The organism is uncultured Pseudoflavonifractor sp. (assembly GCA_904419835.1).
In the GTDB taxonomy this organism is placed as follows: domain Bacteria; phylum Bacillota; class Clostridia; order Oscillospirales; family Oscillospiraceae; genus Pseudoflavonifractor.
The window spans coordinates 1-56,432 of sequence record CAJFTA010000015.1 but is presented as its reverse complement, the minus strand read 5'-3'; the positions used below and the strand labels follow the sequence as shown (position 1 = coordinate 56,432).

The 56,432-nt window shown below is 62.4% G+C and carries 55 protein-coding genes (1 of these 55 running past the window's edge); 31 read left to right on the top strand and 24 right to left on the bottom strand.

Annotated elements, in window-relative coordinates:
* The 3 genes in view from QZY67_RS04625 to QZY67_RS04615 are tightly spaced (each overlapping or abutting the next) and all read right to left on the bottom strand, a layout consistent with a single transcriptional unit that may run on beyond the window.
* Positions 1-208: the beginning of a phage/plasmid primase, P4 family gene (locus QZY67_RS04625; protein WP_295368772.1), read on the bottom strand. 1,931 nt of this gene lie to the left of the window's left edge; 208 of the gene's 2,139 nt are visible here — the first part of the coding sequence; it begins with the start codon at positions 206-208; its stop codon lies off the left edge, out of view.
* A complete protein-coding gene (locus QZY67_RS04620; protein ID WP_295368771.1) occupies positions 205-519 on the bottom strand; it encodes a hypothetical protein in 315 nt (104 codons plus the stop codon). The genes QZY67_RS04625 and QZY67_RS04620 overlap by 4 nt, the downstream gene beginning before the upstream one ends.
* Positions 519-728 (bottom strand): helix-turn-helix domain-containing protein, encoded by a 210-nt coding sequence (locus QZY67_RS04615; protein ID WP_295368770.1) that lies wholly within the window; start codon positions 726-728, stop codon positions 519-521. Before QZY67_RS04615 ends, QZY67_RS04620 begins: the two co-directional genes overlap by 1 nt.
* 141 nt (positions 729-869) lie before the next feature.
* Between QZY67_RS04615 and QZY67_RS04610 the strand changes: the two genes are divergently transcribed.
* From QZY67_RS04610 to QZY67_RS04600, 3 genes are all read left to right on the top strand, one after another.
* Complete coding sequence (locus QZY67_RS04610) at positions 870-1,676, top strand: DUF6076 domain-containing protein (protein ID WP_295368769.1); 807 nt, start codon at positions 870-872, stop codon at positions 1,674-1,676.
* 65 nt (positions 1,677-1,741) lie between these two features.
* Complete coding sequence (locus QZY67_RS04605; protein WP_148316276.1) at positions 1,742-2,029, top strand: hypothetical protein; 288 nt, start codon at positions 1,742-1,744, stop codon at positions 2,027-2,029.
* Positions 2,030-2,050: 21 nt separating this feature from the next.
* Positions 2,051-2,365, top strand: a complete 315-nt coding sequence (locus QZY67_RS04600) for a hypothetical protein (RefSeq protein ID WP_295368768.1) — start codon at positions 2,051-2,053, stop codon at positions 2,363-2,365.
* A gap of 317 nt (positions 2,366-2,682) precedes the next feature.
* Here QZY67_RS04600 and QZY67_RS04595 read toward each other — a convergent pair whose 3' ends face one another.
* From QZY67_RS04595 to ftsH, 6 genes are all read right to left on the bottom strand, one after another.
* Positions 2,683-3,621 carry an ADP-ribosylglycohydrolase family protein gene (locus QZY67_RS04595; protein WP_295368767.1) on the bottom strand — a complete coding sequence of 313 codons (939 nt, stop codon included), beginning with the start codon at positions 3,619-3,621 and terminating at the stop codon, positions 2,683-2,685.
* Between the two features lie 596 nt (positions 3,622-4,217).
* Positions 4,218-6,587, bottom strand: coding sequence for a M56 family metallopeptidase (locus QZY67_RS04590; protein WP_295368766.1), 2,370 nt, complete (start codon positions 6,585-6,587; stop codon positions 4,218-4,220).
* Positions 6,584-6,961 carry a BlaI/MecI/CopY family transcriptional regulator gene (locus QZY67_RS04585; protein ID WP_295368765.1) on the bottom strand — a complete coding sequence of 126 codons (378 nt, stop codon included), beginning with the start codon at positions 6,959-6,961 and terminating at the stop codon, positions 6,584-6,586. The genes QZY67_RS04590 and QZY67_RS04585 overlap by 4 nt, the downstream gene beginning before the upstream one ends.
* A 123-nt stretch (positions 6,962-7,084) precedes the next feature.
* On the bottom strand, positions 7,085-8,089 hold the full coding sequence (locus tag QZY67_RS04580; RefSeq protein ID WP_295368764.1) for an ATP-binding protein: 1,005 nt from the start codon (positions 8,087-8,089) through the stop codon (positions 7,085-7,087).
* A gap of 3 nt (positions 8,090-8,092) precedes the next feature.
* The gene (locus QZY67_RS04575; RefSeq protein WP_295368763.1) at positions 8,093-9,079 is read right to left on the bottom strand and encodes a DnaD domain protein; all 987 of its coding nucleotides are present in this window, start codon (positions 9,077-9,079) and stop codon (positions 8,093-8,095) included.
* A 437-nt stretch (positions 9,080-9,516) separates the two neighbouring features.
* Positions 9,517-11,814, bottom strand: coding sequence for an ATP-dependent zinc metalloprotease FtsH (gene ftsH, locus QZY67_RS04570; protein ID WP_295368762.1), 2,298 nt, complete (start codon positions 11,812-11,814; stop codon positions 9,517-9,519).
* A gap of 203 nt (positions 11,815-12,017) precedes the next feature.
* On the opposite strand from ftsH, the gene rlmB reads away from it, so the two are divergent.
* Positions 12,018-12,794 carry a 23S rRNA (guanosine(2251)-2'-O)-methyltransferase RlmB gene (gene rlmB / locus QZY67_RS04565; protein ID WP_295368761.1) on the top strand — a complete coding sequence of 259 codons (777 nt, stop codon included), beginning with the start codon at positions 12,018-12,020 and terminating at the stop codon, positions 12,792-12,794.
* A 53-nt stretch (positions 12,795-12,847) separates the two neighbouring features.
* Positions 12,848-15,082, top strand: coding sequence for a hypothetical protein (locus QZY67_RS04560; RefSeq protein ID WP_295368760.1), 2,235 nt, complete (start codon positions 12,848-12,850; stop codon positions 15,080-15,082).
* Between the two features lie 58 nt (positions 15,083-15,140).
* Here the strand turns inward: QZY67_RS04560 and QZY67_RS04555 are convergent, their stop codons facing one another.
* A complete protein-coding gene (locus tag QZY67_RS04555) occupies positions 15,141-16,214 on the bottom strand; it encodes a hypothetical protein (protein WP_295368759.1) in 1,074 nt (357 codons plus the stop codon).
* A 25-nt stretch (positions 16,215-16,239) separates the two neighbouring features.
* Complete coding sequence (locus tag QZY67_RS04550) at positions 16,240-18,024, bottom strand: ABC transporter ATP-binding protein (protein ID WP_295368758.1); 1,785 nt, start codon at positions 18,022-18,024, stop codon at positions 16,240-16,242.
* A gap of 261 nt (positions 18,025-18,285) precedes the next feature.
* Between QZY67_RS04550 and QZY67_RS04545 the strand changes: the two genes are divergently transcribed.
* From QZY67_RS04545 to QZY67_RS04535, 3 genes are all read left to right on the top strand, one after another.
* Entirely contained in the window at positions 18,286-18,996 is a 711-nt protein-coding gene (locus QZY67_RS04545; RefSeq protein WP_295368757.1) for a hypothetical protein, read from the top strand.
* Positions 18,997-19,285: 289 nt separating this feature from the next.
* On the top strand, positions 19,286-21,409 hold the full coding sequence (locus QZY67_RS04540) for a 5'-nucleotidase C-terminal domain-containing protein (protein ID WP_295368756.1): 2,124 nt from the start codon (positions 19,286-19,288) through the stop codon (positions 21,407-21,409).
* 181 nt (positions 21,410-21,590) lie between these two features.
* A complete protein-coding gene (locus QZY67_RS04535) occupies positions 21,591-22,523 on the top strand; it encodes an AEC family transporter (RefSeq protein ID WP_295368755.1) in 933 nt (310 codons plus the stop codon).
* Positions 22,524-22,567: 44 nt separating this feature from the next.
* Here the strand turns inward: QZY67_RS04535 and QZY67_RS04530 are convergent, their stop codons facing one another.
* Both QZY67_RS04530 and QZY67_RS04525 read right to left on the bottom strand, forming a co-directional pair.
* Positions 22,568-22,909, bottom strand: coding sequence for an AzlD domain-containing protein (locus tag QZY67_RS04530; protein WP_295368754.1), 342 nt, complete (start codon positions 22,907-22,909; stop codon positions 22,568-22,570).
* Positions 22,906-23,619, bottom strand: a complete 714-nt coding sequence (locus tag QZY67_RS04525; protein ID WP_295368753.1) for an AzlC family ABC transporter permease — start codon at positions 23,617-23,619, stop codon at positions 22,906-22,908. The genes QZY67_RS04530 and QZY67_RS04525 overlap by 4 nt, the downstream gene beginning before the upstream one ends.
* A gap of 369 nt (positions 23,620-23,988) precedes the next feature.
* On the opposite strand from QZY67_RS04525, the gene QZY67_RS04520 reads away from it, so the two are divergent.
* From QZY67_RS04520 to QZY67_RS04495, 6 genes are all read left to right on the top strand, one after another.
* Positions 23,989-24,879 (top strand): YegS/Rv2252/BmrU family lipid kinase, encoded by an 891-nt coding sequence (locus tag QZY67_RS04520; protein ID WP_295368752.1) that lies wholly within the window; start codon positions 23,989-23,991, stop codon positions 24,877-24,879.
* A gap of 391 nt (positions 24,880-25,270) precedes the next feature.
* A complete protein-coding gene (codB, locus tag QZY67_RS04515; protein ID WP_295368751.1) occupies positions 25,271-26,563 on the top strand; it encodes a cytosine permease in 1,293 nt (430 codons plus the stop codon).
* A gap of 40 nt (positions 26,564-26,603) precedes the next feature.
* Entirely contained in the window at positions 26,604-27,200 is a 597-nt protein-coding gene (locus tag QZY67_RS04510; RefSeq protein WP_295368750.1) for an isochorismatase family cysteine hydrolase, read from the top strand.
* A gap of 54 nt (positions 27,201-27,254) precedes the next feature.
* The gene (locus QZY67_RS04505) at positions 27,255-28,220 is read left to right on the top strand and encodes an isochorismatase family protein (protein WP_295368749.1); all 966 of its coding nucleotides are present in this window, start codon (positions 27,255-27,257) and stop codon (positions 28,218-28,220) included.
* A 119-nt stretch (positions 28,221-28,339) separates the two neighbouring features.
* A complete protein-coding gene (locus QZY67_RS04500) occupies positions 28,340-28,999 on the top strand; it encodes a hypothetical protein (RefSeq protein ID WP_295368748.1) in 660 nt (219 codons plus the stop codon).
* Positions 29,000-29,053: 54 nt separating this feature from the next.
* Positions 29,054-30,112, top strand: coding sequence for an alcohol dehydrogenase (locus QZY67_RS04495; RefSeq protein WP_366448936.1), 1,059 nt, complete (start codon positions 29,054-29,056; stop codon positions 30,110-30,112).
* 255 nt (positions 30,113-30,367) lie between these two features.
* Here QZY67_RS04495 and QZY67_RS04490 read toward each other — a convergent pair whose 3' ends face one another.
* Entirely contained in the window at positions 30,368-31,591 is a 1,224-nt protein-coding gene (locus QZY67_RS04490) for a stage II sporulation protein P (protein WP_295368747.1), read from the bottom strand.
* Between the two features lie 173 nt (positions 31,592-31,764).
* On the opposite strand from QZY67_RS04490, the gene QZY67_RS04485 reads away from it, so the two are divergent.
* Positions 31,765-32,292: a MarR family transcriptional regulator gene (locus QZY67_RS04485; protein WP_295368746.1), complete on the top strand. Its 528-nt coding sequence runs from the start codon at positions 31,765-31,767 to the stop codon at positions 32,290-32,292.
* Between the two features lie 23 nt (positions 32,293-32,315).
* On the top strand, positions 32,316-33,158 hold the full coding sequence (locus QZY67_RS04480; protein ID WP_295368745.1) for a DegV family protein: 843 nt from the start codon (positions 32,316-32,318) through the stop codon (positions 33,156-33,158).
* Positions 33,159-33,508: 350 nt separating this feature from the next.
* Here QZY67_RS04480 and QZY67_RS04475 read toward each other — a convergent pair whose 3' ends face one another.
* Together QZY67_RS04475 and QZY67_RS04470 are read right to left on the bottom strand one after the other, a co-directional pair.
* Complete coding sequence (locus QZY67_RS04475) at positions 33,509-33,754, bottom strand: hypothetical protein (protein WP_294535269.1); 246 nt, start codon at positions 33,752-33,754, stop codon at positions 33,509-33,511.
* Between the two features lie 217 nt (positions 33,755-33,971).
* The gene (locus QZY67_RS04470) at positions 33,972-34,214 is read right to left on the bottom strand and encodes a hypothetical protein (protein WP_294535267.1); all 243 of its coding nucleotides are present in this window, start codon (positions 34,212-34,214) and stop codon (positions 33,972-33,974) included.
* Between the two features lie 265 nt (positions 34,215-34,479).
* Here QZY67_RS04470 and QZY67_RS04465 point away from each other — a divergent pair, with 265 nt between their 5' ends.
* From QZY67_RS04465 to QZY67_RS04445, 5 genes are all read left to right on the top strand, one after another.
* Positions 34,480-35,394, top strand: a complete 915-nt coding sequence (locus QZY67_RS04465) for a phosphatidylglycerol lysyltransferase domain-containing protein (RefSeq protein WP_295368744.1) — start codon at positions 34,480-34,482, stop codon at positions 35,392-35,394.
* Between the two features lie 58 nt (positions 35,395-35,452).
* Positions 35,453-36,331: a GNAT family N-acetyltransferase gene (locus QZY67_RS04460; protein ID WP_295368743.1), complete on the top strand. Its 879-nt coding sequence runs from the start codon at positions 35,453-35,455 to the stop codon at positions 36,329-36,331.
* A gap of 219 nt (positions 36,332-36,550) precedes the next feature.
* Positions 36,551-37,438, top strand: coding sequence for a transporter substrate-binding domain-containing protein (locus QZY67_RS04455; protein WP_295368742.1), 888 nt, complete (start codon positions 36,551-36,553; stop codon positions 37,436-37,438).
* A gap of 117 nt (positions 37,439-37,555) precedes the next feature.
* Complete coding sequence (locus QZY67_RS04450) at positions 37,556-38,236, top strand: amino acid ABC transporter permease (protein WP_295368773.1); 681 nt, start codon at positions 37,556-37,558, stop codon at positions 38,234-38,236.
* The gene (locus QZY67_RS04445; RefSeq protein WP_294535259.1) at positions 38,223-38,945 is read left to right on the top strand and encodes an amino acid ABC transporter ATP-binding protein; all 723 of its coding nucleotides are present in this window, start codon (positions 38,223-38,225) and stop codon (positions 38,943-38,945) included. Before QZY67_RS04450 ends, QZY67_RS04445 begins: the two co-directional genes overlap by 14 nt.
* A 288-nt stretch (positions 38,946-39,233) precedes the next feature.
* Here the strand turns inward: QZY67_RS04445 and QZY67_RS04440 are convergent, their stop codons facing one another.
* From QZY67_RS04440 to QZY67_RS04425, 4 genes are all read right to left on the bottom strand, one after another.
* Positions 39,234-40,043, bottom strand: a complete 810-nt coding sequence (locus QZY67_RS04440) for a DUF6198 family protein (RefSeq protein ID WP_295368741.1) — start codon at positions 40,041-40,043, stop codon at positions 39,234-39,236.
* Between the two features lie 227 nt (positions 40,044-40,270).
* The gene (locus tag QZY67_RS04435; protein WP_295368740.1) at positions 40,271-41,449 is read right to left on the bottom strand and encodes a MalY/PatB family protein; all 1,179 of its coding nucleotides are present in this window, start codon (positions 41,447-41,449) and stop codon (positions 40,271-40,273) included.
* 65 nt (positions 41,450-41,514) lie between these two features.
* The gene (locus tag QZY67_RS04430) at positions 41,515-43,167 is read right to left on the bottom strand and encodes a DAK2 domain-containing protein (RefSeq protein WP_295368739.1); all 1,653 of its coding nucleotides are present in this window, start codon (positions 43,165-43,167) and stop codon (positions 41,515-41,517) included.
* A 43-nt stretch (positions 43,168-43,210) separates the two neighbouring features.
* Entirely contained in the window at positions 43,211-43,561 is a 351-nt protein-coding gene (locus tag QZY67_RS04425; protein WP_294535891.1) for an Asp23/Gls24 family envelope stress response protein, read from the bottom strand.
* Positions 43,562-43,742: 181 nt separating this feature from the next.
* On the opposite strand from QZY67_RS04425, the gene QZY67_RS04420 reads away from it, so the two are divergent.
* On the top strand, positions 43,743-43,937 hold the full coding sequence (locus QZY67_RS04420; protein WP_294535895.1) for a hypothetical protein: 195 nt from the start codon (positions 43,743-43,745) through the stop codon (positions 43,935-43,937).
* A 307-nt stretch (positions 43,938-44,244) separates the two neighbouring features.
* Here the strand turns inward: QZY67_RS04420 and QZY67_RS04415 are convergent, their stop codons facing one another.
* A complete protein-coding gene (locus tag QZY67_RS04415) occupies positions 44,245-45,051 on the bottom strand; it encodes a TIGR03915 family putative DNA repair protein (RefSeq protein WP_295368738.1) in 807 nt (268 codons plus the stop codon).
* Positions 45,051-46,316: a putative DNA modification/repair radical SAM protein gene (locus QZY67_RS04410; protein ID WP_295368737.1), complete on the bottom strand. Its 1,266-nt coding sequence runs from the start codon at positions 46,314-46,316 to the stop codon at positions 45,051-45,053. The genes QZY67_RS04415 and QZY67_RS04410 overlap by 1 nt, the downstream gene beginning before the upstream one ends.
* A 423-nt stretch (positions 46,317-46,739) precedes the next feature.
* Here QZY67_RS04410 and QZY67_RS04405 point away from each other — a divergent pair, with 423 nt between their 5' ends.
* The 9 genes from QZY67_RS04405 (at position 46,740) to QZY67_RS04365 (ending at position 54,132) form a co-directional block, all read left to right on the top strand.
* Complete coding sequence (locus tag QZY67_RS04405) at positions 46,740-47,123, top strand: NusG domain II-containing protein (protein WP_294535904.1); 384 nt, start codon at positions 46,740-46,742, stop codon at positions 47,121-47,123.
* Positions 47,120-47,701, top strand: a complete 582-nt coding sequence (locus QZY67_RS04400) for a Gx transporter family protein (RefSeq protein ID WP_295368736.1) — start codon at positions 47,120-47,122, stop codon at positions 47,699-47,701. The genes QZY67_RS04405 and QZY67_RS04400 overlap by 4 nt, the downstream gene beginning before the upstream one ends.
* A complete protein-coding gene (locus QZY67_RS04395; protein WP_295368735.1) occupies positions 47,698-48,750 on the top strand; it encodes an FAD:protein FMN transferase in 1,053 nt (350 codons plus the stop codon). Before QZY67_RS04400 ends, QZY67_RS04395 begins: the two co-directional genes overlap by 4 nt.
* Before the next feature lie 144 nt (positions 48,751-48,894).
* Positions 48,895-50,184 carry an RnfABCDGE type electron transport complex subunit C gene (locus tag QZY67_RS04390; RefSeq protein ID WP_294535913.1) on the top strand — a complete coding sequence of 430 codons (1,290 nt, stop codon included), beginning with the start codon at positions 48,895-48,897 and terminating at the stop codon, positions 50,182-50,184.
* Positions 50,181-51,083, top strand: a complete 903-nt coding sequence (locus QZY67_RS04385; protein ID WP_295368734.1) for an RnfABCDGE type electron transport complex subunit D — start codon at positions 50,181-50,183, stop codon at positions 51,081-51,083. Before QZY67_RS04390 ends, QZY67_RS04385 begins: the two co-directional genes overlap by 4 nt.
* Positions 51,080-52,027, top strand: coding sequence for an FMN-binding protein (locus tag QZY67_RS04380; protein ID WP_295368733.1), 948 nt, complete (start codon positions 51,080-51,082; stop codon positions 52,025-52,027). The genes QZY67_RS04385 and QZY67_RS04380 overlap by 4 nt, the downstream gene beginning before the upstream one ends.
* A 1-nt stretch (position 52,028) precedes the next feature.
* Positions 52,029-52,709, top strand: a complete 681-nt coding sequence (locus QZY67_RS04375) for an electron transport complex subunit E (RefSeq protein ID WP_294535919.1) — start codon at positions 52,029-52,031, stop codon at positions 52,707-52,709.
* Positions 52,710-52,712: 3 nt separating this feature from the next.
* Positions 52,713-53,318 (top strand): electron transport complex protein RnfA, encoded by a 606-nt coding sequence (locus QZY67_RS04370; protein WP_294535921.1) that lies wholly within the window; start codon positions 52,713-52,715, stop codon positions 53,316-53,318.
* 13 nt (positions 53,319-53,331) lie between these two features.
* On the top strand, positions 53,332-54,132 hold the full coding sequence (locus QZY67_RS04365) for an RnfABCDGE type electron transport complex subunit B (protein WP_294535923.1): 801 nt from the start codon (positions 53,332-53,334) through the stop codon (positions 54,130-54,132).
* Positions 54,133-54,445: 313 nt separating this feature from the next.
* Here QZY67_RS04365 and arcC read toward each other — a convergent pair whose 3' ends face one another.
* Entirely contained in the window at positions 54,446-55,390 is a 945-nt protein-coding gene (gene arcC, locus QZY67_RS04360; protein WP_294535925.1) for a carbamate kinase, read from the bottom strand.
* A 136-nt stretch (positions 55,391-55,526) separates the two neighbouring features.
* On the bottom strand, positions 55,527-56,432 hold a 906-nt coding region (gene ygeW / locus QZY67_RS04355), incomplete at its 5' end, for a knotted carbamoyltransferase YgeW (RefSeq protein WP_295368732.1).

Here is a 56,432-nt window from a genome sequence, read left to right as displayed (position 1 = left end):
GCCCGTGGAACCGCCCTCTCCGGCGCTCCAGCACCCGCTCGGCGGCGGAGAAGTTGTCGAAGGTGTCGGGGTCATTCGCCCGTGCCCGCTCGCCGGTGCGGGGGTTGTGGGGGACTTTTGCCTGCCTGCCGTCGCGCTCCTCGTACCGCCACAGACAGAATTTTCCGTTCTCTCGCAGGTCTGCCGGGAGATTCTGGTATGTACTCATCGCGACACCGTCCTCTCGATTTCCAGCAGCCGGTCCGCCGCTTTGGCGATATCGGATGATGGGATTTCGTATCGTTCCAGGATGTACTGTGGATATCCGCTCGGGGAGAGCTGCCAGACGTACAGCTTGAAGCTCCGGCGGTAGTAGCCACCTGACAGCTCAAGATCCACGTTTTCGAGTTTCTTATACAGGACCGGCTCCATATCGATCATTCTCGCGGTATATCCCCCGTCCCTCCGGTTCAGCTCTTCCAGCAGCCGCCGTTTCCGGAGACAGAGTTCACGCACATGTACACTAGGCGGTGTGCTCATCAAATTTCCTCCTTCTCTTCCATCTGCCTTTTCAGCCAGGTCTCCAGTTCTGCCTCGGGTGTCAATACCCGCCGCCCGATTCGGAAGGAGGGAAATCCCGTACTGTGAACCAGTTTATGCGCTGTTGGGAGAGATACCCCGAGTCGCTTGGCTAGTTCACCCACTGAAAGGCAACTACCTATGTGCTTCCGTTGTTCCTGTTCCTCCATATGCAACTTCCTTTCTTGACAATCGTGTTCATCCTGATTAAACTATCTACAACAGTTATACTAAAAAACCGATGTGAAGTAAATTCACAAGCGACATCCAATATATTATAAAATCGTTGTCGAAAGCAAGGTGCTATGAGAATGATTTTTTACGACGAAAAGGTAACCAGCTATAAACTACGGTTTTCCGTAGCAGGAGGAGCTGCATTTCAAGAAGAAATTTGGCTCGATACAACCCCCACAGTAGGGCCTTATGTCGTGGTCTGCAACCAAATCGGACATGCAGTGCTTAATTATCTCAATACCAAAACGCTTTTGGGAGTAAAGTTCCAGGAAACAGACCATACGGATGAACAGCTCGCCCGGTTCAAAAGCTACTTTCTCACTACTGACAAGGAGGAAACTCTGCGAAGGTTTTTGGACGATGTAATAATTCCCACAGGTTCCCATAAGAAGGTATCCGCGGAGGTAAAGTTCTTTGTTGAGGACATGGGCGAGATGCTGGCATACCATTGTGAGATGCAGCTATATACAGAAGTGAGCGACAGCTTAGAGGTTTGCCCCGGTATACAGTACAACTTTGACAGCCTTTACGGCCTGTTCCTACATGAGTGCTTTCAAATATTGGAGCGCAGGATCGTAGTCAAATCCTGCCACCACTGTGGAAAATATTTTCTCCCAGGCTCATCAAAGGCCCTCTATTGCTCTGACCGCTGCAAAAGCGCTCATAACTTGATATCCAGCAGCCCGGAGTACAAGCTGTACCGCAAGGTATACCAACGCCTTCACAAACGTATCCACAACCCTTACCATACTGCAACAACGAAAGAGCTTAGAGCCTTTAAGAACTGGAGCGAGGAGGCAAAAATCGCACTGGAGAAACGCACCGCAGGTAAAATTTCCGACGGTGAATTCAGAGCAATTATAGAGCGTAGAATTTTTGGCTAGTCCACAGGCGGATAACCCAAGAGACGAAAAAAGCGCCCCGTAGGGCGCTCAGGAGGTTATAGAATATGGTATCAAACGATCTGGTGGACGGATTTATTCCGAAGAACGAAATGGCACAGTGCAACCTGTGCAGGAAACAAAGCTCAGAGAAGCCGTTCACATGCGAGGTATATCCGGACTGGATACCCAAACAGAAGCCAGTAGGGACCTGCCCGTACTACGAGCCGGACGAGCAGAAGGTGAAGGAACAGGAGGCGTGGGAGGTCGAGGTCAAGAAGATGGTGGCCGAGATGGTCGCACGCGCCGAGGAGAAGAAGCGGAGGCAGAGGGAGCAGGGCAGCGCGGCGGATTAAGCGCCAAGGAGGTCTCAGAGGATGGCACTGGACAACTTAATCCCCAAGAACAATATGGGGAAATGCCCGAAATGCAAGAAGTACCACAAAGGGACATTTACCTGCGCAATATACCCGAAGTGGATACCGGACGAAGCGATGGACAACGATTGCCCGGACTTCGCGCCGAAAGAGCAGGACGGTAGACAGAAGAAACGGACAGCCCCGATTATCGAGGACGGCAAGACGCTGGACGAGCTGGTGGCGGGGAGCAAGTACGAGGAGAGTATTGTACAGCACGAGCGGGAACTGGGGGCGACGGACGAGGAGATCTGGGAGTTCTTGAACGAGCTCTGATTTCCACAGTGGTGGCGCTGCGACGACACAAAAAGAGCCGAGACCTGCCAGGGAAAGCACGGGTACAATTCCCGGCCGGCTTAACAGGTCTCGGCTCTTGGTGCCGGTTCTGCCAGGGAAGGCATGGGTACAATTCCCAGCGGCCTTAACAGAACCGGACAGCGGCGCCATACCTGCCAGGGACGGCGCGGGTACAATTCCCGGCGGGCTTAACAGGTCTGGCTTCTAATACCATTATAAAGCGCCACGCTTGGCACGTCAAGGCGTGCAGTTGGAGGAGAGACATAAGGAACTGACCGAGATTCTGATCACACCGGTCAGGCGAAGAAACGACCGCACATCGCGTCGATTTCATCTCTTCTGGCCAGCACCTCCACCCATTCCGGCGGAATGGACTCCTGTCCATACAGCGCCCCCGCGAGGCTGCCTGCCACAGCGGCAATGGTGTCGGCGTCACCGCCCAGATTTACCGCCTTCAGCACACAGGAGTGGTAGCTGTCCGACGTCAGGACGCACCAGATCGCCGCTTCCAGCGTACTCGGCGCATAGCCTGAGCTCTCTATCTGCGCTGCCGGGAGTGCCGCGAAGTCAGGGGAGAACAGGCGGCTGTAAGCCTCCGCCCCGGGACGCCCAGTGTAAAAGGCAGCGGCTTTTTCCAGCCCGGCGTGAATTGCTCCGCAGCTGGGTGTCCCAAGCAATTCCCACAGGACGACAGAGAAAATTCCACAGGCGGTGCAGGGGCGGGGATGGGCGTGTGTCAGCGCTGAAACACTGTGGATAACATCGAGCTTCTCCGCCTCTGCAAGGCCCGGATATCTCATTGCGAGGAACAGGGCCACCGGCAGAATCCGCATCAGCGAGCCGTTTCCGCTGTCCCGCTCCGCAGTGCAGCCGCAGGCGGCGGGCTCTGTCCCGCGCCAGTACTTTCCCAGCGCCCGCAGAACGGTGCGGCCAACCCCAAACGCGCGGCCATAGGGCGTCAGATAGCCCTCCTTTGCCCAGCTGGAAAAACGCGCCATCAGATCGGGCAGGTCAACGCGCTGTGTCTCAGTCAGGCTTTCAAGGGTGCAGAGCATCATGGACGAGTCATCCGACCATGTGCCGCGCGGGACATGGTGCGTCCCGTATTCCAGCATCCCGGCAACGGGCGCCTCCGCCAGCTTCTCCCGGGGCACAAATTCCACCGGCACCCCCAGCGCGTCCCCCACAATGTGCCCCATCACAGCGCCGTACATACGCGCAGTCTCTGCCGCCATGCGATGACCTCCTGCACAGTGTTTGTTTTCCCATTGTACACCAAAACGGCCCGCTAAACATCCCAAAACGCAAAACAAGACGCCGGAGCTTTACCGCTCCGGCGTCTCGCTGTATCGTCTGGCCGACTGTTTTGTGCAACAGCAGTGCAACAGCTGTGGTGATTTATCAGTACTTTCTACTGCATTAAAGCCCATATTTGCGGATTGAAAAACAAGTGAAAAAATTCCGCAAACCATTGGGCCCCAGTCGTTTGAGCGATTTTACCTTTTCTGGGTCCTTCGGTGCAGACTTCCATATCAAAAAACCCTTTTCAATACAAGTGCGGCGGGCCATATCGGGGGTGAAAACCGGGACAAACGGGCAAAATACCGGTATGAAGTGACGTGAACTGCACTCCATTTAATTAGACAGTATGATATACTGACTAACAAGTGGGATGTTATGCTATGCCAAAAGGAGTACCAAACATAAGGGCTTGCCGCCTGCTCTTCACAGACAACAAGCCCTTTTTGCTGCTTGAACATGTTTATCACAAAATATTGTCTAACCTTTCGGACTCAGTTCAAATGCAGCGGCCTCAGCACTTTTATTGGATTCAGCCGGTGAAGCCGCCGGTGCACACCCAGTTGTCCCCCTGCTTCTCCATGCCCCGGAACAGCCCCCAACCATACCAGCCGGTATAGGGGCCGTCCTCAATCTCCCAGAGGCCGCTGCCCGCCTGATAGGGTGCCGTGTACAGGTTGGGCACCTGAAGGGCCAGTTCCTGGATAAAGACAAAGCTGTCCCCTACTCCCGGCTCAGGGGCGTAGTAGTCATCGGGGCCGGGCAGCTCCGCGCTGTACACCTGGGCGTCCAGCACCGCGTACTGGCTGTCCGGCTCCAGATTCCGCAGGTTCTCCGCCAGCTGCTCGCTCCACACCCAGGCCACCAGGGCGAAGTCCTTATGGGCCGGGTCGTCATCCACCGGAGAAATGTCGTATTGCGCTCTGGCCTCCTCCAGCATCTCAGGCGTGACGGCAAAGGCAAGGGCCGCCTCGTACTCGGCGCTGTCGTACCAGCTCCGGGCCTGCGCGCCCGCGTCGTACTCCTGGCCGCCGGACTGGGCGTAATACCAGATATCCGTGCCGCCGGTGTGCCGGCGGACCAGGCCGCTGCCCACGTAGAACTTCAGGTAATCCCCGCTGCTGCTCGGTTCGCCGGTTCCACAGATATAGATAGCCGCGTCGCACTCCGGCTCTTCCGCCGGAGCGCCGGCATAGCTCCAGTCCAGCCAATCCAGGCTGATTGCAAGGCGATCGGGGTCGGCCGTCACGGTCTTGCGCGTATTTTCGCCGCCGCTGCGGCGCTCCAGCGTCAGGACAATGGTGCTGCCATCTGGAAACAGCTTCTCCATCGCCTGCTCAAGGTCTGTGGAAGCGGCGGGCCGGGTGCCGGTCTCCCGGCTTCCTCTCCGGTCGGCCAGGTAGTCCTCGCCCATCCGGTAGGTGAAGCCGACGGACTGGGGCTCGCTGCCGTCCCCCTCCGGGGCGGCGTCCGCCAAAAAGGTCCGCTCCACAAAATCGCTCAGGGCCCAGTTGGGGTCCAGGTCGGCCCAGGGGCTGCCGGTGCTGCCCGTCGCGTCGGCCTGGGCCTGACACTGGACGTAGAACTCCTCGGCGGGCAGGTCGGTGTCGGGCAGGACAAAGTGCCGCTCCCCCTGGTCATCATACCACCGCTCCACGCACCAGATGCCCCCCTCACCCTGGGTCACGGGCTGGCAGAGGACGATGGTATAGGTACGTGCGGTGCTCTCGTCAAATTCCGAGCCGTCGGTGGGGGCGTCGGGGTAGTAGGTCACGTCCCGGTGGATGCCGGTGTAGCTGAAATCGTCCACCAGCACGGCGGAGTTGTCCGGCTCCCCCGTCTCCGTGGGGGACGGGCTGGGACTCTGAATCTCTCCGGTGGGAGAGGGCTCGGGGGTCTCCTGGGGCTGTGCGCCGGTGAAGGTGCACCCCACCGCCACGGCCACAATAGCCAGCGCAATCACCAGCACCCCCGCAGCCCGCTTGGGCTTCCTTGCAATGAGGGCAATCCGCTCCCGCAGCCCTCTGGCTCCCGAGGACATGGTGGTGGCTGTCCGCAGCAGCTCGGCGGGGTTGGAGCCGGTGGTCACCAGGGACAGCAGGGTGCGGCCGTAGGCCGTCCGCTCCCCCTCACCCAGCAGCTTGATGGCCCCCTCGTCACAGGACAGCTCACAGTCCCGCCGGGACAGGGCCGCCGCCAGCCACACCAGGGGATTAAACCAGTAGAGGGCCAGGCAGAGACACCGCACCAGGGCCCAGAACTGGTCGCCCTGTCGGCGGTGGGTCAGCTCGTGGGCCAGAATGTGCTTTAGTCCGGGGCCCTCGGTGGGGCAGTCCGGGGTCAGATAGATACCGGGTCGCACCAGTCCGGACAGGCAGGGGGAGGGCGCGCCGGCGGACACATACACCGGCAGGGGACAGTCCGCACCGGCCAGAGGCCGGGCAGAGCGCACCAGCCTGCGCCGGAACACCAGATTGCTCAGCAGAAACCAGCAGCCCACCACGACCGCGCCCGCCAGCCACACCCAGCGGAGGACTGTTCCCAGTTCAACACCCGGCTCCGTGGGCTGAATCTGGGCCGTCTCCCCGGTCTGGGGCCGGGACGGCGTGGTTACCTTGCCGGTCTGGGGCGTGGCGTTCCCTCCGGTGACGTTCTGGATTTGCCCTGTCCCGGCGGGGAACTGCTGCTCTGTACGGTTGATATAGATGGTCTCCGTCACCGGCTCCACCGCGTTCATCACGCTCACCGGGCTGGTCACAAAGCTCACCGGCACCAGCAGCCGGATTGCCACCAGCAGCCACAGGGCGTACTGTACCCGCTGGCTGATTTTCCCCCGCAGCGCCAGCCGCAGCAGGGCGATGACCACGATGAGCACAGACGAGGTCACCAGAATTTCCGTCATGTCTGCTCCTCCTTTCCCTGATCCAACAGGGCCTGAAGCTCCTTCAGTTCCTCCTTGGAGATACGGCGGTTTTGCAGCAGGGTGCTCACCATAAGGCCCACGCTGCCGTGGTACACCCGGGAGAGCAGGGACTCGGTCTCCGCCACGGCGGCCTCCTCCCGGGCGATGGCCGGGTAGAACACCTTGGCCCGTCCCTCCTGCTCCGCCCGGATGAGCCCCTTATCCTCCATCCGGCGCACCACCGTGGACACGGTGCTCTTGGCCCATCCGGCGCTCTCACCCAGGGCCCGCACCAGCTCCATCAGGGTGGCCGGCGCCTTCCAGAGCTCCTCCATCACCCGCCACTCTCCGGCGGACAGATTCACCCGCTCCATATGCCTTCCTCCTTTTTGGTCTACTCTTGTAAACCCAATGTATCATATCGGTCTACATATGTCAACCAATCAAAAAACAAAAACCGCGCTCCGGCAGAAGTTCTGCAGGAACGCGGTCGATTGTCAGCTTCTCTGCTTGCGCAGCAGGCGGATGTCCTCCCCAAAGAAGGGAAGCACCCGGTATTCTCCCTCCAGCCGGGAGGCGATCTGTGGGGCGTACCGCCGCCGCACATCCTCCATGGACAGGTTGGAGGAGATGACGGTCCGCCGGTCGGCGGTGAGGCGGCTGTTGATGAGGGTGTACAGGGCGGACTGGACAAAGGGGGTGGTCATCTCGCTGCCCAGGTCGTCCAGAATCAGCAGGTCGCAGGACAGGTAGCGCCGGGTCTCGTCCCGGGCCTCCCGGGTGTCGTCCGCGTCCCGGGAGAACTTCTTGTCCTCAAACCGGGAGAAGATGTTCACCGCCGTGTCGTACACCACGGAAAAACCGTTCTCCGACACGGTGCGGGCGATGCAGGCGGACAGGAAGGTTTTGCCCAGCCCGGGCGCGCCGGACAGAAACAGGTTGTTGAAGTAGAAGCGGCCGAACTTCTGGGCGTAGTTGAGGCAGATTTCGTAGACCATCTCCATGTTCTCCCGGGGGGAGATGCCGCTGCCCCGCCATGGGGAGGGGGAGTACATGTCCAGGGAGAAGGTGTCGAAGGACTGCTCCCCCAGGTCCAGCAGCTTGGACAGCTCCTTAATCTGCTCCTGGGCGCACAGGTCCTTCAGGCACTGGCACATCACCGCACCACGCCAGCCGGTGTCGTTACACTTGGGGCAGGCGGGCTTGTCGTCCAGGGCGTCGGCAGGGTAGCCGTGGGCCACCAGCAGCTCAGCCCGCTCGGCCTGGAGGTCCAGGTTCTTATCCCGGATCACCCCGATAGCGGGCACCGGATCGTTTCCCTGCCGGAGGGACGCGGCGATAATGTCCACAATGGTGCGGCGCAGCTGCCGGTCGATCTCGGCCACCCGGGGGATTGCGGCGTAAATCTCCCGCCGCCGGGCGTTCTGCGCCTCCTCCCGGCGGCGGCGCTGGTCCTCCAGCCGCTCGGCGGCCCGGCGGAGCACATTCTGTTCATAGGCCATGGCTCAGTTTCCTCCCTGTTCCGACTTCTGGCGGGCCAGAAAGTCCTTCATCCACTGGATGTCGCTTGTCATGTGGCCCGCGTCCCGGTCGGCCCCCGGCCCGGCGGGGGCCGGGGCGCTGGGCGCGGCGGCGGGGGTACGCACGGGTGCCGCGTCCCCGGCCTCAATCTCCGCTCTGGTGTGGAGCCCCTTCTGGTGCCAGGAGCGGAGGATGGAGTTCATGTAGGGCCAGCTCATGGTCTGCTTTTTCAGCACCGTCCGCTCGTAGGCCAGGCGGATGGCCTCGTCTCCAAAGCCCATGTCGGTCCAGGCGGCGATGTACTTCCGCTCCCCGTCCACCGCCGGACGGCCGGTGACGCCCAGCAGGGAGAGCACCTGGCCCTCCCGGGTGCGCAGCTCGGCCTGCCGCTTGATGTAGGCGTCGGCGGCTTCATCGGTGTCCACCCCCAGGCGCCGCCACACGAAGGCCTCCTTGCGGATCTGGCTCATGCGGGGCTTGCGGCCGGGGCCGTATTTCCGCTCCATCTCCTCCACGCACCAGCTCACCAGCAGGCAGATCACCTCCGCCGGCAGGGCCAGAAAATCGTAGAGGGTGTAGAGGGTCTTTAAATCGGCGGTGGAGAGGATCTTGCCCAGCCGCCGCTGGACCTCCCCCACCAGGGCGGGGAAGGTGGAATTCTGGTCCTCCAGCTCCCGGGCAATGTCCTCGGCGGTGTACTCCGGCGGCTCCTCCTGCTCCGGCCGGGGCGGGGAAGCCTGGGGCATGGCGGGGGCCAGGCCCCTGCCGGAGAGCACGTCCCAGGCGGCGGTGAGCCGCCCGCCGTCCCACCGGAGGGCGCTCCCCGCCTCCTCCAGGGTCGCGGCGCCGTTCTTTCTCAGCAGCCAGAGGTAGAGCAGGGCCGCGTCTCCGCTGCCCGACGCGATGAGCCGGTCCGCCGCCTCGGCGGGCATGGCCACCACGCCGCCGGGGAGGAAGAGATTTGCCGCCATGCAATCACCTCCAGAAAAGCTTGTCCAAATCGGTATCCTATATTGTACATGAAACCGGCGGGAAGGTAAACAGGGAATCTCCGCTGTGCACATGCAGAGCCCGCAGAGGAACGTCTGAAGCGCGGTGCGGGAACTCCGTGCGGCATTGAGAAATGTGGTTAATTGGAGCTGCTCACAAGTCTGGGCGGGTAACGCTGCCCGGGCGTGGCAGTAACGGTACACAGGGCACCGAACCGGCAGGCAGCAGCTTTTAAGTTTGGCGGGTGATTGGACACCACCGCCGCGTCGTCCTCGCAAGTTGCGTGCATACTGAGGGCCTTCTCCTCATCCGTCATTTGCTTCGCAAATGCCACCTTCCCCCAGGGGAAGGCTTGAGGTACGCCCCCGGAAACGGACAGAGACCGGACCAACAGGCCCGGCCTCTGAATCATACGGTATCAGTGGGGCAGCTCCCCGTCCCCATTGGAGCGGGGCTTGCCCTCGGGGGGAATCTCGCCGTCCCCGGCGGCACTGTCCTCCGTGGAGCCCGGCATGGGAATCACATCGGGGGTCTTGACCTCCCTGGCGGCGCGGCGGGCCTCTTCCCGGGCCAGCATGGCGGCATAATTGTCCGCCTGGGCGGGGTCCCGGCCCTCCAGAATGGCGATCATCTCCGCGCCCGTGATGGTCTCCTTCTCCAGCAGGTAGGCCACCACCTTGTCCATGTCCTCCCGGTTGTCCCGGATGACCTGGACGGCCTGGCGGTAGCACGCCTCCAGAATGTCGTGGACAGCGGCGTCCACGTCGGCGGCGGTGTTCTGGGCGCAGTCCATGCCGTACCCGCCGTCCAGATACTGGCTGCGGCGGGAGGCCAGGCCCATCATGCCGAAGCGGTCGCTCATGCCGTAGAGGGTGACCATGCTGCGGGCCACGCTGGTGGCGTCCTGGATGTCCTGGGACGCGCCGTTGGTCATGGTGTTCAGCACCACCTGCTCGGCGGCACGGCCGCCCATGGACACGGTGATCTTGGCCAGCAGCTCCTCCCGGGTGCGCAGCTCTGTCTTGTCCTCCTCGGGCATGAGGAGGGTGTAGCCCAGGGCGCCCTGGGTGTGGGGTACGATGGTGATCTTCTGCACCGGCTCGGAGTTCTTCTGCTTGTAGGCCACCATGGCGTGGCCCACCTCGTGGTAGGCCACCAGCTTCTTCTCAAACTCGGTGAGCACGCTGCCCTTTTTCTCGGTGCCGGCGATGACCAGCTCAAAGGCGGTGAGCAGGTCCTGCTGGTTGACCGCCTTGCGGCCCATGCGGACGGCCCGGAGGGCGGCCTCGTTGACCAGGTTGGCCAGGTCGGCGCCCACGGTGCCCGCGGTGGCGATGGCGATTTTCTTCAGATCCACGTCGTCGCTCAGGCGGATGTTGCGGGTGTGGACCTGGAGGGTGGCCAGACGGCCGGCCAGGTTGGGCCGGTCCACGATGATGCGCCGGTCAAACCGGCCGGGGCGGAGCAGGGCCTGGTCCAGGACCTCGGGCCGGTTGGTGGCGGCCAGAAGGATGACGCCCTTGGTGGGGTCAAAGCCGTCCATCTCGGCCAGCAGCTGGTTGAGGGTCTGCTCCCGCTCGTCGTTGCCGCCGGAGAAGCGGTCGTTGCGGCTCTTGCCGATGGTGTCGATCTCGTCGATGAACACGATACAGGGGGCCATCTTGTTGGCCTCCTTGAACAGGTCGCGGACCCGGCTGGCGCCCACGCCCACGTACATCTCCACAAAGTCGGAGCCGGAGATGGAGAAGAAGGGCACGTTGGCCTCGCCCGCCACGGCCTTGGCCAGCAGGGTCTTACCGGTGCCGGGCGGGCCCACCAGCAGGGCGCCCTTGGGCAGCTTGGCGCCGATCTCGGTGTACTTCTGGGGATTGTGGAGGAAGTCGATGATCTCCACCAGACTCTCCTTGGCCTCGTCCTGACCGGCCACGTCCTTGAAGGTGACGCCGGTCTTTTTCTCCACATACACCTTGGCGTTGGCCTTGCCCACGCCCCCCAGACCGCCGCCGCCCATCTTGCTGGACATGAAGCGGAAGAGGAGCACCATGGCCACCACCATGATGACAAAGGGCAGGACCATCTGCACCAGCGCGCTGAGAATGACGGTGCTGCTGCTGACCACGGCGGTGCCGTACTCCACGCCGTGCTCATCCAGCAGGTCGATGATGGAGAAGTCGTTAAAGGGCGGCGCGGTGACCGCGGTGGTGTAGGCGCCGCTCCGCTGGGTCAGCAGCGCCAGGCCGCCGGACTGCTGGAGCTGGTTTCCGCTCTGGCTCTGACTCTCGCCGGCCTGGGGAGGCGTCCAGTCCTCCGCCGGGGCCTCTCCGGTGGTCAGGTCAATGACGGTCACATCCTCGTCCTTGCTCTTCTGGACGGCGCCCAGGCCGTCCTTCAGCTCAATGATCAGCTGATTGCTCTGGACGTCCACACTCTCTACATAGTCCTGCCGCACCCACTCCCGGAAGGTGGAGTAGGGGATCTCAATGTGGTCCGAACCCTCGAAGAGGGAGAAGGCGGACTGAAGCAGCAGCGTAAGGATCAGAGCCCAGAGGATGATGGAGATGAGGCCCACAAAATTTTTCTTGTTGTTGGGTCCCCCTCCGTTCTGGTTGTTGCGTTTCTGATTATCGGGCTTCAACACATTGCCCTCCTTGTTTTCTGACTCCCCCGCCCATATGGGCGGAAAACGGGATATTTCTATATTGAAACTGTGTGTCATTGTACCACACACAACTATGAATTACAAGGAAGCCGCCGGCGGAAAGCTGTAAACTTTCTATGAAGTGGCGCAATTTTACAAAAAGCGCGTCCCACGCATGTCCGGTGGATTTTTTGTCCGGCGGGGATTTTTATCTTTTTCTCCACAGGGGAATGTGCTATACTGTATTTTATTATGGACTCAACAGAAAGGCTGGACATGCCATGCGAGAGCAGAAGGATCGCAGAAGAGCGCCGGAGGCCGAGGCCGACGGCATGATTGAGGGCCGCAACGCGGTCATGGAGGCCCTCCGGGCGGGCACGCCCATCGACAAGATTTTCCTGGCCAGGGGCGAGACCGACGCCACGCTGGGCCATATCGCCTCCTCGGCCCGGGAGAAGGGCATTGTGGTGGTGGAGGCCGACCGGCGGAAGCTGGACGGCATGAGCCGTACCCACGCCCACCAGGGCGTCATCGCCATGGCCGCCGTGCGGGAGTACGCCGCTGTGGACGACATCCTCAACGCCGCCCGGGAGAAGGGGGAGCCCCCTCTCATTGTGGTGTGCGACGAGCTGAGCGACCCCCACAACCTGGGCGCGGTCATCCGCACCGCCGAGTGCGCCGGCGCCCACGGGGTCATCATCCCCAAGCGCCGCTCCGCCGGGCTCACCGCCGTGGTGGCCAAGACCTCGGCGGGGGCGGTGTCCTACGTGCCGGTGGCCCGGGTTCCCAACCTGACCGCGCTCCTCAAGGAGCTGAAGGACGAGGGCCTGTGGATTTTCGGAACCGCCGCCGACGGGGACACTTCCCTCTACGACGCCGACCTGAAGGGCCCCGCCGCCATTGTCATCGGCAGCGAGGGGGACGGCATGGGCCGTCTGGTTTCCCAGCAGTGCGACTTCAAGGTCAGCATTCCCATGAAGGGCAAACTCAATTCCCTCAACGCCAGCGCCGCGGCAGCCATTCTGCTGTACGAGGCGGTGCGCCAGCGGGGGCTGTAAGCCTCCGCCCGGCGTGTTAAAAAACCACACCCCAGAAAAAGGACGAAGGCCCTATGCCGAAGGATCGGGACGACGAACTGAATAGACATGGCGGCCCCGCGCCGGAGTTCACCCTGGAGGAGATTCTGGCCGAGTACCGGGACCGCCGTGAGAGCGGGCTGGACGACGACACCATCCCCCTGCCTGTCATCCCCCAAAAGGACCTGCCCCCCGGGCACCGGTCCGGCATGCGGAAGGGAACGGGCGGCAATGTGGTGCGCTTTCCCGGCGGGAAGGGCCGCCCCCTCCCGCCGCCCGGGGAGGATGGCGAAGCGGAAGGGCCAGTCCGTTTTTCCGACAGGGCTGCACCCGAAGAGGGGCCGCCGGAAGAAGCGGAGACGGACGCTGATGAAAACGGCGCTTTCCCGGAGGACGGCACGGAGGACAGCGCTGAGCCACAGGCCGAGTCTCCCGGGGCCTTTTTCTCCGCCCGCCTGGACGCCCTGCGCCGGAAGGCGGACGAGTACGCCGGGCATATGTTTGAAGAGGAGGGCATTGAGGACGACGAGGAGGTCCGCCGGGCGGAGAAGTATCTCCCCGGCGTGGACCGGGAGGAGGAGCGCCCCCCCTTCCGCATCCGCCCGCCCCGGCGGGTGATCCCCCCGGCGCCGGACATCCCCCCGGCGGAGCTGTTCAAGCGGTACGGCCGGGGCCTCAAGTTCCTGCGGATGCGCACGGCCATGGTGCTGCTGCTGTCCCTGCCTCTGATCTACCTCACCCTGGCCCCCTTCTTCCGCATGCCCCTGCCCGGGATGCTCTCCGGCTCCTATGCGCTCCAGGTGTACACCCTGGCGGGTCTGCTGGGGGGCGCCATGCTGCTGGGCATTGATGTGCTGCTGCGGGGCCTGCTCCAGCTGCTGCGGCTTCAGATGGGGATGGACACCCTGGTGTCCTTCTCCTGCATCGCCACCCTGGCCGACGCCCTGACCATGATATCCCTGGGGGGACGGGAGGGACAGCTGCCCTACTGCGCCGTGTCCGCCCTGGCCCTGGGCCTGACCATGTGGGGCACGGTGCTCAAGCGGCAGGGCCAGCGCAGCGCCTGCCGCACCGCCGCCTCGGCCCATGAGCCCTATCTGGTCACTCTGGACCCGGGCAAGTGGAACGGCCGGGAGGCCTACGCCAAGTGGTCGGGGGACCCGGCGGGCTTCGGCAGCCAGATCCAGGCCGCGGACGGCGCCCAGCGGATCTTCCGGGTGGCCGCCCCCCTGATTTTTATCGCCGCCTTCCTCTTCTCCCTCCTCTCCTCTCTGGGCCGGCAGCGGCCGGAGCTGCTCCTCTGGTGCCTGTCCGCCACCCTCACCGCAGGGGCCTCCTTCTCGGCGGCGCTGTGCTTCGGGATGCCCTGGAACAGCCTGTGCCGCCGTCTGTCCGGCGTGGGCGCCGCCATCGCCGGCTGGGACGGCGTGGCCGGCGGCACCGGCGCTGGGATTCTTCTCACCGACACCGACCTCTTCCCTCCCGGCTCGGTGGCACTTAACGGCATCAAAATCTTCGGCAATTTCTCGGTGGAGAAGGTGGTGGCCGTCACCGCCACCCTCATCCGGGATTCGGGCAGCGGCCTGGACAAGATTTTCCACGACCTGCTCCGCTCCCAGGGGGCCATCTACCGCCGCTGCTCCGCCTTTGAGCGGTGTGAGGGCGGTCTGGCCGCCGGCATCCGGGGTGAGCAGATTCTGGTGGGCTCGGCGGCCTTCATGCACCTGATGGAGGTGGCCCTGCCCCAGGGGCTCAACGTGAAAAACGCGGTGTTCTGCGCCATTGACGGGGAGCTGGCCGGGCTGTTCGCCCTGAACTACAACCTCCACGGCGCGGTGCGGCCCGCCCTCACCGCCCTCATCCGCAACAAAATCGGCCCTGTGCTGTGCACCCGGGACTTCAACCTGATTCCCGCCATGCTCCGCCAGCGGTTCAAGCTGCCGGTGGAGAAGATGGAGTTCCCCGAGATGGTGCGGCGGACCGAGCTGTCCGACCCCGACCAGGAGCACAGCGACACCCTGTCCGCCGTCCTCTGCCGGGAGGGGCTGGGCCCCTTCTCCGAGGCGGTGGTGGGCGGCCGCAGGCTGCGGCAGGCGGTGCGGGGCAGCGCGGCCCTGGCCTCCGTAGGCTCGGCCATCGGCGTGCTGCTGGCCTTCTACCTCACCTTTGTGCAGTCCTACAGCTCCCTCTCCCCCGCCAACCTGCTGATCTTCATGGTCATGTGGCTGGTGCCCACCCTGCTCATCTCGGGCTGGGTGAACCGGTATTAACATAGGCAAAAGAATCCCCTGCAAGCCGCACCCGGCGGCTTGCAGGGGATTCTTTCTGTCAGGAGAGGCCCAGGCAGGCGCGGATCTCCTGCCGGAGGGCGGTCATCTCAGGGTAGTCGAAGAAGAAGTTCAGCTTCTGCTCCCACACCGCATCCCCCGGCCGGGGCCCGTCCTGGAGGACAAAGTAGGTAAAGCTCTCGGCAATGTCCTCCGAGGGACTGCTGGAGGCGTAGTCGGTGACAAAGTCGTCCTCATGGCGGAGGAAGAAGTTATAGGTGTCCATGTCGGCGAGGCGGTCATCCAGGTAATCGGCCCAGAACCGCTGGTAGAAGTCGTCCAGATAGGAGCCGTCCCGGGTCACCATCCCCTCCTCGTTGTAGGTGGAGGCGGTCTGCCGGGCAGTGTACTTCACCTGCCCGCCGTTGAGGGTCAGGTAGTGGCTGTACTCATGGAGCACGGTCTCCACAAACATCTGCCCGTCCCCGGCGTCCGCCGGGTCCACGGCGATCTCCCACTTCTTTCCCTTATCATCCGCCTGCTGGACGTAGGCCAGGGTCTCGTACTCCCCGTCGGTGAACACGATGAAGCGGGTAAAGTCCTCCCAGGCGTCCGCCGGGAGCATGGCGGTCATCTGGTCCCACAGGGCCTGGTAATCCGCCTCAGTATAGTCTCCGGTGTCCTTGCCGGGCAGCGCCTGACTGCGCACAATCTCTCCGCCGGAGGTGATGTCAAAGGCGGCCAGGGTCCGCTCCTCCGGATTACCGTACCCCCAGGTGCCGCCGTCGCCGATGTAGCGGATGGTGTACTCCTCGTAGAGGTCGTTGAGCTTATCCACAAGCCGCTGCTCCCGGGTGGATTTTTCCCACCGGTCCGCCTCCAGCCGCTCCTGCCGGAGGGGCCAGAGCTGCTCCATCAGGTCCAGGCAGGCGGCATACTCCTCCTCGGTCACCTGGCCGGACAGCAGGCCCAGCTGGGCGTCCACCATGGCCCTGGCGCCGGCGCGCTCATCCTCGGTGAGTTCACGGGGCCGTCCCCCCACGCCGGCAAAGCCGCCTGCGGCCGGTTCGACTCCGCAGCCGGCCAGCAGCAGCAGGGCCAGCAGCAGGGCCGCGATGGATTTGATTTTCTGCACAGCATACACCTCCGCAGTGGAAAACTCAGCCATCCCGGCCGCCCTTCTGGGCGTTCCAAAGCCGGGCGTACTCCCCGCCGGCGGCCAGCAGCTCCTCATGGGTGCCCTCCTCCTGAATACCCGCGCCGTCGATGACGATGATGCGGGAGGCGGAGCGGATGGTGGAGAGCCGGTGGGCGATGATCAGGGTGGTGCGGCCCTCCGCCAGGGCGTCAAAGGCGGACTGGATATGGTCCTCGGTGACGGAGTCCAGGGCGGAGGTGGCCTCGTCCAGGATGAGGATGGGCGGGTTTTTCAGAAAGATGCGGGCGATGGACACCCGCTGCTTCTGTCCGCCGGACAGCATGACGCCCCGCTCGCCCACCTGGGTCTGGAAGCCGTCGGGCATGTCCATGATGTCGTCGTAAATCTCCGCCAGCCTGGCCGCCGCCACAATCTCGGCGTCAGTGGCGTCGGGGCGTCCGTAGCGGATGTTGTCGTAGATGGTGCCCGCGAAGAGGAACACATCCTGCTGGACAATGCCGATGTTCTCCCGCAGGGAGCGCTGCTTCAGGGTGCGCACGTCGTGGCCGTCCACCAGGATGCGGCCCTCGGTCACGTCGTAGAACCGGGGGATGAGCTGGCACAGGGTGGATTTGCCGCCGCCGGAGGGGCCCACCACCGCCACCGTCTCGCCGGGGCGGACGTGGAGGGTCACATGGGAGAGCACCGGCTCGGGGGAGGACTCGTACCGGAAGGTCACGTCGTCCACCAGAATGTCCCCCTTCACGCCGGTCAGGTCGGCGGCGTTGGGGGCATCCTGAATCTCAGGCTCCACCTCCATCAGCTCCACAAAGCGCTTGAAGCCCGCCATGCCCTGCATGAACTGCTCCACAAAGGCGGAGAGCTTGCGGATGGGGGTGATGAAGGTGGTGACGTAGAGGGAGAAGGCGGTCAGGTCGGCCAGGTCCATCTTCCCCTGCATGATGAGCATGCCGCCGAAGGCGATGACCAGCACGCTCATCATGCCCATGGCCAGCTCCAGGCCGGACTGGTAGGTGGCCATGGCCTTGTAGTAGCCCCGCTTGGCGTTGCGGAACTGGTCGTTGGCGGCGGCGAACTTGGCGCTCTCGGCGGCCTCGTTGGCAAAGGCCTTGGCGGTGCGCATGCCGGAGATGGAGGACTCCACCTCCCCGTTGATGCCCGCCAGGCGCTGCTTTACCTCGGTGGAGCAGCGCATCATCCGCTTGCGCTGGAAGATGGTGAACAGGGCGAAGAGGGGCACCACCGCGAAGACGATGAGGGCCAGCTCCCACCGGATGGTGAGCATGATGCAGAAGGCGCCCACCAGGGTGACGGTGGAGATAAACAGGTCCTCAGGGCCGTGGTGGGCCAGCTCGGTGATCTCAAAGAGGTCGCCGGTGACCCGGCTCATGAGCTGGCCGGTGCGGTTTTTGTCGTAGAAGGAGAAGGACAGGTCCTGCATGTGGGCGAACAGATCCCGGCGGATATCCGCCTCCATCCGCACGCCCAGCAGATGGCCCCAATAGGTGACAATGTAGTAGAACACGCCCTTGAGCACATAGGCCGCCGCCAGCACGGCCATAACGGCAAAGAAGGTCCCGAACAGCTTCTCCGGCAGCAGGTCCTTCATGGCCAGCCGGGAGAAGTAGGGGAAGGCCAGGTCCACGATGCAGATGAACAGGGCGCACACCATGTCCAGGGCGAAGAGCTTCCAGTGGGGGCGGTAGTAGGAGGCAAAAATGCGGAGATAGCCCCGCCTGCCTTGACGCTTGGAGGACAAAACGATTCTTCCTTTCTTATCTTTCATCTGGATTTTTAGTATAGCCGCTTTCTTGCTGCACTGTCAATGGCGAGAACGGCGCAAAAAGCCCAAACATTTATTCATAAATTTTTTAATATTATATAGATATGTTTTGTTTAAAACAAACAAAAACATTTGACGGGCAGAACCATTTATTTTATACTAATAATGAAGAGAATGTTTTTAGAGGTGATTCCAATGGGCTGCCCTGCATCGTAGTAGGCAAAAGAATAAAATGATATTTCCGTTATAATGAGGTGCGCAGATATGAAACTCTCCAAACGGAAACGAATATCCTTGTTGGCGCTGGGTGTCATTTTAATACTTGCTGCAACAGTTCAGGCACTTGCTCTCAATACCGTTCAGGAGACAGAAGAGGACGAGGATTATACTTTAATCATGGATCCCGGCATAGGCCCCCAGACTCCATCGCCCGGCATGAAGGAATGCTATCTCTATCCCACAGGAAATGGCGGGTATACAGAGGTACAAAAAGTATGGGATCCCGGTACAAGTCAGGATGTTATACTTGCAGAAGAGGCCGATGAGGTGTATCTTACACCTCAAAAAACAAATGAAACCACCTATGAATATGCTGATAAGAGCGGATCGCTCACGATCACCATGTATCTGACCAACGAACTGTCCAGCCCCCTTCCGCTGTCTGCAACAAGGTATGGAGCCAGCTGGTCCCTGGCATCGGGGGAGTATACAAAAGGGACAACCAGCCTGGACGTAAGCAGCGGGCCCTGTCGTATCTATGTAAGTGGTTCTTTGGGCGGCGGTTCTGGTACGCTCGGATATTATTCAGCCTCCAATCACCAATATTACTGGCTCACTCCTCCGTGCATCAGCTTTTGTTCTTTTTCAAACATCTACTTTACGGTGTGCGCTTCGCACCCAATGAACTTGGCTTTGAAGAATGATGGCGCAGCAGCCGATACTTTTATTGGAGAATACTGGATCACACCGGATTAACTGCTTGGGAACATTCAGAAAGCGTATTCGCGCCCTCCGCCAGCTATGCTGGTCGTTCCCCGTCCTTTCTCTTCTCTGTTCCGCCCATTTTAAAGCGCTGCGCCCGCTCCGGCGGCCTGACGCCCAGCTCGTTTTTGCACGGCGTGTCCCCTGTGCTCTTTCAGGGGATGCGCCGTAAATTTCGCACAGAAACACCCATATGTCCATTGCGGTAATTGTGTAAAGCGTCTACAATGAAGGCGAGCAGGCCGCTGGACCTGAAACAGAATGAAGTGAAGGAGCGATAGAAATGAAACAGCGAAGGAGCGGTATCCGTACCCTGCTGGCCGGGCTGCTGTCCGCAGCCATGCTGGCCTCCCTGGTGCCCGCGGCACTGGCCGCCGGCACGGGAGAAACCCACATCACCATCATCGGCACCTCAGACACCCACGGCAACATCTGGGGTTACTCCTATGAGGACATGAAGGAGAGCACCGGGGACGGCCTGGCCCGCATCTCCACCTACGTCAACCAGGTCCGGGCAGAGAACCCCAACACCATTCTGGTGGACGCGGGCGACACCATCCAGGGCACCATCATGACCGACGACCTCTACTCCAAGGACACCGCCAACCACCCTGTCCCCGCCGCGCTCAACTATATGAAGTACGACGCCTGGACTCTGGGCAACCATGAGTTCAACTTCGGCGTGGACAAGCTCAAGTCCATCATCGACCAGGCCGACATGCCCGTCCTGGCCGCCAACATCAAGAACGCCGACGGCAGCTACTTCACCGGCGCGGGCTACACCATCGTGGAGCGGGGCGGCGTGAACGTGGCCATCATCGGCGTGGACACCCCCAACATCCCCCGGTGGGACGGCACCAAGCAGGGCGTGGACCAGCTGACCTTTGAGCCCATGGCCGACGCCGTGGCCGAGTGCATCGAGGAGATCGGCGACCAGGCCGACGTGATCATGGTCTCCGCCCACGCGGGCCTGGAGGCCGAGTACTCCACCGACGGCTCCGACGCCGCCAAGACCATTCTGGACAAGTGCCCCGAGGTGGACGTGCTCCAGATGGGCCACACCCATACGACCTACATCAACAACGACACCATCCCCGTGGGCGAGGCCAAGAACAACGCCGGCGAGGTGGTCCGCTATGACCTGACCCTCAACGCCGACAAGGAGATCACCTCCGCCACCGTGGAGACCGTCTCCATGAAGGACGTGGAGCCCGACCAGGGCCTGCGGGACGTGGCCGCCATCAAGGAAGCCCAGGAAAAGACCGTGTCCTTCATTCAGGACAACGTGCTGGGCCATGCCGCCGCAGACTTCCAGCCCGTCAACGAGATCAACGGCCTGCCCGAGGGCCGCCTGCAGGACACCGCCGTCATCGACCTCATCGGCACCGTCCAGCTGGAGAACTCCGGCGCCGACGTGACCGCCGTGGCCCTGTTCAAGGACACCAGCGACCTGAAGAAGGGCGATCTGAACTACGGCAACATGTTCGACATCTATAAGTACCCCAATGTGCTCTACACCGTGAAGGTCACCGGCGCGGAGATGAAGGCCTACATGGAGTGGGCCGCCGAGTGCTGGAACCAGTGGAAGCCCGGGGACATCAACATCTCCTTTAATCCCGACAAGGCCGGCTATCTCCACGACCACTTCATCGGCCTGAACTACGAGGTCAATCTGTCCAAGCCCGCCGGGCAGCGGATTGAGAACGTGACCTTCCAGGGCCGGCCCCTCACCGACGACCAGGTCCTCACCCTGTGCGTCAACGACTACCGCTACACCGGCCTGAAGAACGAGGGCATCATCTCCGGCGAGAAGGAGTGGGAGTCCTCCGCTTCCGTGCGCGACATGCTGGTGGCCTACCTGGCCGAGCACGACCCCCTGGAGCCCGTGGTGGACAACAACTGGAAGATCACCGGCGTGGACCTGCAGCTGGACAACCCGGAGCGGGCCGCCTACATTGAGAAGATCAACGCCGGCGAGCTGGCCACCCCCTACAACAAGAGCATCAACCTGAACGAGGCCAACAACGTGGTGGTCAACGGCAAGCTGTTCTCCGCCGCCGAGCGGGGCGGCTTCTACCGCCTGCGCGACCTGGCCACCGCCTTCGCTGGCACTACCGCCGGCTTTAACGTGGAGTGGGTGGACGGCCAGGTGGTCATCACCACCGGCGCCGCCTATGCCGCCGAGGCCCTGCCCGCCGTCACTGTTCCCGCCTTTGAGACCTCCGGCACCATCACCGTCCTGGTGGACGGCAAGCCGGTGGACGTGACCGCCGGGCTGTACCAGGGCAACTACTACGTCTCCCTGGACACCGTCAACAGCCTGCTGGGCATCCAGGCCGCTCAGGCCGACGGCGTGATCACCCTCACCGCCGACAAGGCCGACGCCGGCAACGGCAACGCCGGTTAACCGCATCTGTCTGTCTCAGATTTGAGCGGGCGGGGACTTTTCCCTGCCCGCTCTTCTCTGTCCCGAGCCTCTCCAAAGGGCGGGCCCCGGCCCTTGCATCCCAACTCCGGGCAGACTATAATAAAAATACTGCGTTTTCTCTCCCGGCAGAAAATCCCTGTACAGATGCGAGGTTCTTGAAATGTGGGATATCTTCCATAATCTGATGGTGGTGGCGGGGCAGGTGGTCACCCTCTTTCTGCTGATGGGGGTGGGCTTTGTCCTCTCCAAGCTGGGCCGCCTCTCCTCCGACACACTGGGGCAGCTGTCCTTCCTGCTGCTGTACGTTGTCATCCCCTGCGTCATCATCGACTCCCTGCAGGTGGAGCCCGACGAGGCCCTGATGAGGAACATGCTGCTCATGTTCCTCCTTACCGCCGGATACTATGTGGTATTCTGTTCCCCCCTCCCCCTGCTGTTCCGCTCCAGCCCGGAGGATACCCGGGCGGTGCTCCGGTTCGGCACCGTATACGCCAACAACGGCTTTATGGGCATCCCCCTGCTTCAGGCGGTGCTGGGACCCAGCACCGCCATCTTCGCCGTGGTGGCCACCGTCACCTTTAATCTCGCCCAGTGGACCCACGGGGTCATCCTCATGAGCGGGCGGAAACGGCTCTCCCTCCGGCAGGCCCTGCTCAACCCGGGCACTGTGGGCCTGGCCGTGGGACTGGTGCTCTTTCTCAGCGGGCTGCGGCTGCCCTCCATGGTGGGCAGCGCGGTGGGCTTTCTCGCCGACCTGAACACCCCCCTGGCCATGGTGGTCATCGGCGGCCAGATGGCCCGCACCAGCCTGGGCAGCACCTTCCGGCGGCCCGACCTGTACGCCGTCGCCCTTTTGAAGCTGGCAGCCATCCCCGCCGTCACCGCTCTGGTGCTCCTGCCCTTCCACCTGCCGCCCCTGGTGTACTGCTCCATGGTCATTCTGGCCGGAACCCCCACTGCGGGCACCAGCAGCATCCTGGCCCAGCAGTTCGGCCGGGACGCCGGCTCCGCCGCCCAGATGGTCACCCTGTCCACCCTGCTGTCGGTCATCACCCTGCCGCTGGTGGCTGTGGCTGCCAGCCTGCTGTCCTGAAAGAACAGAACTGCCGCCGGATTTTCGGCGGCAGTTCTTTGATTTTATACGAATACAGCCTGCACCAGCACCATATAAAGGATGGTGCCCCCGAAGATAGACAGCAGGTTGTTGTGTTTCCACAGATGGAGCGCCACCACCGCCGCCACGGCGATTATCTGGGGCAGCCATCCGGCGGGGACAAACAGGCTGGCGCTCCGCAGGGCACGCAGGCAGTAGACAATGAGCATGGCGATGATGGCGGGGGGCAGCACCCGGCCCAGGTAAAGCACCAGCTTTGGGGGATTGCCGCCCCGGTCAAAGAGCAGGAAGGGCAGGGCCCGGGTGAGAAAGGTGACTGCGGCCATGATCGCGATGGCCAGCACAGCGTGAATTGCGGGAGTCATGCGTCCGCCTCCTTTCCGGCGGTCTCCTGTTCCTTCTCCAGCCGGGGCCGGAGAAGCAGCAGCGCCGCCACAATAGCGCCAAGCGCCGGGAGCAGCATCTGCTCCTCCCCCACCAGAATGAGGAAGAGCAGGGTGCAGCCCGCCCCCAGGAGGGCGGGCAGGTGCTCCCTGGCCGCCTTCCACTGGTCCACCGCAATGACCACAAAGAGGGCGGTCATGGCGAAGTCGATGCCGGTGATGTCAAGGGACAGCAGGCCTCCGGCCACGCCGCCGATCACCGACCCGGCAATCCAGTACAGGTGATCCAGAATGGCCACGGCAAAATAGAAGTCCCTGGGGCTCACGCCCACGGGTACGGCGGCCCCGGCCAGCAGAGCATAGGTCTCGTCGGTAAGGGAAAAGATCATATAGAACTTCCGCCAGCCCATGCCCCGGAACTTCTCCAGCATGGACAGACCGTACACCAGGTGGCGGAAATTGATGAGCAGGGTCATCACCGCCACAGTGCCCAGCCCGGCGGCGGTGGAGAGCAGCTCCACCGCCAGGTACTGGCCCGACCCGGCATAGATGGTCAGGCTCATGAAAAATGCCCAGATAAAGTTGAAGCCCGCCCGCTCCAGCATCAGCCCAAAGGCGATGCCGATGGACAGATAGCCCATCAGCACCGGCAGGGTGACGGGAAACGCGGCGGCCAGCGCCTTGCGGTTCATGGGAACGCCTCCTCTGCTTACTTGCATACAACAGCTTGTTAAAGTAATAGTTTAGTTCTTTTTAGGGAAAAAGGCAAGCGGAGGTTTACAATTTTTCCGTCCTGGGCAAAGCCTGATTGCATTTCCCAAAGGATACGGTATAATGGGGCTGTTAAATCTCGGGCGAGGGTTCCGGCAGGGAGGTGGCATCTCGCCCCATTCGCTCCGCCGGAACCGCGCTCTGCTCGCCCGTGCTCTGCTCTCTGCCAACTTTGGAAGCGCTCCAATATGCGGCGGCCCCAGGGACCGCCGCAGCTTTTACTACCTTTTTGCTCCTCCTCCCCCCGAATGGCGGGAGGAAGGGCCAAGTTTTATCTGCTCGGAGGAATTATGAAGAAGCTGCTCTTTATCTATAATCCCCACGCCGGAAAGGGACAGATCCGCGCCAAGCTGGCCGACGTGCTGGACATCTTCACCAAGGCGGGCTGGCTGGTGACGGTCCGCCCCACCCAGGGCAAGTCGGACGCCACTTACGCGGCCGCCCAGCTGGGCGGTGCGTTTGACCGGGTGGTGTGCTGCGGTGGAGACGGCACGCTCCACGAGGTGGTCACCGGTCTGATGGCGCTGGAACGCCGCCCTGAGGTGGGCTATATTCCCGCCGGCACCACCAACGACTTCTCACGCAATCTGAAGCTGCCCAAGGGATACGACGCCCTGGCCGCCACGGCGGCGGAGGGCTCCCCCCGCCCGGTGGACATCGGCCGGTTCAACGACCGCTACTTTGTCTATGTGGCCGCCTTCGGCGCCTTCACCGACGTGGCCTACGACACGCCCCAGCAGGTGAAGAACATGTTCGGGCACCTGGCCTACGTGCTGGAGGGCATCGCCCGGCTGGGCAACCTGAAGGGATACCAGGCCCGGGTGGAGTATGACGGCGGCGTGCTGGAGGATGAATTTATTTTCGGCATGGTGAGCAACACCGTCTCGGTGGGGGGGATGCTGGGCCTGCCCGCCGACAGCGTGGCGCTGGACGACGGGCTGCTGGAAGCGATCATGGTGCGCACGCCGCGAACGCCCCTGGAGCTCCAGGGGGTTATCGCGGCCCTGATGAAGCAGACCACCGACGAGGCGGCGGGGGTGCTGGGCTTCCACACCTCCCGGCTGAAAATTACCTGCGCCGACGAGACCCCCTGGACCCTGGACGGAGAGTACGGCGGCTCTCCCCAGGCGGCTGAAATTACGGCCTGCCGCCATGCGGTGAACATTGTCTACGGCGCCTGACGGCCGCCTCCCTCTCTTTATCTTTGCCCTGGCACGCCCCGGAATGGGGAGTGCCAGGGCGCTTTTCCTTTTTGGAGGGATATATTTGTTAAAAAATCGTCAATAAGAAGCCGCTTTTTGTGATTTTAAACTCTTGTGGCCTGTGTTATGTTCAAAGTGCTGTAATTCAAGAGAAGTTTTCTCTATTTTAGATTCATTTTTCACAATTTCCACTTGACATTCCCCTAAGGGGATGGTTTATAGTTTGAGTTGAGCAGAGGGCTGCTCCGCTGGCCTGGCCGGGAGAATCCGGCCCGGTTCCCGGCCCGGTTGTGTGTCAGGGCGGGCGGCGGCGGACGGTGGAACGCGCCTGAGTTCAGTCTATTTTATAACCAGAAAGGGATGTGTTTGTGTGAAAAAGGAAGACACCGCAGCGAAAACCCCAGAGACCACCGCGGCTGACAGCAGCGACGAGTACAGCAACGCGCGCGTACCCATGTCGGCACGGAAGTCATGGCTGAGCCTTCTGACCGTCTCCCTTGGCTACGTGTTCGTGGTTACCAGCATGCAGGCGGGCGGCAATATGGGCGTTGGCCTCACCTTTACCGACACGGTGCTGGCCACCCTCCTGAGCAGCGCCATCCTGGCGGTTCTGGCCTGCGCCATGGGCGTCATTTCGGCCAAGACCGGCATGAGCACCGGCCTGCTGAGCAAGTACTCCTTCGGCAAGGCGGGCACCTATGTGCCGGTCGCCATCGTGGTCATCACCACCATCGGCTGGTTCTCCATTGACGCATACCTCATCGGCCAGACCACCAATACCCTCTTCCCGGTCATTCCCATTATCCCCGTCGCCATCCTGGGCGGCATCGGCATGACCTTTACCGCCATGCGCGGCATGAAGTGGATGACCTATCTGAGCAACATCGCCGTGCCTCTCATCATCATCTTCGGCGTCATCTCCATGGTCATCGCAGTGAACGATGCCGGCGGCGTTGCCGGCATGAACGCGATTGTCCCCGAGAAGCCCATTGACTTCAGCTACGCAGTGGGTCTGGGCGTCGGCTCCTACGCGGTTGGCGCCGTCATGTTCACGCCCGACATCATGCGCTTCTCCAAGAATGCCCGCACCGCCGTTATCGTCATGATCATCACCCTGATGCTGGGCAACACCTTCATGCTCCTCTCCGGCGCCATCGGCTCCGTTGTCACCGGCACCCCCGACGTGGCCATTATGCTGTCCATGCAGGGCCTGCTGGCGCCCGCCTTCCTGGTGCTGGTGCTCAACATCTGGTCCACCGCCCAGGGCTGCGTGTACTCCGGCTCCATGACCCTCAACAGTGTGGTACCTAAGTGCAAGCGCACCTGGCTGGTCATCGGCTTCGGCGTTATCGGCATCATCTTCGCCATCATCGGCTTCTACAACTACTTCGGCTCCTACATCGACTTCCTGTCCGCCACCGTGCCTCCCCTGGGCGGCATCTTCCTGGCCGACTTCCTGGTGACCTATAAGCAGAATTATCCCGATCCGGAAGAGGCTGAGCTGCCCACCGTCAATATTGCCGGCTTCATCTCCTGGGTCCTGGGCTTTATTGTCACCCGCATCCCCTTCGGCATGCCCGTCGTCAACGGCATCATCGTCGCCTTTGTCGTCAAGGCGATTCTGGGCGCCGTCATGGGCAGCGGCGTGAAGAAGCGCGCTTAATTCCACCTCAACCACATGCGAAAGGAAGGTTTTTGGATTTATGAAAGGCTTTGCAGAACATTTTGTGGATGACGGCTCCAACTTCGAACTGACCGACCCCGCCCTGCTCATCGTGGACATGGTCAACGACTTCTGCAAGGAGGGCGGCGCCATGGTGCTGCCCGAGGGCATGGAGACCGTGGAGCCCACCCAGCGGCTCATCGCCGCCTTCCGGGCCAAGAAGCTGCCCATCATCTTCATCAACGACTGGCACCGGGCCGGCAAGTACGACAAGGAGTTTGACAAGCGCTCCCCCCACTGCATCGAGGGCACCTGGGGCGGCAAGGTCATCGACGAGCTGGCCCCCCAGCCCGAGGACTACCAGATCCCCAAGCGGCGCTTCAGCGGCTTCTACCAGACCGATCTGGACCTGGTGCTCCGTGAGCTGGGCCGCAAGACCGTGGTGGTCACCGGCGTGGTCACCAACATCTGCGTCCGCTCCACCTGCCACGACGCCTTCTTCCGGGGCTATCAGGTGATCGTCCCCAAAGACTGCGTCCGGGCCACCGGTCCCCGTGAGCAGGAGTCCTCCCTGTGGGACATTGAGACCCACTTCGGCGCCGTCACCGACAGCGATGCCGTTCTGGCCCGCCTGTAACCCATCCCGCCGCCCACCGGCGGCCCATACCCGGCGGCAGAGGAGGGACCTGAAATGCTGACCGTCAAGGCAGCGGCGGACGCCACCGGCCTCACCGTCAAGGGAATCCGTTTTTACGAAAAAATCGGTTTGATCCGGCCGGCGGCTCGTTCGCCGGCCGGATACCGGCTTTATTCAGAGGAGGATGTGGCCCGGCTCCACCAGATTCACTTTTACCGGGAGCAGAAGTTCTCTCTGGAGGATATCGACGCCATTCTCAACAACCCGGACACCGACCTGCGCAGTTACCTGAAGCGTCAGCTTTTTGACGTGGAAGAGCAGATCCAGCAGCTGGAGCGGGTGCGGAACACGCTGGACCGGGTCCTGCGGGAGAACAACTGCCGGAGCGCCGTCGACGACGAAGTGAGGGACGCGGAGCGCCGCAGCCGCTACGCCATCGTGAGCACGGATCTGCAAAACGAATTTCTGGAGGGCGGCTCCATGTACTGCCGCCGCATCTACAATATTATCGAGCCCCTCCGCGCCATGCTGGAGCGGGCCAGGGCCATGGGCATTCCGGTCATCTACGTCCGGGATTCCCACCACCGGAACGACCCGGAGCTGGAGATCTGGCCCGATCACTGCCTGGAGGGCACCTGGGGCGCGCAGATTATCGATGCGCTCTCCCCTGCTCCAGAGGATTACGTGCTCAAAAAGAACTATTTCAACGCCTTTATTGGCACCAAGCTCCAGGCCACCCTGAAAAAGCTTGGCACAGAGACCATTATTTTCACCGGCTGGCGCACTCACGTCTGCGTGGCCCAGACCGCCATCGAGGCCTTTCAGCGGGGCTACCGGATTCTGGTGGCAGGGGACTGTGTGGACTCCACCACCCAGGTGGAGCATGAGTGCGGATTGAATATGCTTCAGGTCAATTACTGTGCAGAAATCCTTCCGGGGCAAGAGATCTTAAATATTCTGTCCGACGAAATGGACCGGGACAGAGAAAAGGAGGCGAAGAAAGCGTCCTCTCAGGCATAAGGGCGTCACGGAGTGGTTCCACGAAAACAGCAGAGAGGAGGAGAACGGTGTCCCTGTGGAAGCTCTGGACCATAGCGCAGGAATGAGACGGATGAGTGCGCAAAGAAGGAGGGCTTATTTTGGTTAAAGGTAAATACACAGTGAGAAGCATCCTTGTCCGCTGCATCGTGATTATGGTAGGCGTTGTCATCACCGGCTTTGGCGCGGCGGCCTATGTCATGGCGGCACTTGGAAGCGACCCGGTCACCGCGTTTGTGCAAGGCATGGGCGTGCAGCTGAATTTGGACTTCGGCATGGCCATGAACATCTTTAACATCATCTTCTTTGTTATTATCCTGATTCTGAACCGCAAAATGATCAACATCGGCACCGTCCTGTATACGTTTACGCTGGGCACCTTCAGCAATATCTTCATCAGTATGCTCACCGCACTCATGGGGGATGCCCCGGGCCTTCCCATTAAGATCATCGTTCTGGTCCTGGGCACCCTTGCGCTGGGCGTGGGCCTTGGCCTCTATCAGTCCGCCGAGCTGGGCTGCGGTCCCTCGGACGCATTCAACCAGACCATGGCGAAAATGACCAAGATCCCCCTGAAGTGGGAGCGCATCATCTTTGATGCGGTCATGGTCGTGGGCGGCTTCATTATGGGCGGCACTGTGTTCTTTGGCACGATTCTCGGCATGGTGGGCGTCGGCCCCGTAATGGCGCCCATTATCACCAAGCTGGGTCCCATAGTGGACCAGTGGGCCGGGACCGTTCGGGAACCCGTCGCAGAGTAGTCAAATCACTTGGCATTTGTGTATCGGAAACCGACCATTAAAAAAGGAGTATGCATGATGAGTGGAAAAATGATGGGCGTAGTTTACCATGGAAAAGGCGACCTCCGCTTTGAAGAGCGGGATATCCCCACCATTTTGGACCCCAGGGATGCCATTGTCAAAGTGGGCATGTCCAGCATCTGCACCAGCGACTTCCACATCCGTAACGGCGCCGTCCCACGGGCGCGGGAGAATGTGATCCTCGGCCATGAGTTTGCCGGCGAGGTTGTCGCCGTAGGCGACGCGGTCAAGAAGATCAAGCCCGGCCAGCGGGTGGCCGCCAATGTGGAGACCTTCTGCGGCGAGTGTTACTTCTGCAAGCGCGGCTTTGTCAACAACTGCGTGACCGGCGGCTGGGAGCTGGGCTGCCGCATCGACGGCTGCCAGACCGAATATGTCCGGGTCCCCTATGCGGACAACGGCCTGACCGTCATTCCTGACAGTCTGGAATACGAGGACGTCATTATGATCTCCTGTATCCTGCCCAGCGGCTACTTCGGCGCGGAGCTGGCGGAGATCAAGCCGGGCGACGTGGTGGTGGTGCTGGGCGCCGGTCCGGTGGGCTGTACCACCATGATGTGCGCCCGACTCTTCGGCCCCGCCTTCATCGTGGCGGTGGATGTCATCGACGAGCGCCTGGAATTCGCCAAGCGGCACGGCTGGTGCGACGTGACGGTCAATCCCGGCAAGGAGGATCTGGACGCTGTCGTAAAGGGGCTTACCGACGGCCGGGGCGCCGACTCCGTTATCGAAGTGGCGGGCGGCAAGGATACCTTTGAGACCGCGTGGAAGGTGGCCCGCCCCAACGGCATCGTCTCCCTCATCGCCATGTACGAGGAGGCCCAGAGCCTGCCCCTCCACCTGATGTACGGCAAGAACCTGACCTTCAAGACCGGCGGCGTGGACGCCTCCCACAACGACACCCTGATGAAGCTCATTGAGGGCGGAAAGATTAACTGCCGCCCCCTCATCACCCACACCATGCCCCTCAACGATATTATGCATGGGTATGACATCTTTGAGCACCACCTGGACGGCTGCGTCAAGGTAGCCATCACCCCCTATGAGCGCTGACCGCCAGGCTCCTCCCAGGGCCTGACGGAGGCGGTTTATCCCCCTGAAAAGAATTGACTGGCACAATTACGCACGGCCCGGGACAGAAGTCCCGGGCTGTGCGTAATTGTGCCGCGTGCTGAAAAAGCGGTTGAAAAGAATCCCTCTGGTCCGGGAGACGGGCAGTGCAAAGGAGGCAATTTTGAAAAATCGAGCGGCTTCCGCCGTACAGCCTTTTTCGGCAGTCTCGGCCCCGGGCGCCCGCTTCCCTCCCGCTTATCCATCCCCCTCCAGCTCCAGCAGGACCTGTCCCGCAGCCCGGGCAAAGAGCCGGGCGCCCCGGATGGCCTCCTGAAGGGTATTGCCGTGGGCGCCCACCTCCACCAGCAGCGATCCGTTGGTCAGCTCCTGGTTGTACACCGAGCTGCCCCGGATGGTGATGGGGCGGGCCAGGGTGGGGTAGAGGGTGTCCATGCTCTTCTGAATTTTCATCGCCAGGGTCAGGTTTTCCATCCATCGGGGGTAGTCCCCTGCCTCCGGGCTGCCCATGACCAGCATGACCTGGGCGGTGTCCTGGCCGTCCACGGTGGTGAGTGGCTTGTAGACCGTGCCGTCCTCCCCGATGAGGGCGTCCCGGTGGACGTCCAGCACGATTTTGATGGAGGGGTACTGCTCCAGATAGGCCTCCACCCCCACGCCCGACCGGCCGTAGGCCCCGTTGTACTGGGGATAGTCGTAGGGCGTCTCGTCGTGGAGGACGGACAGCCCCATCTCCTCAAAGACCTCCTTCATCTCCTCCCCGATGCGGACCATGTTCTGAGTGTTGTCCAGGGTGCGGCTGTTGTCGGTCTGGACGTACACATCCGTGCCATCGGGCGTGTACGCCTCCGTGGCGTGGGTGTGCATGATGAGAATCTGGGGCTCCGCCGGGTCGCCCAGCGTAATATTCACCTGTGCGGAGGCCAGCGCCGCCGCGTCCACCTCCACGCCGGTGGTATTGTAAATATATACCCCGTCCGCCCGGGTGTATCCGCTGCCCGAGGAGGGCACCAGCGTGCGGGGAATGATGTCGTCGGGCGCGGTGGTGACGGCAGGGAGGCTTGCCGGGTCCTCCGGGTCCTCAGCCTCCGGGGTGGGGGAGGGCTTCGCCGGGTCCGCCGGCGCCTCCGGCTCCGCTGCCCCGGCGCCATTCTCTCCAGCCAGCCACTGGGCCACCGCCTCCTCGTTGCTCCGCAGCAGGGTGGACTGTCCCACCACCAGCCGGCCCCACCGGTCCAGGGCCTCAAAGGGCCCCCCGGCCCCCTCCACCTCTCCCAGCTCCGCCCGGAGGACGGCGGAGACAAAGCCGCCGTCCTCCCCCAGGGCCCGGAATGCCTCGGCCGCCGCGCCGGCGCCCGCCGCCGCCAGCAGCGCCCACAGCGCCGCCGTGACCATTACCAGCGCCGCGCTCCGCCGGAGCACTCTGCCCCACTGAATCCCGTTGTGCCTGTCCCTTTTCATCTGTATCCCATCCCTTCATGGGAAAATTTATGCGGCAGCCCGGGCGGGTATGACGGATATTTAATTTGGCATTCAAAATATGCTTGACTTTTGCAGTATCTCCTATATAATTGCTACTGAATCGGGCATATAAGGACCATTCCATATATTTTTGAAAAGGGGGGGCGAAGGCCGTGGACCAGCACCGCGAGGCGCTCAACCGGTTTCTGGTTGAGGTGTTCCATGAGGTTCTTAAAACAGAGGAGCTGGCGCTGTCCAGCGTGAAGGGGGAGCTGTCTCTCCGGGAGCTTCACCTGATTGAAGAGGTATGCCGGGCGGCAGATCTGGGGCTGGACAACCGGGCCACCGCCATCGCCGCCGCCCAGCGGGTGACGGCGGGCACCCTGACCACGGCGGTGTCCCTGCTGGAGCGAAAGGGCTATCTGGAGCGCCGCCGGGACGCGTACGACAAGCGGGTGGTGCGCATCCTGCCCACCGAAAAGGCCCGTCAGGCCAACCGGGAGCACGAGCGCTTTCACGAGGAGCTGGTGGATTACATTCTCAGCTCTCTCTCCCAGGAGGAGGCCCAGGTCTTTGTCCGGGCGCTGGGCCGGGTGGACGGTTTCCTTCAGGAAAAGGCGGCCGCTTCCTGCCGCACCGCAGGGCAGGCCGCACCGCCCGCCGCTATGGAACAGATGAGAGAAAAAAGTGGAACGCTGTAAGACAACAGCAGGAGGTATGTAAAATGATCCGTATTGTTACCGACAGCACCAGCGACCTCTCTCCCGCGCGCCGGGAAGCTCTGGGCGTGGATGTCATCCCCCTCTCGGTTCACTTTGGGGAGGAGGTCTTCCGGGATGGCGTGGACATCACCAACGCGGAGTTCTACGACCGTCTCTCCAAGGCGGAGACCCTGCCCACCACCTCCCAGATCAACCCTGAAGTCTTTGCCGACCTGTTTCGGAAGTACCTGGACCAGGGGGATGAGATTGTAGGCATCTTCATCTCCGGCGCCATGTCGGGGACCTGCCAGAGCGCCCTCATCGCCCGGGACATGGTGGACGGCGAGGACCGCATCCATGTTGTGGACTCCCGCACCGTGACCTTTGCCCTTGGCCTGCTGGTGGAGGTGGCCGCCTCCCTGCGGGATCAGGGGCTCTCCGCCGGGGAGCTGGCCGCCCGGCTGGAGGAACTGGCGGGCCGCCTGCGGCTGCTGGCCGTGGTGGACACACTGAAATACCTGAAGATGGGCGGGCGCATCTCCACCGCCTCCGCCGTGGTGGGCGCGCTGCTGAATATCTCTCCCATTATCACCATTGAAAACGGCCTGGTGGAGGGCATCGGCAAGGCCCGGGGCCGGAAGGCCGCCTTCCAGTGGATTGCCAAGCGGATGGAGAAGGAGGCACCCGACCTGTCCCTGCCCGTGGCCTTCGGCCACTCCAACGCTCCCGAGGCCATGGCCGAGTGCCAGGCCTTCTTTGCCGATATGATCGGGGCCGCCACCGTCTATGCCAGCGACATCGGCAGCGTCGTGGGCACACATGCAGGCCCGGGCGCCACGGGGATCGTCTATTTCCGCGCCCAGTAAATCAAGGAGCCTCCGGCTATCAGCCGGAGGCTCCTCAGCGTGTCGAAAAACCTCCCAGAAGAGGAAGCCTCGCAGAGTTCCGTCATCCGCAGATGACGGAATCAAATGAAAACCCGTCATTTTCGGGGACATGCGCCTCGAAAATGACACTTCTCGTGAAATTTTTGCCGACAATTTCATCAGAAATCGAGGCGAAAATTTCATGAAGCTCCTTCGAAAAAGTGGCGGAAGCCACTTTTTCGACAGACTGAGGAGCCTCCGGCTATCAGCCGGAGGCTCCTGTGCATATAAAAAGCGGCGCACCGCTCTGCGCAGTACGCCGCACCTCAGTTTTTATTGCGGGAAGGCGCTTATGCCTTCCGGGCCGCCAGTTTCGCTCTGCTCGCCAGCTCCAGGCGGCGAATCACATACACAGAGTCGGTGACGACCTTGACCGGCTTGGAGAAGTCCAGCACAAACAGACCGATAAAGGACCCGGCGTCAATGCGCACGGAACCGTCCCCGGACTCAAAAAACACCGGCTCTTCCACTGCCTGGGCCAGCTTCTGCACCTCGGCAATCTCGTTGAAGGAATCGAACTTTGCTTCAAACACCATTTAAGGTCACCTCCTTTAGGCATCCCCAGTATATCATCGGAGGCTTATTTGAATCAATAGTCGCTTTCCACAATCTTCATTACCCATTAAGTAAAATATTATGGATTATTATCTGCCTATTTTTTAGTTAAAAAATGTCTTACCTTAGTTTTTTGAAATAATTTTAAACAACATCCAGATACTTTGCTCAAACAGCTATCTTTAGCCTGTCCTTAAATTAAAAAGATGCGCACTGTGCCTCCTCGTCCAGATAATCCAGCTGGGAGAGCAGCTCCTGGGATTCGGTGATAATGCACACGGGACGGGAGTAGTCCAGGGCAAAGAGACCGATGAGGGACTTGGCGTCGGCCAGGACATCCCCTTCCACCTCCCGGAGCATCACCTCCTCGGGGACGGAACATGCCATCCGGCGCAGGCGCCGGATCTCTTCCGCACTGCGGAACTTTCGGACAACGGTCATATGCGTTCCCTCCTTTGTTTTATCATAGCATACTTTTCTCCGTCTGTGAAGCAGAGTTATTTTCTTCACATTCTCTCCTGATTTCCATGTCTATCGCGTCAAAAAGTTCACAATTTTATTTTCTTATTACCACGGATCCGGCGGAAAAAAGATCCACATTCGGGAATAAATTCATTGTTTCTCACTAGGATATGTGGTAGAATAGATAAGAACGTCTGCGGGAAACGCGGGCGTATACTCTTTGACATTGGAGCGCATGCATTCTATGATAGAATTCCGAATGCCCCAGTTGGCGGACAAGGCGTGGATAGACCAGCTGCTCCGCCGTTCCGACTATCGGGGCTGTGAGTATAATTTTACCAACCTCTTCGCGTGGAAGGACGCCTACCGCCATCAGGTGGCAAGGCTGGAGGATTTTCTGGTGGTACACCTGTGCGGCGGGCTGGGCTGCAGCTACCTCTACCCCGCCGGCAGCGGCGACTGGAAGGCGGTTATCTCCGCCCTCCGGACTGACGCGGAGGAGCGGGGCCAGCCGCTGCGGCTGGTATGCCTCACCCGGGAGCAGACCCAGGCGCTGGAGGCCCTGTTCCCCGGCCGGTTCCGGTTTGCGCCCGACCGGGACGGCTGGGACTACCTCTATGAGATCGACCGTCTGGCCGACCTGGGCGGCAAAAAGCTCCACGGAAAGCGCAACCACATCAACCGCTTTCTGGAGAACAACCCCACCTGGGTCTACGAGCCCATTACCCCCGACAGCCTGGCCGAGTGCCTGGAGATGGATAAGGAGTGGTACCGGCGGAGCATGATCCGGGAGGGCGCCGCCGAGGAGCGGGACCTGGGGGACGAGGGCCGGGCCCTCCGCCTGGCCATTGAGCATTACCACGCGCTGGGCCTGGAGGGCGGACTCATCCGGGTGTACGGCGAGGTGGTGGCCTTTACCATGGGCGACATGCTCTCCTCCGACACCTTCGACGTCCACTTTGAAAAGGCCTACGGGGAGCTGCAGGGCGCCTACGCCATGATCAACCGGGAGTTTGCCCGCTGGGTGCGGGAGCGCCACCCCGAGGTCCGCTATCTGAACCGGGAGGACGACATGGGGGTGGAGGGCCTGCGGAAGGCCAAGGCGTCCTACTATCCCGACTTGATGGTGGAAAAGTACAGCGCAGTCTGGCAGTCATAACGGGCGACACGGGCCGCCGGAAACCGGCGTATATTCAATCAGAAGGATGGGTGATACTATGGTAGAAATCCGTCCCTCCAAAGCGGAGGAGCTGGAGGCGCAGAAGGGCCTTTGGAAGGCGGCGTTTGGCGACGACGAGGCGTATATCGAGCTTTTTTACAGCACCTGCGCCAGGCCGGAGGATGTGCTGATCTTGTCCGAGGACGGCGTTCTGTGCAGCATGCTGGCCCTGCTGCCCCTTGAGGTGGCGCTGCCCGGCGGGGGAAAGCTGACCTCCTCCTATGTGTACGCGCTGGCCACCGATCCCAGCGCCCGCAAGCAGGGGTACGGCCGCGCCCTGCTCCAGTACGCGGAGATGTACCTGCGGGAGCGGGGTGTGGACTGCATCACCGTAGTGCCCGCCGAGGCCGGGCTGTTCAAGTTCTTTGAGACCGTGGGCTTCACCGAGTGCTTCTCCAACCGGCGGGCGGAGCTGCTGGAGCGCATGGCGCCGCCCCTTCCGGCCAAGAGCAGCCTGGAGGCGGTGGACGCCGCCGCCTACGGCGCGCTGCGGGAGCGCCTGCTCTCCGGCACATTCCACGCCCGGTACGGCGAGAAGCTGCTGGCCTTTCAGGAGGGCGCCTCCCGCCTGAGCGGCGCCGGGCTCTACCGGATTGTGATGGAAGATAGGGAGGGCTGCGCCGCCGCTGAGTACACCGGCGACAGGAGCCTGGCCATCAAGGAGCTGCTGATCTCCCCCGCCCTGCTGGAGGGGGCCGTATCCTTAATAAAAGAGAAGCTTCCGGCCGACCGGTATTTTGTCCGCACGCCCGCCCTGTGGGACGGCCTGCCCGGCAGCTATATTCAGCCCTTTGCCATGGTCAAGTGGCTGCGGGAGGACCTGCGCCAGGCCTGGGGCGAGGAGCGGTCGGGCTATTTCGGCCTGGGCTTCGATTAAATGAAACCAAGACCGGCGCCGCAGCAGCGGCGCCGGTCTTTTTCCCGCCTCCGTCTCCAGCTCCAGTCCCCCGTATGGACAAATTGACTTAAATTGAATATTCATTCACCTTCATTTGAATGCACACCACAAAAATTCAAAAAACCCTTGCATTATTCCTGCATGAGGTGTATAATCCACTCAATCAAAAAACCCAAAAGGATGAAGGAGAGAATGAATATGAAGACTTGGAAGAAGATTCTCGCACTTGCACTTGCCGCCGGCATGAGCCTTTCCCTGCTCTCCGGCTGCGGCAGCGATACCACCGGCGGCGACACCGGCACCCCCGCTCCCTCCAACAGCACCACTCCCAGCGAGAGCCAGACCGCCGAGGTCACCGGCCCCGCCGCCTGGACCTCTGTGGATGACCTGAAGGGCGCCAAGATCGCCGTTCAGGAGGGCACCACCGGCAACGACGTGGCCTCTGCCATCGAGGGCGCTGAGGTCAGCGCTTTCAAGGCCGTGGCCCAGTGCGGCATGGAACTCATGAACGGCCGGGTGGACTGCGTGATCGTGGACACCAACCCCGCCCAGTCCCTGGTGGACGCCAACCCCGACGCGCTGATGCTGCTGCCCTTCCCCGCCAGCGAGGAGAGCGAGACCTACGCCATCGCCACCCAGAAGAACGACGAGGGCGCCGCCCTGGCCGAGGAGTTCAACGCCGCCATGGCGACTCTGAATGAGAACGGTACCTTCGATGCCATTGTGGACAAGAATATCTCCAAGAATGAGGACGCCCAGCTCCCCGAGCTGCCTGCCTACGAGTCCAAGGGCACCCTGGTGATGGGCACCAACTGCGAGTTCGAGCCCTTTGAGTACCTGGACGACGCGGGCAACCCGGTGGGCTTCGACATCGACTACGCCACCTATCTCTGCGCAACCATGGGCTACGACCTGCAGATCGAGAATATGGACTTCGACGCCCTTATCCCCGCCCTCCAGTCCGGCCGGATTGACTTCATCGCCGCCGGCCTGACCCGGGACGAAGAGCGGGAGAAGAACGCCAACTTCACCGACGGCTACTATGAGGCCGTGCAGTCCATCGTGGTGGCCAAGCCCCAGGCCTGAGCCCCGCGCCCACAATCCAAGCGCCATACCAGGAAGCCTGCGCCGCCCTCTGTGCGGAGCAGGCTCTCCTGTGCCCTATGACCAATTTACAACAAGGAGGCAGGGATCGCCGTGGAAATGATCCTCGACTTGCTGGACAAGCTCTATCAGGCCTTCCTCTACCAGGACCGGTGGCGGCTGTACCTGGACGGCCTGGGGGTGACGGTGTCCATCACCCTGGGGGCCATCTGCATCAGCACCGTGCTGGGCATGGTGCTGTGCCTGATGAAGCTGTCCAAATATAAGATCCTGCGCTGGCCCGCCCAGGCTTACATCGATATCATCCGGGGCATCCCCGTCGTGGTACAGCTGCTGATTATGTACAATGTGGTGCTCCTCAACGTCACCGACAACAAGATGGTGGTGGCCATTGTGGCCTTTGGTCTCAACTCCTCGGCCTATATGGCGGAGATCTACCGCTCCGGCATCAACGCGGTTGACCCGGGGCAGATGGAGGCCGGCCGCTCCCTGGGCCTCACCAAGACCCAGACCATGTGGCACATCATCTTCCCCCAGGCCATTAAGAACTGCCTGCCCACCTACACCAGCGAGTTTATCGTGCTGGTGAAGGAGACCGCCGTGGTGGGCTACATCGCCCTCACCGACCTGACCAAGGTCTACTCCGCCATCCAGAGCAAGACCTACGATGCCTTTGGCCCGCTGCTCATCATCGCCGTGGCCTATTTCTGCATCACCAAGGTGCTGTCCATCATCTTTGCCCGCATGGAAAGGAGGCTGCGCACCAGTGATCGACGTTGAACATCTGAGCAAGTCCTTTGGCAGCCATCTGGTGCTGGACGATATCTCCGAGCACATTGAGCAGGGGGAAAAGGTGGTCATCATCGGCCCCTCCGGTTCGGGCAAGTCCACCTTCCTGCGGTGCATGAACCTGCTGGAGACCCCCACCAAGGGCACCATCACCTTTGAGGGCACGGTGATCAACGACCCCAAGACCGACATCAACACCGTGCGTCGGCAGATGGGCATGGTGTTCCAGCACTTCAACCTCTTCCCAAACATGACCATCCGGAAGAACATCACCCTGGCCCCCGTGCAGACCAAGCTGATGAGCCAGGAGGAGGCGGACGAGACCGCCATAAGGCTGCTGGACCGGGTTGGCCTGAAGGACCGGGCCGAGTCCTACCCCAGCCAGCTCTCCGGCGGCCAGAAGCAGCGCATCGCCATTGTGCGGGCCCTGGCCATGAAGCCCAAGGTGATGCTCTTTGACGAGCCCACCTCCGCCCTGGACCCCGAGATGGTGGGCGAGGTGCTGGACGTAATGAAGGAGCTGGCCGACGAGGGGATGACCATGGTAGTGGTCACCCACGAGATGGGCTTTGCCCGGGAGGTGGGCAGCCGGGTGCTGTTCATGGACGGCGGCCATATTCTGGAGCAGAACGAACCCCACGCCTTCTTCGCCAACCCCAGGGAGCAGCGCACCATCGACTTCCTGTCCAAGGTTCTGTAAACGCAAACAATCCCGCGAGAGCAGCGCTCTCGCGGGATTCAGGCTGTCGAACAAGTGGCTTCCGCCACTTGTTCGAAGGAGCTTCATGAAATTTTTGCCTCGATTTCTGATGAAATTGTCGGCAAAAATCTCATGCGAAGTGTCATTTTATGTCCCCGAAAATGACGGATTTTCATTTGATTCCGTCATCTGCGGATGACGGAACTCTGCGAGGCTTCCCCTTCTGGGAGGTTTTTCGACACGCTGACAATCCCGCGAGAGCAGCGCTCTCGCGGGATTGTTTTGTTGTTATTTATGGTTCAGACTGCACTCGGCCCCGGCAGGGCAGGCAGGCCACAGCCCCGCTGCCTTCCGCATGGGCTCCAGGGCCAGCCGGTTGAACACGGCCACGCACCGGCCAATGGCCACCATGGCCGCCAGGGTGCCCACGCCGATGCCCACCACGTGCCCGGCGGCCAGGAGGCACAGGGATACCGACACGATGACGCAGGCCACATCCACCGTGTTCTTGCCCAGCCCCAGGCCCTTGCCCATGGCCATGCCCGCTGCCCGGGCCATGCCGTCGGGGGGACTGGTCACCAGGTCCATGGCCACAATCATGGCCGCGCCCACGCCGGTAAAGACCACGGAGCCGGCCAGCAGCAGGATTTTCTGCCACAGAGCGGGGGTATCCAGCCCCAGGGGGACCGCCAGGCGGTCAAAGCCGGCGGTGAACAGGTTGAGCAGAAAGCTGAACATTAGGGAGAAGGGAATCTCCAGCAGGTCCAGCTTGCGGGTGCGTCTGCCCTGGAGGATAAACTGCACGGCCATAAAGACCATGTACACCCCCATGGTGGCCACACCGAAGTCAATGTGCCAGATCTCCGAGATGGCGTAGGCGGGGGAGATGATGGGGGACACACCCAGCTGGGCCCGGGTGCTCAGGGTATTGCCCACGGCCAGAATCAGCACGCCCAGCAGGTAGATGCCCACCCTCCGGGCCATGGCGCCGGTGAGGAGGTTGGAACTCCGCTTCGCGCCGGTCTGAGCAAGAGCCTCAGCCTCCGCCTGGGGCAGAGCGCAGACCTCGGCGGCCTCCGCCATCACATAACTTCCCATGTTCAACGCCTCTCCTTCATCAGATTTACAGGCCAGAGCCCCGCCGGGTGGGAAACAGAGGTTTTATATTTCTTTTCTCTCATCTGTCCTTGTATTAAGTATACATGTCTTTCTGAAGAAGTCAATAGGTTGCAAATAAGTTTAATTTTTAACCTGATATTGAGAAAAATAAAACAATATAGGTCAAAAATGTAACATATAAGATAGATATTTCACAAACGAAAAACTCAGCGGGGCAGGCCCTCTGCCGCCTTGTCCAGCCGCTCCATGGCCGCCTCCAGGCACGGGCGGGGGCAGGCCAGGTTGATGCGCTCAAAGCCCGCGCCCTGTGACCCGAAGATATAGCCCTCGTCCAGGCAGAGCTGGCAGGAGAGGAAGAACTTCTCCTGCGCCTCGGGCGTCAGGCCCAGGCTGCGGAAGTCGCACCACATCAGATAGGTGCCCTCCAGAGGATAGGTGACGACGGAGGGGAATTTTTCGATAAGAAACGCCTTACAGTATTCATAATTGCCCTGGATAACGGCCAGCAGCTCCTCCAGCCAGTCCTCCGCCTCCTCATAGGCCGCCCGGGTGGCCGCCAGGCCGAAGTAGCTGGTGAACTCCCCGGTATACCCCACCTGCCTGTCCAGCAGGGCGGCGCGCAGGCCGCTGTCGGGGACGATGATGTTGGCGGTGGCCAGTCCCGCCAGGTTGAAGCTCTTGCTGGCCGAGGTGCCCACGATGCACCCTGCGGCGGCGGGGCCGTCCAGGGCGGCAAAGGGGGTGTGGACATGGCCGGGGTGGACAAAGTCGGCGTGGATCTCGTCGGAGAACACGGTGACGCCGTGGCGGGCGCAGATGTCCGCCGCCGCCTGGAGCTCCGCCCGGGTCCACACCCGCCCCACCGGGTTGTGGGGGGAGCAGAGGAAGAACAGCTTCACGTCGGGCCGGGCCGCCAGAGCCTCCAGCCCCTCCAGGTCCATGACGTACCGGCCGTTCTCCAGCTTCAGGGGGTTCTCCCACACCCTGCGGCCGGTGTTTTCCACCACCCTGCGGAAGGGCGGGTACACCGGCGGCTGGATAATAACCCCTTCGCCGGGCTGGATCAGGGCGTGGACGGCCAGGTTCATGGCGGGCACCACGCCGAAGGTCTGGAACATCCACTCCGGCTCCACGGTCCAGCCGTGGCGGCGGGCCATCCAGCGGCACACCGCCCGCCTGTATGGGCCGTCGGCAGTGGTGTAGCCGTAGACGCCGAAGGACGCGGCCTTCTGGATGGCGGCGGTAATCTGAGGGGCCGCGGCGAACTCCATGTCCGCCACCGAGTAGGGGACCAGGGCCGGGTTGTCCACATCCATCGCCTCAAATGTGGACCATTTTTCCGCGCCCATACCCCGCCGGGGGCGGAGGGTGGTAAAGTCGTACATGCTGAATCCTCCTTTTCAGTAAAAAACAGGGGCGGCCTGCTGGCCGCCCCTGCGTGCATGAATGATTATTCGGCGGAGATCATGTAGTAATACACGGGCTGGCCGCCGGCCAGAAGGGTGATTTCCGCCTTGGGGCAGGCCTCCTGGAAGATGGCCAGGGCCTTCTGGGCGTCGGCCTCCTGCACGTCCTCGCCGTAGAACACGGTGATGAACTCGGCCTCCTGCTGGGGCTGGGCCTCAGCCAGGCGGCGGAGGAGGGCATAGATATCCTGATCCGTGCCGAAGAGCTGGTGCTCGGCCAGAGCCAGGTAGTCGCCCTGCTTGATGGCGAAGCCGTCAAAGTCGGAGTCCCGGGCGGCATAGGTGATCTCAGAGGTGCTCACCCGCTTGAGGGCGTCGCCCATGGCCTCGGTGTTCTCCTCCACGGAGCTGTCCGGGTCAAAGGCCAGCAGGGCGGAGATGCCCTGAGGCACCGTCTTGCTGGGCAGGACCACAACCCGCTTGCCCTCCGCCAGGCGGACGCACTGCTCGGCGGCCATGATGATGTTCTTGTTGTTGGGCAGAACAAAGACCACCTCGGCGGGGGTCTTGTCAATCTCCCGCATAATGTCCTCGGTGGAGGGGTTCATGGTCTGGCCGCCGCTGATGATGCCGTCGGCCCCCAGATCCCGGAACACGGCCGCCACACCCTCGCCGGCGCACACGGCCACAAAGCCGTAGGGCTTCTCCGGCGCGGCGGCCTTGTGCTCCTCCTGGGCGGGGGCCTGGGCGGCCTCCTCCAGGATCTCGCTGTGCTGGTTGCGCATGTTCTCAATCTTCACGGTCTGGAGGGCGCCGTAGGTCAGGGCCTCCTCCAGCACCTTGCCGGGGTGGTTGGTGTGGACATGGACCTTGATGATGTCGTCGTCCTCCACCAGCACCAGAGAGTCGCCCAGGGCGTTGAGGAAGCCCCGGAGGGCCTCCGGGTCCTTTTTCCTGTTGTCCCGGGAGCAGATGAACTCGGTGCAGTAGCCGAACTTGATCTCCTCGGTGGAGAAGCTCTCAAAATCAGCCCGGTCCTTGGGCGCGGCGGGCGCGCTCTCGTCGGCATCCTCGGGCATGGGCTCGCCACGCAGCTCGTCCAGCATGCCCTGGAGAATCACCAGGAAGCCCTTGCCGCCGGCATCCACCACGCCGGCCTTCTTGAGCACCGGGTTCTGATTGATGGTGTTGTCCAGGGCTATGTGGCCCTCGTCGATGGCGGCCTGGAGCACCGCCTCCACGCTGTTGTTCTCCCGGGCGGTGGCGGCGGCCTGGGCGGCGGAGAGGCGGGAAACGGTGAGGATGGTGCCCTCGGCGGGCTTCATCACCGCCTTGTAGGCGGCGGCCACGCCCCAGTCCAGGGCCACGGCCAGATCCCGGCCGTCAATGGTCTCCTTGTCCTTCACGGCCTTGGAGAAGCCCCGGAACAGCAGGGACAAAATCACGCCGGAGTTGCCCCGGGCGCCCCGGAGGAGGGCGGAGGCGTTCATGGCGGCGGCCTCGCCCACGGTGGACGCGGCCTTCTTCTTCATCTCTGCCGCGGCGGTGGAGATGGTCAGGGACATGTTGGTGCCGGTGTCGCCATCAGGCACAGGGAAAACGTTGAGCTCGTTGATCTCCTGCTTGCGTGAATTGATGGAGGCAGCGGCGTGGATTACCATCCGCTGAAACGACGCCCCGTCAATGGTATCTCTCATGTCGATATTCCTTTCTGTCATACAGGTCCGGCGGAGCGCGTACTCAGCCGATCACCATGGAATCAATGTAGACGTCCACATTGCGGACCTCCACGCCGGTGGTACGGCTGACCACATACTTGACCTCGCTCATGATGGAGCGGGACACAGCCGTCAGGTTGACGCCGTTGTCCACAATGATATGGAGCTCGATGGAGACGCTGGAGTCGTCGTGATAGCGGACCTTGACGCCCTTGGCCATAGACTCTCTGCGCAGCAGATGGACCAGTCCGTCGGTGGTGGACCGCACGGCCATGCCCTTGACGCCGTAGCAGTTGGTGGCGGCGGCGCCGGTGATGTTGCTGAACACATCGCTGCTGATGCGTATCTCGCCCTTCTCGGTCTGCAGCTTCATGGGGATCCTTCCTTTCTATGGGGGGATGACTGCCGTAAGGCAGCTGGTTTCTTCTCATTCGTTCCTATATTTTATTCTATTTCCGTCCAAAATACAAGGGAAAAAGTTTGTACAGGTCATTGTAATTTGGCCGGAAAACGTGTACACTATTACTATCACTTCATAAGAGGAGGCGACAGACATGAAGAAGGTCGTCCAATTCGTGCTGAAACTGGTGGCTGTGTGCGCGATAGTGGCCGCCGCTGCCTGCTGCGTGATTGCCTATTGGGACAAGATTACCGCAGTGCTGAGCTGCGCCCGGGACAAGCTGGCGGAAAAGAAGGCCTGCTGCTGCCACTCTGAGTACGACGACTACGCCGACTGGGACGAGGAGTAACGCCTGGAAAACAGGGACCGGAGCGTCGCTCCGGTCCTGCAGGCTGTCGAAAAAGTCCAAGGACTTTTTCGACAGCCTGCAGGAATGCCGTTACTTTTCCGCCGCACAGCGGCGGAAAAGTCCTCGCTTCGCTGGCCGGAAACCTTGCCGCGCAAGGCTTCCGGGGCATTCGTTCCCACGCGAGGCGGGCCGCTGCCCCCTCGCGCTCCCCCGCCCCAGTCCAGGCGGGTTCTGCTCAACTGAAGTTTTTCGACACTCTGAACGGGGGCCGGAGCATTGCTCCGGCCCCCGTTTTCTGATCCGGCCGCTATTCCGCGCCTTCGGGCATGGCCGGACGCTCCTCCGGCGGATCGGTCTGAAATTCTGTCATGCAGCCCCAGTACCGTTTGGGCATGTGGGTCATGCGGCAGCGGGGATTATACCGTCCCTCAATGGCCACCGTATCGTAAAAACGCCGCCACAGGACCCGCCAGTCCCGCTCGCTCCTGTCCGGCCCGGCCACCCGGAAGTCCTCCAGGGGGACGATGGCCCACTGTCCCGGCCGGTAGAAGAGGGCCTCCCGGTGGGTGCGGTCGTAGATGACAAAGGCCTCCGACGGGTACCGGGCGCAGAAATGGGGCCGCAGCAGGGGGAGCACCCGGTTCCGGGGCTCAATCTCCGCCGTCAGGACGCCGCTCTGGTCGGAGAAGCGGACAAACCCCTTGAGCAGATGGGCCTCCCCGGTGAGGTATCGCACCGCCCGGTCCAGGGTAAACACCCGCTCGTCGGTCAGATCGTGGAGCACCGACGGCCCCCGCTCAAACCCCAGGGCCAGGAAGTCGTACAGGCTCTGCTCCCGCTCCGGCAGGGCGGTGAGGAAGCCGTATACCACCAGCCGGGCCCCCTGGGGGGACAGGCGGCGTGGCAGGGACAGCCGCACCCGCCGGGCGTGGTCCGGGTGGGTGTCCACCGGCCGCTCGGGGTAGAGGGAGAGCTGGGCCTGACCGGGGGCGGAGAAGGCCGCCGCCCGCTCGCGGTGGACATAGCTCTCGTAGACGCAGGTGAGGAAGCCGTTGAAGCTCCCGTCGTAGGTGTAGGCCACCTGGGGCCAGCCGGTCATATCGCAGTGTCCCATTATCCCGTCTCCTCAAACAGGCTCAGCTGCTCCGGGGCCTCCCGGGAGAGCATGGGCCGCTCCAGGGCCACCAGGTGTCGGAGGATGCCGTCCTCCTTCACCCGCAGGCCCTCCGCCGTCTTCCCCGAGCAGGTGAGGAAGTACTGGGCCCGCTTGAGCACCACCCCCAGCTTCTTGAGCCCCTCAAAGGTGAGGGCCCCCCACCGCCGGGCCGAGAGAATGCGGCGGGCGGAGGTGACGCCGATGCCGGGCACCCGCAGCAGGGTCTCGTAGTCGGCGGTGTTTACCTCCACGGGGAAGCGCTCCATATGGCTCAGGGCCCAGGAGCATTTGGGGTCCACCAGGGGGTTGAAATTTGGATGGGCCTCGTCCAGCAGCTCCCCGGCCTCAAAGTGGTAGAACCGCAGCAACCAGTCCGCCTGGTAGAGGCGGTGCTCCCGCAGCAGGGGCGGCTTGAAGCCCTGGGGGGCGGGGAGCAGCTTGCTGTCGGACACCGGCATGTAGGCGGAGAAGAACACCCGCTTGAGCCGGTACTTTTTATACAGCCCCTCGGTGAGGCGGAGAATCTGAAAATCGGTCTCCGGCGTTGCCCCCACAATCATCTGGGTGGACTGCCCCGCCGGGGCGAATCTGGGCGCCTTCCGGGACAGGGCCAGCTCCCCTTTGGAGGCGGCGATGCCGTCTCTTATCTGGGCCATGGGGGTGAGAATGGAGGCCTTGGCCTTGTCAGGGGCCAACAGGCCCAGGGACTGCTCGGACGGCAGCTCGATGTTCACCGAAAGGCGGTCGGCCAGCAGGCCCAGCCGGTGGGTGAGGAGAGGGTCGGCCCCGGGGATGGCCTTGGCGTGGATGTATCCGCTGAAGGCGTACTCCTGCCGGAGGAGACGCAGGGTCTCAATCATCAGCTCGGTGGTCCTGTCCGGGCTGACCCACACGGCGGAGGACAGGAACAGGCCCTCAATATAATTGCGCCGGTAGAAGCCCATGGTCAGCTCGCACAGCTCCCGGGGGGTAAAGGCCGTCCGGCGCACATCGTTGGACCGGCGGTTGACGCAGTACTGGCAGTCGTAAATGCAGCGGTTGGTGAGCAGCACCTTCAGCAGGGAGATGCACCGCCCGTCCGCGGAGAAGGAGTGGCAGCAGCCGGCGGCCATGGCGGAGCCCATGGTCCCCGGCCGGCCGGCCCGGTCCAGCCCGCTGGAGGTACAGGCGGCGTCATATTTGGCCGCGTCGGCGAGTATCGTCAGCTTGTCCATCAGCTCCATGGGGCATTCCTCCAAAGTGTAAGAACGTTTGTACGAATATTATGACATTGGAACAGATGTTTGTCAAGCGCAGGAATACATTTCCCCTCAGAAACGAGAATGGCAGAGCCCCTTGGGCAATTGTGCTACAAATTTCACAAACTCCCCGTCTTTTTTGCCTGAATTAAAGGCATTGTAGTAAAAATGGGAAAAGACCGCGAGAAAAGTGAACAAATATTGTCTAAACTGCTTGCGAATCCGGCCGAGTCGCGGTATACTAATACAGCTCGCTTTTGCGGGTGCTTTGCTATGCATATGTATGGCGGAGCCGGCCGCCTATTGCTTACACCGGCGCGGCCGTAAAATCCCGGTACATGGGCCGGAACGGCTCATACATATCAGCTCTGCGCCCAAACAAACATATGCTTGGAGGACAGCACTTCCATGAAAAAGCGCGACATCATTATTATTGTGGCAGTACTGGCTGTGGCATTTGCCATGTTTATGGCATTCAATCTGTTTCAGTCCCGTGAGAGTGCCGTGGAGGATTTCGTCTATATCTACGTCAACGACGCCCTCTATGAGGCCGACCCCCTCAGCGAGGACAAGCTGATTGAAATTGACCAGGGCAACGGCATGGTCAACCATGTGCAGATTAAGGACGGCAAGGTCTATATGTCCGACTCCACCTGTGAGAACCAGGACTGCGTGGAACAGGGTACCATGACCGGGGAGAATGTGGATACCCGGCCCATGCGCAACTGGATTGTGTGCCTGCCCAACGGCATCTCCATTGAACTGCGCCTGGCCAGCGAGGAGACCACGTGAACCGGCGGAGGAGCCGTCAGAGGGTCCGCTGGCTGACACGCATGGCCCTGCTGACGGCGGCGGCCGTGGTGCTGGGCTATATTGAGCGCCTCATCCCAATGCCCGGCAGCATTCCCGGCATTAAACTGGGGCTGGCCAACACCGTGCTGCTCTACGCCATCTACCTGCTGGACACCAGGAGCGCCTTTGTGCTGATGATTCTGAAGGTGGGGCTGTCCGGGCTGTTGTACGGCGGCGTGTCCGCCATGATGTTCAGCTTGGGCGGCGGACTGTGCAGCCTGGTGATGATGCTGCTGGTCAAAAAGCTGGGCGGCGGCAATGTGTCCATCATCGGCGTGTCCGTGGTGGGCGCCGTGTTCCACAATGTGGGCCAGACCGCCGTGGCCGCGCTCATGGTGAACACTGCGGCACTGATGGGCTATGTGCCCTTCCTGCTGGTGGCCGCCGTGGTCACCGGCGTCCTCACCGGCATCGCGGGCAAGTATGCCATCCAGGGGCTGAAGGCATCCGGGCTGGAGAACGTGTCCATGCCGGGCAAGGAAACCAAACAGGATCACCCCCAGGAGGAACCCAAATGAAGCACCGTACCATCGCCGCCGCCCTGGCGGCCGCCCTGGCTCTGGGCCTGCTCGCCGCCTGCCAGCCCCAGAGTGCCGGGGGATCGGCGGCGCCCACCAGCTCTCCCGCTGTGGAGGCCGGACTGCCCAAGCAGAGCCGGGTGGGCTATTTCTTCGACACCGTCATCACCATTGAGGCCTACACCGACGACGAGAGCGTCCTGGACGACGCCATGGCCGAGTGCCAGCGGTACGACGACCTGCTGAGCAAGACCACGGAGGGCTCCGACGTGTGGAAGATCAACCACGCCAATGGCGAACGGGTGGCCGTCAGTCAGGACACCCGGGACATCATTGAGAAGGCCCTGGAGTACTCCGAGCTCTCCGACGGCAGGTTTGACATCACCATCGAGCCCTGCGTGGCCCTGTGGGACTTTACCGGCGAGAACATGGGCGTTCTGCCCGACGAGGCCGCGCTGGCCGAGGCCGCGTCCCGCGTGGACTACACCAAGATAGACATAAACGATCAGGGCGTCCAGCTCCCCGCGGGGGAGACCATCGATCTGGGCGCCATTGCCAAGGGGTACATCACCGACCGCATCCGGGACTTCCTGGTGGAGCGGGGCGTCACCTGCGGTATCCTCAACTTTGGCGGCAACGTGCTTGTCATCGGCTCCAAGCCCGACGGAACCGACTGGAACATCGGCATTCAGGACCCCGACTCCACCACCGGCGAGAGCATCGCCGTGGTGCCGGTGCACGACAGCGCCGTGGTCACCAGCGGCATCTACGAGCGCGGCTTTGACCTGGACGGCGTGCGCTACCACCACATTCTGGACACCTCCACCGGCTGGCCCGTGCAGAACGAGCTGGCGGGCATCACCATACTGGCCGGCGACGCCTTTGACGCCGACGCCCTCTCCACCACCGTGTTCGCCATGGGGCTGGAGGAGGGGACCGCCTTTGTGGAGCGCCTGGAGGGCGTGGAGGCCGTGTTCATCACCCGGGACGAACAGGTCAGCTGGACGTCCGGACTCAACGATCGTCTGACCCTGCTGAACAACGGCTGAGGGCCCTTCGAGAGAGGGAGCGGCCCCCGGCGCCGGCGTCCGGCAGTATACCCGCGGAACGCGGAAGATATCGAAAGGTGTCAGAATTTGTCCCAAATCGCGGGGGAAGCCCCGCGCCTTGCAGAAAAGGAGTGGTCAAGAACTATGGGAATGGGAAAAGGAATCCGCCTGGCGGGGCATAAAAACACCGCGTCCTGCACCCCTGTGCAGATGCCGGTGCCCGCGCGGGTCCGGATACCCCTGTCGCTTCTGGGCGCCAACACCAGCACCATTCTGGTGAAAAAGGGCGACACGGTGGCCGTGGGCCAGCCGATCGCCTCCCAGGGCCAGGGCATCGGCGTGCCGATGTACGCCAGCGTATCCGGCGTGGTGGAGGGCATTGAGTCCCTCCGCATGCCCAACGGCAGCGTGGTGGACTGCATTGTCATCGCCTCCGACGGACAGCAGACCGTCTGGGACGGCATCGAGGTCCCCACGGTTACCAACATGGAGGAGCTGCTCAGCGCCGTCCGCAAGAGCGGACTGGTGGGCCTGGGCGGCGCCGGCTTCCCCACCTGGGTGAAGCTCAACGCCACCGTGGATCGGCTGATCATCAACGGCAGCGAGTGCGAGCCCTACTGCACCGTGGACTACATCGCCATGCGGGACTACGCCGCCGACATGGCCGAGGGCGTGCGCATCGTCAAGAAGCTGCTGGGCATTGAGAAGGCCATTCTGGGCGTCAAGCACCCCCCCAAGGGCCTGGAGGACGCCTTCAAGGGCATGGAGGGCGTGGAGATCAAGCAGCTGCGGGAGTACTACCCCGTGGGCGCTGAGAAGATGCTGATCCACGAGACCACCGGCCGTGTGGTGCCCGGCGGCAAGCTGCCCAAGGACGCCGGCTGCATCGTGCTCAACGTGAACACCGCCGCCTTCATCGCCCGCTATCTCCGCACCGGCATGCCCCTGGTGAGCAAGACCGTGTCCGTGGACGGCTCCGCCGTCAAGACCCCCGGCGTGGTCACCGCCCCCATCGGCACCCCCGTGGGCGACCTGTTCGCCGCCGTGGGCGGCTTCAAGGGCGATCCCGCCAAGATCTTCGCCGGCGGCCCCATGATGGGCATCGCCCTGCCCGACCTGGACTTCCCCCTGCTGTGGAACAACAACGGCTTTGTGGCCCTCAACGAGAAGGATGCCGCCAAGCCCGCCACCACCGCCTGCATCCGCTGCGGCCGCTGCGTGGACCACTGCCCCATGAACCTGATGGCCTTTGAGATCTCCAAGGCCTACGAGCAGCGGGACGTGGAGTGGCTGCGGAGCATCCGCGCCGACCTGTGCATCGAGTGCGGCTGCTGCTCCTATGTGTGCCCCGCCCGCCGTGACCTGGTCACCAACAACAAGCTGGCCAAGCGGTTCCTGGCCAGCCAGCCCAAGAAGGAGGTGAGCAAGCAGTGAAGCTGCTCTCCGTAACCCCCGCGCCCCACATCTGGGCCAAGGATGACACCCAGGCCATTATGCGGGACGTGCTCATCGCCCTTGCTCCTGCGTTTTTCGCGTCCATTGTGATTTTCGGCGTTCCGGCCCTGCTGGTCACCGTGGTGTGCGTGGCCGCCGCCGTGCTGTCCGAGTTCATCTTTGAAAAAGCCGTCAAGCGGCCCGTCACCATCCGCGACCTGTCCGCCGTGGTCACCGGCGTGCTGCTCTCCTTCTGCCTGCCCTACGACATCCCCCTGTGGATCGCCGCCCTGGGCAGCGTCATCGCCATCGTGGTGGTCAAGCAGCTCTTCGGCGGCATCGGCCAGAACTTCGCCAACCCCGCCATCACCGCCCGCGTGGTGCTGCTCATCTGCGGCTTCAACGGCGCTATGACCACCTTCAATCTGGACGGTGTATCCTCCGCCACTCCCCTGGCCGACGGCGCCGCCAACCCCGGTTTTATGACCATGTTCCTGGGCAACCACGCCGGCTCCCTGGGTGAGACCTGCGCCCTGGCCCTCCTCATCGGCGGCGTGTATCTGCTGGTGCGCAAGGTCATCTCCTGGCACATCCCCGTGGCTTACATCGGCACTGTGGCTGTGATCTCCCTGATCGCCAACCTGGACCTGTCCGTCCAGCTCATGGGCGGCGGCCTGCTCCTGGGCGCCTTCTTCATGGCCACCGACTACACCACCTCCCCCATGACCAACGTGGGCAAGCTGATCTACGGCGTGGGCTGCGGCCTGCTGACCATGATGGTCCGCCTCTGGGGCGCCACCCCCGAGGGCGTCAGCTACGCCATCCTGCTGATGAATATTCTCACGCCCCACATTGACAAGCTGACCAAGCACAAGGCGTTTGGAGGTGAAAAGGCATGATTCAGAAGGCAAACAAGGCGGAAAACAAGGTCTGGAAGCTGATCTCTCCCATTGTGGTGCTGACCTGCATCGGCCTTGTCATCACCGCGGCGCTGGCCGTCACCAACGAGCTCACCGCTCCTGTCATCGCCGCCCAGGAGGCCGCCGCCGCCCAGGCCGCCCTCCAGGTGGTGCTCCCCGAGGGCAGCGACTTCCAGGTTATGAGCGACGTGGAGCTGCCCGAGGGCGTCACGGAAATTCAGGCCGCCGGCAACGGCGCGGGCTATGTGGTCACCGCCACCGGCCGGGGCTACGGCGGCGACATGTCCGTCATGGTGGGCCTGGACGCCAGCGGCGCCATCACCGGCACCAAGGTCCTCAGCCACGGCGAGAGCCAGGGCATCGGCACCGTGGTCACCGACGACGGCTCTGCGTTCCAGCAGCAGCTCGTCGGCATGACCGACGCCTCCGGTATCCAGGCCACCAGCGGCGCCACCATGTCCTCCAACGGCATGAAGACCGCCATCCAGGCCGCTTTTGACGCCTACACCCTGGCCACCGGCGGCACTGTGGAGGCCGAGGTATACGAGGCCCCCGCCAACCTGACCGACGACGTGCTGGCACAGTACTACCCCGGCGCGTCCTTCACCGACGTGGCCGGCGGCAAGGTGTCCGACGCGGGCACCGTGGTGTACGCGTCCGGGACCGGCATGATGGGCCCTGTGGCTGTGGCTGTGTTCTTTGACGCCAACGACAGCATCATCGGCGCCATTGCCGACACTTCCGCCGAGACTCCGGGCTACGGCCAGCCGCTCGGCGAGGGCGAGTTTATGGACAGCTTCATCGGCGTCTCCAGCGGCAGCGAGGTGGACGGCGTCTCGGGCGCTACCATCACCTCCGACGCCATTAAGGGCGCTGTGGATATTGCCATCGCCAATCTCCAGACTGTAAAGGAGGCGGGCTGAGATGAAAGCAAATAACGCACCTTCCAAGCTCTCCATTCTGACCAACGGCATCATCAAGGAGAACCCCGTTCTGGTCCTGGTGCTGGGCACCTGCCCCACCCTGGCCACCACCACCTCGGTGTCCACCGCCATCGGCATGGGCCTGGCGGCCGCCATTGTTCTCATCTGCTCCAACATTCTGATCTCCCTGCTGCGGAAGATCATCCCCGATTCCGTCCGCATCCCCTGCTACATCGTGGTCATCGCCGGCTTCGTGTCCGTGGTGCAGATGCTGGTGCAGGCCTACTTCCAGGATCTGTACAACGCCCTGGGCGTGTACCTGCCCCTCATCGTGGTCAACTGTATCATTCTGGGCCGGGCCGAGATGTTCGCCAGCAAGAACTCCGTGGTGGACTCCGCCCTGGACGGCGTGGGCATGGGCCTGGGCTTCACCCTGACCCTGCTGGTCATGTCCACCATCCGCGAGGTGCTGGGCTCCGGTACCTTTGCCGGCATCGCCCTGCCCTTCTTCTCCACCTACAACATCCCCATCCTGACCCAGACGCCCGGCGGCTTCTTTGTGTTCGGCTGCCTCATCGCCCTGGTGGCCAGGATCACCCACGGCAAAGTGAAGCACGCCGCCACCGGCTGCGGCAACTGCCCCAACGCCGCTGTGTGCGGCAAGATCGGAAAGGAGGCCTAAGGGATGGAACTGGATTGGGGAAACCTCCTCTTTATCATCCTGAGCGCTGTCTTCGTCAATAACTATGTGCTGCAGCGCTTCCTGGGCATCTGCCCCTTCCTGGGCGTGTCCAAAAAGCTGGACCAGGCCGCCGGCATGTCCATTGCCGTCATCTTCGTTATGCTGCTGGCCACCGCCGTTACCTGGCCCATTCAGACCTACCTGCTCACCCCCAACAACATGGACTATCTCCAGACCATCGTGTTCATCCTGGTCATCGCCGCCCTGGTGCAGCTGGTGGAGATCGTCCTCAAGCGCTACATCCCCGCGCTCTATAAGAGCCTGGGCATCTACCTGCCACTCATCACCACCAACTGCGCCGTGCTGGGCGTCACCGTGCTGAACATCACCGAGGGCTACAACTTCGCCCAGTCCATGGCCAACTCCTTCGGTTCCGGCCTGGGCTTCTTCCTGGCCATGGTCCTGTTTGCCGGCGTGCGTATGCGCACCGAGAGCTGCGACGCCCCCGACTCCTTCAAGGGCCTGCCCATCACGCTGGTCTCCGCCGCCATCGTGGCCGCCTCCTTCAACGGCTTCGCGGGTGTGATCGAGACGCTGTTCGGACAGTAAGGGGGGTGACGGTATGAATCCGATTCTGATGGCTGTAATTCTGGTTGTTGTTATCGCGATTATCTGCTCCGTCATGCTGGTCATCGCGTCCACCGTCATGGCTGTTCCGGAGGATCCCAAGTTCCCCGCCATCCGTGAGTGCCTGCCCGGCGCCAACTGCGGCGCCTGCGGCTACGCCGGCTGCGATGGCTACGCCAAGGCCCTGGCCTCCGGCGAGGAGCAGCGCACCAACCTGTGCGTCCCCGGCGGCGCCGGCTGCGCTGTGCAGATCGCCGGTGTGCTGGGCGTGGAGGCCGGCTCCGTGGAGGAGCGGGTGGCCGTTGTCTGCTGCGGCGGCACCTGCGAAAAGACCCAGCCCCGCATGAACTACGAGGGCGTCCACAGCTGCTCCGCCGCCAAGCTGCTCTTCGGCGGCGCCGGCGCCTGCGCCTTCGGCTGCCTGGGCAACGGCGACTGCGTCTCCGTCTGCCCCCAGCAGGCCATCCGCATTGAAAAGGGCGTGGCCGTGGTGGACCGGGACGCCTGCATCGGCTGCGGCCTGTGCGAGACCGCCTGCCCCAACCACGTTATCGGCATCTTCCCCAAGAAGCAGAAGGTCTTTGACCGCTGCTCCAACTACAACCGGGGCAAGGCCGTCATGGACGTGTGCAAGGCCGGCTGTATCGGCTGCACCAAGTGCAGCAAGGTCTGCCCCGAGGGGGCCATTACCATGGACCACTGCCTGGCCCAGGTCAACCCCATGAAGTGCACCGGCTGCGGCACCTGTGTGGAAAACTGCCCCACCGGCTGCATGAGCTTCACCGAGAAGCTGTAAGCACCAATGTCTGAAAGGAGGCGCGCCCGTCCGGGCGCGCCTCCTTTTGAGCTGTCGGGAAAGTGGCGGAAGCCACTTTCCCGAGGGAGATGCGCCCAAGGTGGACCTCGATTCCTGGCGGAAAAGTCGGTCCACCTTGGGCGAGAAGTGTCATTTCCAAGGCGCATGTCCCCGGAAATGACGGATTTTCATTTGATTCCGTCATCTGCGGATGACGGAACTCTGCGAGGCTTCCCCTTCTGGGAGGTTTTTCGACACGCTGAGGGGGCGCGTCCAGCGGACGTGCACCCTTTTTGTACAGAAGAAACCTTGCTCAGGCCTGGATGCGGGTGCCGGTGCGGCCGGCGATGCCGTCCTTGGCCTTCTCCAGCAGGGTGATGAGGGCGGTGCGGCCCGCTTTGGACTGGGCGAACTGGACCGCCGCCTGGACCTTGGGCAGCATGGAGCCGGGGGCAAAGTGGCCCTCGTCCATGTATTTGCGGGCCTCGTCGGGGGTGAGAGAGTCCAGCCACTTCTGGTTGGGCTTGCCGAAGTTGACGGCCACCTTCTCCACGGCGGTGAGAATGATGAGGCAGTCGGCGTCCAGCTGCTGGGCCAGGACACAGGAGGCGAAGTCCTTGTCAATGACCGCGGCCGCGCCCTTCAGATGGTGTCCCTCGGTGGTGAACACGGGGATGCCGCCGCCGCCGCAGGCCACCACCACGTGGTCGGACTCCACCAGGGCCTGGATGGTGTCAATCTCCACAATGCCCTGGGGCTTGGGGGAGGCCACCACCCGGCGGTAGCCCCGGCCGGCGTCCTCGATGATGTCGTAGCCCCGCTCCGCCACCATCCTGTCGGCCTCCTCCTTGGTCATAAAGGAGCCGATGGGCTTGGTGGGGTGGGCAAAGGCCGGGTCGGCGGGATCCACCTCCACCTGGGTCAGCACGGTGGCCACGCCCTTGCTGATGCCCCGGTCCAGCAGCTCCTCCCGGAGGGCGTTCTGCAGGTCGTAGCCGATGTAGCCCTGGCTCATGGCCACGCACACGGACAGGGGGCAGGGGATGTACTTCTCCGGGTCGGAGCGGGTCAGCTCGGTCATGGCGGCCTGAATCATGCCCACCTGGGGGCCGTTTCCGTGGGCGATGACCACCTCGTGGCCCTCCTCAATCAGGTCGGCGATGGCTTTGGAGGTCTGCTTGACGGCGATCATCTGCTCAGGCAGGTTGTTGCCCAGAGCGTTGCCGCCCAGGGCGATAACAATTCGTTTTTTATCCATGAAATATTACCTCCTGTGAAAGAAAGCCCGGCCCGGCCGCACATACCGGGAGTGCCGTATATCTGCGGACGGGCCGGGGCGCTCCGGGGCGGGGGAGAGGGTGCCTCCCCGCCCCGGGATTACGGGATGGAACTGCTTACAGGCTGAACTGGCGCTTGGCGCCGCGCTCCTCCAGAGCCTTCAGGACGGCCTGGGGATCCTTGCACTTGGCCAGGAAGATCATGGCGGCGATAACGTAGGGCTTGTAGGAGGCCTCCTTGTACAGGGGGTCGCGGTAGCGGTCGAACACGGTGGCCTCGACCTCGCCGTCCACGCAGGAGACGCCGTTGATGTCGGCGGGCAGGCAGTGCAGGTAGAGGGCCTTGCCGTCCCTGGTGGTCTTCATCAGCTCCTCGGTGCAGCACCAGTCCTTGTGCTCAGCGTTCTGAGCCAGCAGGCGCTTCTCCAGGGCCTTGATGCCGTCGCTGTCGCCCTTGGCATACAGGTCGGTACGCTCCTCCATGGCGGCGAAGGGGGCCCAGCTCTTGGGGTACACGATGTCGGCGTCCTGGAAGGCCTCGGCCATGGAGTTGGTCTTGGTGAAGGTGCCGCCGGACTTCTCGGCGTTGGCCTTGGCGACGGCCTCGACCTCGGGCATGACCTCATAGCCCTCGGGATGGGCCAGGACAACGTCCATGCCGAAGCGGGTCATCAGACCGATGACGCCCTGGGGCACGCTGAGGGGCTTGCCGTAGCTGGGGGAGTAGGCCCAGGTCATGGCAACCTTCTTGCCCTTCAGGTTCTCCACGCCGCCGAACTCATGGATGATGTGCAGCATGTCGGCCATACACTGGGTGGGGTGGTCGATGTCGCACTGGAGGTTGACCAGAGTGGGCTTCTGCTCCAGCACGCCGTCCTTGTGGCCCTGGGTGACGGAGTCCACCACCTCGTGCATGTAGGCGTTGCCCTTGCCGATGTACATGTCGTCCCGGATGCCGATGACGTCGGCCATGAAGGAGATCATGTTGGCCGTCTCCCGGACGGTCTCGCCGTGGGCGATCTG

What these genes read in the sequence shown, in the direction of transcription:
- QZY67_RS04620 (WP_295368771.1), bottom strand. Translation starts at nt 519, where the DNA reads ATGAGCACACCGCCTAGTGTACATGTGCGTGAACTCTGTCTCCGGAAA.
- QZY67_RS04615 (WP_295368770.1), bottom strand. Translation starts at nt 728, where the DNA reads ATGGAGGAACAGGAACAACGGAAGCACATAGGTAGTTGCCTTTCAGTG.
- QZY67_RS04610 (WP_295368769.1), top strand. Translation starts at nt 870, where the DNA reads ATGATTTTTTACGACGAAAAGGTAACCAGCTATAAACTACGGTTTTCC.
- QZY67_RS04605 (WP_148316276.1), top strand. Translation starts at nt 1,742, where the DNA reads ATGGTATCAAACGATCTGGTGGACGGATTTATTCCGAAGAACGAAATG.
- QZY67_RS04600 (WP_295368768.1), top strand. Translation starts at nt 2,051, where the DNA reads ATGGCACTGGACAACTTAATCCCCAAGAACAATATGGGGAAATGCCCG.
- QZY67_RS04595 (WP_295368767.1), bottom strand. Translation starts at nt 3,621, where the DNA reads ATGGCGGCAGAGACTGCGCGTATGTACGGCGCTGTGATGGGGCACATT.
- QZY67_RS04590 (WP_295368766.1), bottom strand. Translation starts at nt 6,587, where the DNA reads ATGACGGAAATTCTGGTGACCTCGTCTGTGCTCATCGTGGTCATCGCC.
- QZY67_RS04585 (WP_295368765.1), bottom strand. Translation starts at nt 6,961, where the DNA reads ATGGAGCGGGTGAATCTGTCCGCCGGAGAGTGGCGGGTGATGGAGGAG.
- QZY67_RS04580 (WP_295368764.1), bottom strand. Translation starts at nt 8,089, where the DNA reads ATGGCCTATGAACAGAATGTGCTCCGCCGGGCCGCCGAGCGGCTGGAG.
- QZY67_RS04575 (WP_295368763.1), bottom strand. Translation starts at nt 9,079, where the DNA reads ATGGCGGCAAATCTCTTCCTCCCCGGCGGCGTGGTGGCCATGCCCGCC.
- ftsH (WP_295368762.1), bottom strand. Translation starts at nt 11,814, where the DNA reads ATGACACACAGTTTCAATATAGAAATATCCCGTTTTCCGCCCATATGG.
- rlmB (WP_295368761.1), top strand. Translation starts at nt 12,018, where the DNA reads ATGCGAGAGCAGAAGGATCGCAGAAGAGCGCCGGAGGCCGAGGCCGAC.
- QZY67_RS04560 (WP_295368760.1), top strand. Translation starts at nt 12,848, where the DNA reads ATGCCGAAGGATCGGGACGACGAACTGAATAGACATGGCGGCCCCGCG.
- QZY67_RS04550 (WP_295368758.1), bottom strand. Translation starts at nt 18,024, where the DNA reads ATGAAAGATAAGAAAGGAAGAATCGTTTTGTCCTCCAAGCGTCAAGGC.
- QZY67_RS04545 (WP_295368757.1), top strand. Translation starts at nt 18,286, where the DNA reads ATGAAACTCTCCAAACGGAAACGAATATCCTTGTTGGCGCTGGGTGTC.
- QZY67_RS04540 (WP_295368756.1), top strand. Translation starts at nt 19,286, where the DNA reads ATGAAACAGCGAAGGAGCGGTATCCGTACCCTGCTGGCCGGGCTGCTG.
- QZY67_RS04535 (WP_295368755.1), top strand. Translation starts at nt 21,591, where the DNA reads ATGTGGGATATCTTCCATAATCTGATGGTGGTGGCGGGGCAGGTGGTC.
- QZY67_RS04530 (WP_295368754.1), bottom strand. Translation starts at nt 22,909, where the DNA reads ATGACTCCCGCAATTCACGCTGTGCTGGCCATCGCGATCATGGCCGCA.
- QZY67_RS04525 (WP_295368753.1), bottom strand. Translation starts at nt 23,619, where the DNA reads ATGAACCGCAAGGCGCTGGCCGCCGCGTTTCCCGTCACCCTGCCGGTG.
- QZY67_RS04520 (WP_295368752.1), top strand. Translation starts at nt 23,989, where the DNA reads ATGAAGAAGCTGCTCTTTATCTATAATCCCCACGCCGGAAAGGGACAG.
- QZY67_RS04510 (WP_295368750.1), top strand. Translation starts at nt 26,604, where the DNA reads ATGAAAGGCTTTGCAGAACATTTTGTGGATGACGGCTCCAACTTCGAA.
- QZY67_RS04505 (WP_295368749.1), top strand. Translation starts at nt 27,255, where the DNA reads ATGCTGACCGTCAAGGCAGCGGCGGACGCCACCGGCCTCACCGTCAAG.
- QZY67_RS04495 (WP_366448936.1), top strand. Translation starts at nt 29,054, where the DNA reads ATGATGAGTGGAAAAATGATGGGCGTAGTTTACCATGGAAAAGGCGAC.
- QZY67_RS04490 (WP_295368747.1), bottom strand. Translation starts at nt 31,591, where the DNA reads ATGAAAAGGGACAGGCACAACGGGATTCAGTGGGGCAGAGTGCTCCGG.
- QZY67_RS04480 (WP_295368745.1), top strand. Translation starts at nt 32,316, where the DNA reads ATGATCCGTATTGTTACCGACAGCACCAGCGACCTCTCTCCCGCGCGC.
- QZY67_RS04475 (WP_294535269.1), bottom strand. Translation starts at nt 33,754, where the DNA reads ATGGTGTTTGAAGCAAAGTTCGATTCCTTCAACGAGATTGCCGAGGTG.
- QZY67_RS04470 (WP_294535267.1), bottom strand. Translation starts at nt 34,214, where the DNA reads ATGACCGTTGTCCGAAAGTTCCGCAGTGCGGAAGAGATCCGGCGCCTG.
- QZY67_RS04465 (WP_295368744.1), top strand. Translation starts at nt 34,480, where the DNA reads ATGATAGAATTCCGAATGCCCCAGTTGGCGGACAAGGCGTGGATAGAC.
- QZY67_RS04460 (WP_295368743.1), top strand. Translation starts at nt 35,453, where the DNA reads ATGGTAGAAATCCGTCCCTCCAAAGCGGAGGAGCTGGAGGCGCAGAAG.
- QZY67_RS04455 (WP_295368742.1), top strand. Translation starts at nt 36,551, where the DNA reads ATGAAGACTTGGAAGAAGATTCTCGCACTTGCACTTGCCGCCGGCATG.
- QZY67_RS04450 (WP_295368773.1), top strand. Translation starts at nt 37,556, where the DNA reads ATGATCCTCGACTTGCTGGACAAGCTCTATCAGGCCTTCCTCTACCAG.
- QZY67_RS04440 (WP_295368741.1), bottom strand. Translation starts at nt 40,043, where the DNA reads ATGGGAAGTTATGTGATGGCGGAGGCCGCCGAGGTCTGCGCTCTGCCC.
- QZY67_RS04435 (WP_295368740.1), bottom strand. Translation starts at nt 41,449, where the DNA reads ATGTACGACTTTACCACCCTCCGCCCCCGGCGGGGTATGGGCGCGGAA.
- QZY67_RS04430 (WP_295368739.1), bottom strand. Translation starts at nt 43,167, where the DNA reads ATGAGAGATACCATTGACGGGGCGTCGTTTCAGCGGATGGTAATCCAC.
- QZY67_RS04425 (WP_294535891.1), bottom strand. Translation starts at nt 43,561, where the DNA reads ATGAAGCTGCAGACCGAGAAGGGCGAGATACGCATCAGCAGCGATGTG.
- QZY67_RS04420 (WP_294535895.1), top strand. Translation starts at nt 43,743, where the DNA reads ATGAAGAAGGTCGTCCAATTCGTGCTGAAACTGGTGGCTGTGTGCGCG.
- QZY67_RS04415 (WP_295368738.1), bottom strand. Translation starts at nt 45,051, where the DNA reads ATGGGACACTGCGATATGACCGGCTGGCCCCAGGTGGCCTACACCTAC.
- QZY67_RS04410 (WP_295368737.1), bottom strand. Translation starts at nt 46,316, where the DNA reads ATGGAGCTGATGGACAAGCTGACGATACTCGCCGACGCGGCCAAATAT.
- QZY67_RS04405 (WP_294535904.1), top strand. Translation starts at nt 46,740, where the DNA reads ATGAAAAAGCGCGACATCATTATTATTGTGGCAGTACTGGCTGTGGCA.
- QZY67_RS04395 (WP_295368735.1), top strand. Translation starts at nt 47,698, where the DNA reads ATGAAGCACCGTACCATCGCCGCCGCCCTGGCGGCCGCCCTGGCTCTG.
- QZY67_RS04390 (WP_294535913.1), top strand. Translation starts at nt 48,895, where the DNA reads ATGGGAATGGGAAAAGGAATCCGCCTGGCGGGGCATAAAAACACCGCG.
- QZY67_RS04380 (WP_295368733.1), top strand. Translation starts at nt 51,080, where the DNA reads ATGATTCAGAAGGCAAACAAGGCGGAAAACAAGGTCTGGAAGCTGATC.
- QZY67_RS04375 (WP_294535919.1), top strand. Translation starts at nt 52,029, where the DNA reads ATGAAAGCAAATAACGCACCTTCCAAGCTCTCCATTCTGACCAACGGC.
- QZY67_RS04370 (WP_294535921.1), top strand. Translation starts at nt 52,713, where the DNA reads ATGGAACTGGATTGGGGAAACCTCCTCTTTATCATCCTGAGCGCTGTC.
- QZY67_RS04365 (WP_294535923.1), top strand. Translation starts at nt 53,332, where the DNA reads ATGAATCCGATTCTGATGGCTGTAATTCTGGTTGTTGTTATCGCGATT.
- arcC (WP_294535925.1), bottom strand. Translation starts at nt 55,390, where the DNA reads ATGGATAAAAAACGAATTGTTATCGCCCTGGGCGGCAACGCTCTGGGC.